This window comes from Candidatus Macondimonas diazotrophica, assembly GCF_004684205.1.
GTDB lineage: Bacteria > Pseudomonadota > Gammaproteobacteria > UBA5335 > UBA5335 > Macondimonas > Macondimonas diazotrophica.
Genome location: NZ_SRIO01000001.1, coordinates 113,392 through 170,506 on the forward strand (window position 1 = coordinate 113,392; position 57,115 = coordinate 170,506).

Here is a 57,115-nt window from a genome sequence, read left to right on the forward strand (position 1 = left end):
GCAGTCCTTCCCGAGTCGCCATGTCGGCCGGCGAGGGAATGTTGGTGTCCTCGATGAAATCGCCGAGATGGGAGTCTTCATCGTCGCCGATCGGTGTTTCCATCGAAATCGGCTCCTTGGCGATCTTGAGCACCTTGCGGACCTTGTCCTCGGGCATCTCCATCTTCTGAGCTAGTTCGTCCGGCGTCGGTTCACGGCCCATTTCCTGGAGCATCTGCCGCTGTACCCGGTTGATCTTGTTGATCGTTTCGATCATGTGAACCGGGATGCGAATGGTGCGCGCCTGATCCGCAATCGACCGTGTGATAGCCTGGCGGATCCACCAAGTGGCGTAGGTCGAGAACTTGTAGCCGCGGCGATACTCGAACTTGTCTACCGCCTTCATCAAGCCAATATTGCCTTCCTGGATGAGGTCCAGGAACTGCAGACCACGATTGGTGTACTTCTTGGCAATGGAAATGACCAGCCGCAGGTTGGCTTCGACCATTTCCTTCTTCGCACGCCGCGCCTTGGCATCGCTGATCGTCTTTTGCCGATTGATTTCCTTGATGACGGACAACGGCATCAGGGTTTCACGCTCGATGGCTCGCAGCTGATCCTGAAGCGCGATGATGTCCTCACGATGGCGGGCAATGGTCGCCGAGTGCTTGCGCTTGGCACGGATCTGTTTGTCGATCCAGTCGCTATCGGTTTCATGATCCTGGAAGACCTGGAGGAAATCGCGGCGCGACATGCCCGCTCGCGCAACGCAATACTCCATGATCTGCCGCTCGTGCCGGCGGACGCCATCCACCAGCTGCCGCAACTGGTCACTCAGCTGCACGATGACGCGCGGGGCAAACTTGAATTGCAAAAACTGATAGATCAACGCTTGCTGTTCGGCTCGCGTGGATTCCGCCGCGGGTCCTTGCTCGCGCAAGTGCGTCAGCACCACGTCGTACTGGGCCTGAAGCGCGGCCATACGCTGGGCCACCTCCTGAGGATCGGGACCGGTGTCGGCAGTCTCGGTCGAATCGTCGTCACCGTCCTCGTCTTCTTCCTCTTCGGCAGCATCCATCTCCATTGGCACATCGGCCGAGTCATCTACTGCCGCTTCGCTATCGAACTGAGATGGATCGATGAACCCGACCACGAGATCCGCCAGTCGGGCGCCGGCCTCGTTGAGCCGCGCATACTCGCCCAGCACATAGGCGGTCGAGACCGGCAGGCTGGCGAGCGCCTTGAGTGCCTCGAGCTGACCTTCCTCGATGCGCTTGGCGATACTGATCTCGCCTTCACGGGTCAACAGCTCGACTGTGCCCATTTCCCGCATGTACATGCGCACCGGATCGGTCGTGCGCCCGATCTCGCCCTCGACGGACGAGGCCAGGGCAGCGGCTGCCTCTTCGGCTTCGTCATCGTCATTGGTGGTAACGGCATTGTCAGAGAGAAGGATATCTTCGGAATCCGGCGCCTGCTCATGGACGGAAATGCCCATGTCATTGAACATGGCGATGATGTCCTCGATCTGCTCGGGGTCCACCAGATCATCCGGAAGATGGTCGTTGACTTCGGCAAACGTCAGATAACCCTGTTCTTTACCCTTTGAAATCAGAGACTTCAGCAGGGAACGCTGATCTTCGCTCATACGGCGGCTCAACCTTAGGCAAGGGGCGTAAATAAACGCCCAATTATATAGTATTTCATGTGGGACCGACTAAAATCCAGCACCACAATCACCCCCGTTGCGACAGCAACGATCGGAGTCGCTCCTTCTCCTGTGCGTCCAATCCCTGGGTGGCGGCTTTGGCCAGCAATGCATCAATTTCACTCCGAACCGAACGCTGGAGCAAATGCCGGCAGATATCCCGGCATTCACGGGCCACGCCCTCGGCCGATCGCTCCGGCTGCCAAGCCAGCAGTTGTGCAAACAGGGACTCAGCCGGATGGGCCCGGAATCGCTCCAAGATCCCGCCACTCGTTAGATGGGGTTTATCCCTCGCAAGTTCAATGAGCGCGAGCATCCATTGCGCTTCGCCATCTCCGTCCTTCAGAAGCGGAACCAGCTCCGGATCGACCCACTGCGCCGCATTTGGATGCGTCAGAAGCAAGCCGGCCAAGCGCTGCAACGGGCTCGGATGAGTCGCAACCGCCTGCGGTACACCGCTTCGGACCGGGCGACCTCGGGCCAGGCCACTGGCAGGTGCAAGCTCAACGCCAGCCAGCTGGCCCAGTGTCTGCGCCAGGAGATTTCGAAAAACGCCTTGTGGAATCACTTCCAATGCGGAACGGCTCCGCACGACCAGACGGGCCCGCCCCTCGTGGGTCTGGAGGTCGATACCCTCTTTCAGGTGGTGCAGCAGAAAATCAGACAGCGGCTGGGATTGTGCAACACGCCCGAGGAAAGTCTCGCGCCCTTCCTGGCGCACCAGAGAATCTGGATCCTCGCCTTCGGGCAGGAACAGAAAGGCGATTTCCCGCCCATCCTGCATCTCGGGCAGGCTGGTCTGCAAGGCGCGGCTCGCGGCGGCGCGGCCCGCGCGATCCCCATCGAAACAGAACACCACGCGGCTGGTGTGGCGAAACAAACGGCGCAAATGATCCGAGGTGGTTGCGGTACCCAATGTGGCAACGGCATTGGGAATGCCGTGCTCGGCAAGCATCAACACATCCATGTAGCCTTCAACTACCAGCACCCACGGCAATTCCCGCTGCGCCTTGCGGGCCTCATACAATCCGTAGAGTTCCTGCCCCTTGTGAAACAACGGGGTTTCCGGCGAGTTCAGGTATTTGGGCTGACCCTGATCCAAGATACGGCCGCCGAATCCGATCACGCGTCCGCGCCCATCTCGAATCGGGAACATCACCCGATCGCGAAAGCGGTCGTAATGCCGCCCTTCATCGCCATCACGGGCAATGAGCAATCCATTTTCGATCAGGAGTGCACGATGGCTGGCGTCTCCACCGAGCGCCTGCAGCAAGCCATCCCAGCGCGAGGGCGCATAGCCGATCCCAAAGGCTGCCGCCGTCGCACCGCTCAATCCACGTCGCTTGAGGTAGTCGATCGCGCGCGGCGCATCCCGCAATTGCTGGCGGTAGAAATGCGCCGCTGCATCCATGGCTTGGCGCAATGCCTGATGGTGTGGCGGCGGCGCATCGCCGGCGGACGGAAGATCGAGCCCCGCATCGGCGGCCAATTCGGCCACAGCATCGCGAAATTCCAGTCGATCGAACGCCATGAGGAACCCGATGGCGTTGCCATGAGCCCCACACCCGAAACAGTGATAGAACTGCTTATCCGCGCTGACGGTGAAGGACGGCGTCTTTTCGTCGTGGAATGGACACCGCGCGGCAAAGTCCTTGCCGGCTTTCTTGAGGGGGACACGCCGATCGATGAGCGCAACCAGATCGGTACGCGCAACGACTTCATCAATGAATTCCTGAGGGATGGATCCGCTCACGATCGCCTTCCTGCGCCATTCAACCGGCGCATGCGAGGGAAGGAATCAACCGCCGAGGCGGCTCTTGAGTCGGGCGCTGACTGCAGCCATGTCCGCTCGCCCCTGGATCTTGGGCTTGAGGGCGGCCATCACTCGACCCATGTCTTTCATCTCGGAGGCATTCGACTCGATCAGCGCCGCTTCGATCAAGTCGCCGACCTCTGCCTCGGACAAGGGCTGAGGGAGATAGACCTGCAGCAGCGCCGCCTCAGCCAGCTCCTTGGCCGCCAAGTCAGGCCGCTGGCCGGTCTCGTATTGCACGGCCGCCTCGCGGCGCTGCTTGATCAGCTTTTCGACCACCGCCAGCACCTGGGAATCGTCAAGCTCAATGCGCTCGTCGACTTCACGCTGCTTGATGGCGGCAGAGAACATGCGCAAGGTCAGCAGGCGTGCTTTCTCGCCGCCACGCATCGCTGCCTTGATGTCTTCCTGGAGCCGGCTCTTGAGATCCACGCTGGTCTCCATCAGAGTCCGTGTCAGTACAGTCGGGTCTGCCGTTGGGCGTCGCGCATCAACCGCTTGGCATGACGCTTCACGGCAGCGGCCTTGCGGCGCTTGCGCTCCTGCGTGGGCTTTTCATAGAACTCGCGGCGACGCACTTCAGTCAGAACGCCCGCCTTTTCGCAGGCGCGCTTGAACCGCCGCAGGGCAGCGTCGAAATACTCGTTTTCCTTGACACGAACGCTTGGCATGAAATCTCACTCGGGCTGGGCGTGAAAATCGGTTGCTGATCCGGACGACCCCGACAAGCGTGGCCGAATAAAGACGGGAAATTCTATCTGCTTTGAATTACAATTGCCAATCCATCGACGACCGAGATTGACGAAATACCGATGCGGGTACTGGGCATCGAAACCTCCTGTGATGAAACCGCTACGGCGATCTATGACAGCACAAGCGGTCTGCTCGCCCATGTCCTGCATACCCAGGCCGCTCTGCATGCACCCCATGGCGGGGTTGTCCCGGAGCTCGCCTCCCGCGACCACATCCGCAAGCTGCTGCCTTTGATTCGGCAGGTCTTGTCGGAAGCCGACACAGCGCCCACCGCGATCGACGGAATCGCCTATACGGCTGGTCCCGGCTTGGTGGGGGCGCTTCTGGTCGGCGCCACTCTGGCCCAGTCCCTGGCGTTGGCCTGGGATCGTCCATGTGTCGGCGTGCATCACATGGAAGGCCATCTGCTTGCGCCGTGGCTGGAATCCCCAGCACCCAATTTCCCGGTCCTGGCGCTTCTGGTCTCCGGCGGACACACACTGCTCGTCGCGGTCGAGGGCATCGGCCGCTATCAGCTGCTGGGCGAGTCCATCGACGATGCCGCCGGAGAAGCCTTCGACAAAGTCGCCAAACTGCTTGGCCTTCCCTATCCCGGCGGTCCTGCACTCGCGGCGCTGGCCGAATCCGGCACACCCGATCGCTTTCGATTTCCTCGGCCGATGCTGGATCGTCCGGGCCTGGACTTCAGTTTCAGCGGCTTGAAAACGGCCGTCCTCTACGCCGCGCGGGACACCAATAACAACCTGAATGAGTCGTTGCGCGCTGACCTGGCACGCGGCTTCGAAGAGGCCGCCGTCGAGGTCCTGAGCGAGAAATGCCGACGGGCCCTGCGGCAGACCGGGCTGCGCCAGCTGGTCGTCGCCGGCGGTGTCGGCGCCAATCGGCGCTTGCGGGCCGCTTTGCAGACCATGGCTGCTCCGCTGGGCGCTGAAGTCTTTTATCCGAGACCGCTTTTTTGCACAGACAATGGCGCCATGATCGCGCTGGCTGGCTGCCACCGCCTTCGCGCCGGCGAGCACGGCCCAGCGCCGGTGCGCACACGCTGGCCCATCGACAGCCTGCACCCACCGGGTGCGCAGACCGGTTAGAATGCCGGCTTGATCGTTCAACGCTGCAAATGAAACGAGCGGAAGTCTTGGTGGATATCGTCTATCTGCATGATCTGCGCATCCCGACGGTGATCGGGGTCTTCGAATGGGAACGACGGGTTCGCCAGACCGTGTCGATCGATCTGGATATGGCGGCAGACATTACCCGCGGCGCTCAAAGCGACGCACTGGATGATGCGCTGGACTACAAGGCCGTTGCCAAACGACTGATCAGCTTCGTCGAAGACAGCCGGTTCCAACTGGTCGAAACACTCGCCGAGCGGGTGGCGCATTTGGTGCTGGAGGAATTTGGGGTCCAGTGGATCCGGGTCCGCATCAACAAAACCGGCGCAGTCCGGGGAGCCCGCGACGTGGGCGTGATCATTGAACGCGGGCGGCAGCCGACATCGAATGCGCATGACTGCGACTGAAGTCTTCGTCGGCCTGGGCAGCAACATCTCGCCTCGCCGCAACCTGAGTGCGGCCTTGCCGCGGTTGGCGGCACGGTTTGGAGATCTGCGGATCTCGCCCGTCTATGAGTGTCAGGCGGTGGGTTTCGACGGCGACCCGTTTCTGAATCTGGTGATCGCGTTTTCGACCTCCGAGCCCTTGGTGGCCGTGCTCGAGTATCTGCGCCAGGTGGAGCGGGATTTCGGTCGCCGCCGCGGCGAAGCCCGTTTTGCGGCGCGCAGCCTGGACCTGGACATCATTCTGTTCGGAGACCGGATCGGCGAGGAAGCCGGTCTGCAGCTGCCCCGCCCGGACATCCTGCGCTATGCGTTCGTGCTCAAGCCGCTGGCCGATCTTGCGCCGGATGGCTTGCATCCGGCGTGCGGACGCCGCTACCAAGAGCTTTGGGAGAGCCTACGTCCGGGCCCGCCCTTGACGGCCGTCACCCCCCTCGTCGAACCGCACGCACAACCCGTTCGAAAGGAAGACTGATCATGTGCGGCATTGTCGGGGCCATTGCCCAGCGGAACGTCACTCCCATCTTGCTGGAAGGGTTGCGCCGGCTCGAATACCGCGGCTATGACTCGGCCGGCATGGTGGTGCTGGGGCAGGACGGACTACAGCGTGTACGCACCGTCGGCAAAGTCGAGATGCTGGCCCGTGCCCTGGACGCACAACCGCTCGACGGACTGATGGGGCTGGCGCATACCCGCTGGGCCACCCATGGTGCCCCCAGTGAGCGCAATGCCCATCCGCACATTGCCGGCGGCCGGATCGCAGTGGTTCACAACGGCATCATCGAGAACCACACGGATCTGCGCGCCGAACTGATCGCGAGTGGCGCGTCCATCGAGTCGGATACGGATACCGAGCTCATCGCCCATCTCATCCATCAAACGCTTGAGACGCAAACCGAACTGATGGCGGCGGTTCAAGCCTGCCTTGCCCGCTTGCGGGGTGCCTATGCCATTGCCGTCATCGACCAGGCCACGCCGGACCGAATTGTGGTTGCCCGCGCCGGCAGCCCGCTGGTGATCGGGGTCGGCATCGAGGAGCACTTCATCGCCTCGGACAGCGCGGCGCTGCTGCCGGTCACGCAACAGTTCCGTTACCTGGCCGAGGGCGATGTCGCCGAGGTCCGCCGCGCGGGCGTCCGGATTCTCGATCGCTCTGGAAACCTCGCCGAGCGACCTATTCACCACTCCCAATTGACCCAGGAGAGCCTCGATCGCGGCGCGTATCGCCATTTCATGCTCAAGGAAATCCATGAGCAGCCACGCGTCCTGGCCGAAACGCTGGAAGGTCGCCTGACCGGCGGCCAGGTCTTGCCGGACATGTTCGGCCCCGACGCCGAAGCGCTGTTCGGCCAGGTGCGTGCCGTCCATCTGGTTGCATGCGGCACCAGTTATCATGCGGCCCTGGTCGCGCGCTACTGGATCGAGGCCTTGACCGGCCTGCCGGCCACCGCGGAGATCGCCAGTGAATTCCGCTACCGGCAGCCCGCCATCCCCGCCGGTACGCTTCTGGTCACCCTGTCACAATCCGGAGAGACGGCGGATACTCTGGCCGCGCTGCGCCTGAGCCGCGAATTGCCTTATTTGAGCCGTCTGGCCATTTGCAACATGCCTGAAAGCTCATTGGTCCGGGAGTCGGACCGCGTGCTGATGACCCGCGCCGGAATCGAAGTCGGCGTCGCCTCCACCAAGGCGTTCACCACCCAGCTGGTGGCGCTAATGCTGCTCACCCTGTGCATCGGTCAAGCGCAGACCCTGGCCCCGGAAGAAGTCGCGCGCATCGTCACCGACCTACGCGCCTTGCCGCATCAGGTGGAACAGGTTCTGGCGCTCGAACCCAGCGTCGCGGCCCTGGCGACTCGCCTCGTGCACCGGGAGCATGCGCTGTTTCTGGGCCGCGGGGTGGAATATCCAATCGCCATGGAAGGCGCGCTCAAGCTCAAGGAAATCTCCTATATCCACGCGGAAGCCTATGCGGCCGGCGAACTCAAGCACGGTCCGCTGGCGTTGGTCAGCGAAGCCGTTCCCGTAATTGCAGTGGCGCCCAACAACGCGTTGCTGGAAAAACTGCTGTCCAATCTCCACGAGGTCCGCGCCCGGGGCGGGGAGCTGCTGGTCTTTGCAGGAGCTGGCGCAAACCTGACCGCCACACCGGGCGTCCGTGTGCTGTCCCTGCCGGTCCCTCTGTCCATGCTCTCACCCGTCCTGTTTACGCTGCCGCTGCAGCTGTTGGCCTACCACGTCGCGGTTCTCAAGGGAACCGATGTGGATCGGCCACGAAACCTCGCCAAGTCTGTTACGGTCGAATAACCAGCAGCCCAAGCGCATCAGCCTTCGCGCCTTGTGCTGCAGCAGGGCAGCGCAGGGCTGTGCCCAGCTGCCCGAAGAACAAGCTGAATAGACAACACCAAGTGCGGGAGATCGGTCCATGAATACCATCGCTTCCATCAAACGGCGGACCCGACCCGGGTGGATCGCAGCGCTGCTGGCGCTGCCACTGTCCGGCCAGGCGCAAAGCTGGCTTGGCCAGCCAGCCTTGAATCCGCTGGAGAAAGGCAGTTTCTATGCCAAATTTGGCGTCAGCCGATTTGATCCGTCCTCGAGTTCCGGCCCCTTGACCTTCGAAGAAGACACGCGCGTTCCCATTCTCGGCACCGTACTTCCGGCAGGGCCGGTGGCGGGCTCAGGCATTGCCGTGGCGCCGGATGAAATCGCAACGATCACCTTGGGCTATCTGTTGACCTCGCATCTCTCGATCGAAACGGCGCTGGGGCTGCCCACCCTCAAATTCGACAACGTCGGCCGCGGCAGCCTGGAAGATGCACCCCTGGTCCGGATCCGGATTCCACGGCTGACCAATGTCCAGGTTGGCCCCCTGGACGGGAAGCTGGCCGATGTCACAGCAGCGCCCCTGAACGCGAAGCTGATCTATCATTTCCGCCCGGATCGCCGCGTGCGCCCCTACCTGGGCGCCGGTGCCACCTACACGATCACCTACAACGAGCGCTTGGTCGATCCCAGCCTGTGGACTCGCCGCAGTGACCCCGGTACGGCGCCCGATCTCGAGGTCAGCGATGAATGGGGCAGCATCTTGCAGGCCGGTGTCGATATCGACCTTACCGACAAATGGTTCCTGGGCATCGATGTGATGCGCGTCGACGTGGATTTCGACAACCGGATCACGAACGTCGTGACCGATGGCGGCGTGGCCGGCGAGCTCCGGGGGTCGGATGCCAACGTGAACGTCGAGGTCGATCCGTATATCTACACACTGAGTCTGGGCCGGGTCTTCTGACCGCACCGGCGACCGGGGGTGAGCGCCGCCATGCGCGGTTGCCCGCCCACGGCAGCCATCAAGAGCGGGTCAAGTACACATCGTAGCGAGTTCCACCCATCCGGATGACATGGGTCGGCAACATGTCCGACAACGGCTGCGCACCGGCCGGCCGCTTGACGACGACCCGCTCTTTCGCCGCTGCACGCGCGGCGGCCAGCAAGCGTGGATCGGATGGCGCATCACCCAGCAGTCGCCTCAGATACTGCATCTCGCGCCCCGGCAAGGCGCTGCCCGGATCCACCGGATACATGGGGTCGAGATACACCACCCGGGGCCGGGCGGTCGATGCGAGCCCCTCCAGATAGTGCGTTGCCTCCTGATGCAGCACGCGCATCCGCCGACAGATCAGGCCGATGCGGGCGTCATGCCGGCCTCGCGCCACGCCGTCGGCCAGCAATCCCGCCAACAGCGGCGAGCGCTCCAGAAGGGTCACCCGCCAGCCGAGACAGGCCAGGATGAAGCCATCCTTGCCCAGCCCGCCGGTCGCATCGATCAGAGTCGGATCGTCGGGATTCGCTTTGCCGGTTGCACGACCCAGACCGCGCTGGCTGTCGCGTCCGTGTGCGCGACGATAGGCCAACGCGCCAGTGGCGAAATCCACCCGCAGTGGACCCAGACGTGAAGCCGTATCGCGCACCGACCATCCCGCCGCGTCGTAGGTGCACGCCCAGTGTTCCGGCACCCCGGGGCAGGCGTCATCCGCCCCGGATCGGGCGCTGTCGGAGCGAAGATCGGTCGGCGATGTCATCCTGACTATTCTAACGGGCATGAGGGCGGTCTATGCTGATGCCCGGAGCGCGCCCCAGACTGGCGCAATCGTCCATACAGGGAGAAATGGAGACATGCTCTATCGCATCGGAACGCGTGAAGTGGTGTGCCACGGGGAGAATTTCATTGCCGACAACGCCGTGCTCATCGGCTCTGTGGTTCTGGAAAAGAACGCCAGCGTGTGGTTCAACACAGTCCTGCGCGGGGACAACGAGACCATTACCGTCGGTGAGAACAGCAACGTCCAGGATGGCTCGGTGCTGCATACCGATCCGGGCATCGCGCTCACCATCGGCAAGAACGTGACCGTGGGTCACAAGGTCATGTTGCACGGCTGCACCATCGGCGACAACACGCTGATCGGGATCAACGCCGTGATCCTCAACCGCGCCGTCATCGGCAAGAATTGCCTGATCGGTGCCAACACGCTGATCACGGAAAACAAGACAATCCCCGATGGCTCGATGGTGATGGGTTCGCCGGGCAAGGTGGTGCGCCCGCTCACGCCGCCGGAAATCCAGATGCTGGCCTTGAGCGCCCAGCATTATGTGCACAATGCCAAACGCTATCGTGCCGAGCTCGTCATCCAGGACGCTCCGCTCAGCGGTTGACGGCGCGCTTGCCCAATTTGCGCTGCAACGTGCGCCGATGCATGTTCAGGCTGCGCGCGGCGGCCGAGATGTTGCCGCCGTGTTCGGCCAGAACCCGCTGGATGTGCTCCCACTCGAGTCGCCGGACCGACAGCGGTTCCGCCTCCGTGACCGGAACGGCTGTCTCGCCGCCACCTGGCGCGTGCCCGAAAGCACGCACGATGGCATCGGCATCCACCGGCTTGGGCAGATAATACGCCGCGCCCAGCTTGATGGCATCGATCGCGGTCGCGATGCTGGCATATCCCGTCAGGACGACGATACGGATGCTGGGATTGATCTCACGCAATGGCTCGATCAAATCGAGCCCAGACTCGCCTTCAAGCAGACGCAGGTCGAGTACCGCATGGGTTGGATGGTGTTGACGCGCCAATTGCAGCGCCTGCGCCCCCTCCCGGGCCCAGTTCACCATGAACCCACGGCGAGCGAGCGCCCGGGCCATGACCGCCCCGAAGACCTCGTCATCATCAACCAACAATAGGCGCGATTCCATGTCCATCCTCGCTGGCATGACTCATTTCCCGCGCGGCAGCCGGCGCCAGCACCGGAAGCGTCACCCGCGCACAACTGCCATGGCCACGGCTGAATTCCAGTGCCAACTCCCCGCCCATGCGCCGGATCACGCTCTGAGCCAGAAACAAGCCGAGACCATGACCGCTCGGCTTTCCGCTGACCCCGCGTCGTCCCAGGTGGGGAAGCAGATCGGCCGACACACCGGGGCCCTCGTCCCGTATCGACAGATGCAGCCACCGGACATCCCAATCGATCTCGATACCAATCGGTTGTGGACTTGCATCGGCTGCATTGTTGAGCAAACTGATCACCGATTGGATCAGCGTCTCCTCGATCACCAGATCGGGACCGGGCGGCGGTTTGGCCCAGGCAACCCGCACCGGATGATCCGACCGAAGCGCCTTGAAGCGTTCGAGCGTCTGACGCAGCAGATGTTCGGTGTTTCCGACCCCCGCCCCTTCACCCCGCAGTTCGCCGCCGGCGGCAAGCACACGACCGAGGCTCTCGCGGCAACGCAGCACCTGGGACTTGAGCAGCGCCAAATCATCCTGAACCGCTGGCTCATCCGGACATCGCTCACTCAGTTCGTCGACCAATACGGTCATGGAGGACAGCGGCGTTCCGAGCTCGTGCGCCGCACCGGCAGCCAAAGCCCCCAAGGCGACGACTTGCTGATCGCGCAAAGCTGCCTCCCGCGCAAGTGCCAGAACCTCCTCTCGCTCACGCAGCTCCTCGGCCATGGCGGCGACAAAAAACGCCATCACGCCGGCAGCCAGCACGAAGCTGCCCCACATCCCGAACAAATGCAGATTGAACGAATCATGCGCCATCGCCGGCGAGTGAGCCAGGGGAATGTTCCAGAACATCAGCGCCGTATAACAAGCCACACTCGCCAGGGCGAGAGTTCCGGTGTCGCGCGCCGGCAAGGTCGACGCCGCAACCGCCAAGGGAAGCAGATAGAGCGATGCGAAAGGATTGGCATGCCCCCCCGTGACGTACAGCAGTGCCGTCAATCCCGCGATATCGACCAGCAGATGACGCAGAAACCGCGGACGGCTGACCGAATCGATGTGTTGCGTCAGGCGCCACGCACTGGCGTTGTCGATAACCATGACGCCCAAAATGATCAGCGGCAGCCCCAGCGGCACCGCCAAGCCGAGCAACCAGTGCGCCACGACCACCACCGCGGCCAGACCAAAATGCGCCGTACCACGCAGCAGGACCAACCGGTGCAGATTGTTGGCCGGGACGTGTGTCTGGCCGCGCAATGACTGGTGTGGATTCATCTGGTGATTATACGGCGCCAGGCCGATCGCCCGCTGCGGCAAATGGCCGCATCCAGAACCATCAACGCATGACGCGAATCGCGATGCCCTCTGTCGCAGAGCTGTGATGTGTGGCAGGACGCTGCAAGCCAGCCTCGACCCGATCGCGGGTGGTCGGATCAGTGAGGTGCTCGATCAGGAAGAGGGCGAAATCCATTGCGGTGCCTGGCCCGCGAGAGGTGATGATGCGCCCATCCATGACCACACTGGCCGCTGCCTCGATCTCTACGCCGGGAATCTCAAGAGGTTCGAGAAACCCGGGATAGGCGGCAACACGGCGATGATCCAGCAGACCCAGCCGCCCCAACACGGTGGGTGCCGCACAGATCGCTGCCACGCAGCGTCCCTCCCGAATCTGCTGCATGAGGAGTTCGCCAATTCGGTCACTCTCGCTCAATCGTCGCGCGCCCTCGGCGCCGCCTGGAAGTACGATCAGATCGAAAGACTCGCCCCCGATCGAATCAAGCGCAATATCGGGCAGCAGCCGCACACCGCGGCTGGCAGTCACCGGGCCGGGCTCGAGACCTGCCACCGTGACTGCCACGTCCGCGCGGCGCAGCAGATCGATGATGGTGACGGCCTCAAGCTCTTCGCAGCCATCGGCCAACACCACCAACACGCGAGGGATGCGATCGGACATGGCCTTCCCGCTCACCGCCGCGACTGCAGCAGCGTCATCCCCTTGAGCAGGTTGAGCGCTTCATACAGCTGATAGTCCGCTGCGACCAAGCCCCCATCGGCTTCGTCCGCTTCCGCGGGCACACCGCCCGAAACCGGCTTGGCTTCCGGCGCCAAACGTCCACTGAGCTCGGACTCGCGCACCGGACCGATCGCTTGCTCTACCCTGCTCACCTTCACCGGCTGCAAGGGGATGTCCGGTTCGATGCCTTCAGCCTGAATCGAGCGCCCATTGGGCGTGTAATACCGCGCGGTGGTGAGCTTGATTGCATCGCCGCTCGGCAAGGGCAAGACGGTCTGCACCGAACCCTTCCCAAAGCTGCGAGTCCCCACGACCAGCGCCCGCTTGTTGTCCTGCAACGCACCGGCGACGATCTCGGAGGCCGATGCCGAACCGCCGTTGATCAGGACCACCATGGGGGCGCCCAGCAGATCGTCACCGGGGCGAGCCTGGAAATTCTGACGACCGGCGCCATTTCGGCCCTGCGTATAGACCACCAATCCAGAATCCTGAAACACATCGGCGACTTCCACCGCGGCCGTCAGCAGACCGCCCGGATTATTACGCAGATCCAATACCAGACCGCGCAGCGGGCCCTTGTTTTCGCTCACCAGTTTCTTCAGGGCGTCTTCCAAATCCTTGCCGGCATCATTGCGGAACTGCGTGATACGGACATAGCCGTATCCAGGTTCCAACACACGCCGCTTGATGCTTTGGACATTGATCACGTCCCGAGTCAGGGTCACGACAAACGGCGCATCCAGCTTTTCTCTCAGGATGGTGAGACGAATCGAGGTTCCCGGTTCGCCCCGCATGCGGTTGACCGCATCGTTGAGGGTCAAGCCTTTGACCTGGGTGTCATCGAGCTTGATGATGAGATCACCGGGCTGCAGACCGGCCTTGGCCGCCGGGGTATCGTCAATCGGTGCGACGACCCGGACGAACCCGTCCTCCATCTGCACTTCGATACCCAAGCCGCCGAACCGGCCGCTGGTATTGATCTGCATTTCCTTGAACTCGGAGGCGTCGAGATAGGCCGAGTGCGGATCAAGGCCGGAGAGCATGCCGCGGACAGCGTTCTGGATCAGCGTTCCTTCATCGATCGGTTCGACATATTCCTGCTTGACCCGCTCCAAGATCTCCACGAAATTGCGAATATCGTCGAGCGGGACTTTCTGCGTCCCAGCCCGATCCGCCAGGACGCCCTGGCCCACACTGAGACCGACACCCAGCAACAGTCCCAACAAAAGGAACCACCCACCGTGTCCTTTGGAATTCATGGTACGCCCTTGATGACTTCAGAAAGACAAGTCCTTGGTCCTGTCCCACTTGATGGATATCAAAATGCAGAGCCGCGGATCCGATCACACTATAACGCGATTTCTGGCTTTTACGACGGATTCACACCCTTCTCGCACGCGCGGTGAGCGCTATTTCGTCGCCGCCAGCCAACGCTCGGGATTGACTGGATTTCCACCCTGCCGGATCTCGAAATACAGCGCCGGGGTCTGGCGCCCACCGCTGATCCCGACCCGCCCCAGCATATCCCCAGCACGCACCCGCTCCCCGGGACGCCGCACCAAGGACTGGTTGTGACCATACAGGCTCAGAAAACCGCCCCCGTGGTCCACGATTCCGACCAGTCCGTAATAGGGCATCCAGGCCGCAAACAAGACCTCGCCGTCCGCCACAGCGCGCACCGGGGTTCCCTCGGCTGCTCCAATCAACAGACCTTGCCACTGCATGCGTCCTTCCTGCCGCTGCGTCCCGAAGCGCGCCTGCACCGTGCCGGGCACCGGCCAACCCAAGCGTCCCTTGAGGCGCCGAATCGGTCCTTTTGGGAAAAGCGCTGCGATTTCCGGCGCGGAAGCTGAACTGCCGGTGGCGCTGGATGCGAAGGGCTGTGCCGCTGCAGGCAAGGCAGTAACGACCGCCTCCAGGCGCGCCCGATCCTGGCGCAGCCGATCCAATGCCTCGGCCCGCCCGGCCACCGTCCCAGCCAGCCGCTTAACCGCGCGTTCGCGCTCGGCCCGCGCATGACGCAGATTTTCGGTGATCTCCCGTTGTTCCGCCACCAAACGCGCAGCCACCGCCTGGGTCTTGCGCGCGGCCTCATGAAGGCTCGTCAATTCCGCAAGTTGCGTGCGCGCGCCCTCGATCCGGCTGACTTGCGAATGCTGAAGGTACTGCAGGTAGGACAGCATGCGCCCGGTTTGCGCAGGGTCCGCCGGGCTCAGCAGCACCTTGAGCCATGGGTCGTCACCCATCGCCTGACGCGCCCGAAGCTGTGCTGCCAACATGGCGCGGTTGTCACGCAGACGAAGCTGTTGGCGGCGGATATCGGCGTTGATCTGTTCAAGCTCTCGGCGCGTCGCGTCCTGCTGGGCCTCCAGCTCGCTCTGCTTCCGAGCCGCGTCGGCCAAGGCCTGCTCCGAGCGCCGTAATGCGGCCACCGCTCGACCATGGGTGGACCGGTCCTTTTCGATCTGGCGTTCGAGCGTGGCCATACGTTTTTCGATGGTCGCAAGACGCGCTTCATCGGTATCCGCCATGCCGGAGGTCGATATTCCGAGACAGACGAGGCCTGCGATCATGATGATTCGAATGCGCCGGGTATCTGAGCGGATGGCGCCAAAGCTATAATGGTGCGACAAATGCCCGCCAAAGGGACCTCTTGCTTTTGCCATACGCCGGATAATCCGAATGTCCATCATGTCTTTCATCATCGCCCATCCCGTCCTTTTCGGCGCGCTCGGGCTTGTTCTAATCGCCATCGTTGTCATGGAGATCCAGCGGGCACGCCGAGTCGGGGGCGGCGTCGATCCCGCTACAGCGGTTCAGATGATCAATCGCGAAGACGCCTGGGTACTGGATGTACGGGATTCCGGCACATTCAAACAAGGCCACATCGTCGAGGCGAAAAATATACCTGAAGCGCGCCTGGATGAATCCCTGGCAAGTCTCGAGCCCCAAAAGGATCGACCGGTAATCGTTTGCTGCGAAGCCGGTATTCGCGCGGCCTCGGTGGTCACCCGGCTGTCTCAGGCCGGATTCAGTCGGCCGGTGTTATTGCGCGGCGGGCTGCGGGCCTGGCGCGAAGCCGAGCTTCCACTGGAAAAGCGCTGACACGACCATGAAGGTTGAGCTGTTCACATTATCTTGGTGTCCTTATTGCCTGAGGGCCCGCGCGTTACTCGACCGCTACGGCGTCGAGTATGAAGACATTCCCCTTGATGGCGATCCGGATCGGCGAAAAGCGATCCAAGCCCGCAGCGGCCGCACGACGCTGCCTCAGTTGTTCGTGGATGGTCGCCATATCGGGGATTGCGAAGAAATGCTCGCCTTGGATCGGTCCGGCCGATTGCACAAGATTCTGCGTCCTGAATGAACGGCGGCCTCCCGCAAGACCGGGCCTCCATTTTAAATATTCTTAAAGGAAACAATGCCCATGCAACCGATCCAAGACAGTTCAAGTGCGCGCCAGCTACAGATCCTCAAGCTGTATCTGAAGGATGCTTCTTTCGAACTGCCGATGGGCGCGGCGCTGTTCGGCCTGAACGCCCAACCGGCCATGAAAGTGGACATGGACCATAACGCCACTCAGATCAATGCGGAGCAGTATGAAGCGGTGCTTCGCGTTTCGGTGACCGCGCAGATCGAGGGCAAGACTGCTTTCATGGTGGAAGTCCATCAGGCAGGGTTGTTCCTGGTCAAAGGACTCAACACCATGGAGCTCGACGCGGTGACGAATGCCTTTTTCCCGAACGCCCTGTTTCCCTATGCCCGAGAAGCAGTCTCGGACCTGGTCGGCAAGGGTGGATTGCCGCAGCTGCTGCTGGCACCGGTGAATTTCGATCTGTTGTATGCCCAACGCCTGCAGCAGCGCCAGGCCGGCGCCGCGAAGCCCACGGCCTGAGCGGTTCCAGCCGAGCATGACGGAAACTCGTGCCCCACAGGCCATCGTGGTGCTGGGCGCCGGATCCTGGGGAACGGCCCTGGCCATCCACCTGGCCCGCCAGGGCCATCCGGTGACGCTCTGGGCGCATCGCCCCGAACATGCCACCACCTTGGCCACCGCGCGGCGCAATACCCGCTACCTGCCCGACGCCGAGTTCCCCGATGGCCTCTCGGTGCAAGGCGATCTTGCGGCTGCGGTGTACGACCGTGATCTGCTGCTCGTCGCGGTGCCGAGCCATGCGCTGCGCGACGTGCTCCGCCGTCTCCAGCCCTTGATTGGCACCGAAACCCGCCTAATCTGGGCCACTAAGGGGCTGGAACAGGGCAGTTGCCACCTCCCCCACCAGGTGGTGGAAGAAACACTGGGCGCCCGATCCATGGCGGCACTCTCCGGACCGACGTTCGCCCGGGAAGTTGCGGCCGGCCTCCCGGCCGCCGTCGCCGTGGCCTCGCGCGACCAGCATTTCGCCCGGGAGGTCGCCGAGCTGTTCCATGACGGCCGCTTCCGTGCCTACACCAGCCCGGATCTGGTCGGCGTCGAAATCGGTGGCGCGGTCAAGAATGTCCTGGCCATCGCCACCGGCGCCGCCGATGGACTGCGTTTCGGCGCCAACAGCCGGGCGGCACTGATCACCCGCGGATTGGCCGAGATTATGCGCCTGGGACTGGCGCTGGGCGGACAAGCGTCGACCTTCATGGGCTTGGCGGGGTTGGGCGATCTGGTCCTCACCTGCACCGACGACCAGTCGCGCAACCGCCGCATGGGTCTGGCCCTGGCGCGCGGGCTGTCGAGCAGCCAGGCGCAGCAGGAAATCGGCCAGGTGGTCGAAGGAGTCCAGGCGGCCTCGGCGGTGTGGACAATGGCTCAGCGCGAAGGCGTGCGCATGCCCATCACCGAACAGGTTTATCGCATTCTTTATGAAGGGCTGAGCCCCCATGAGGCGGTGGAAATCCTGACTCAGGGCCCTGCCAAACCGGAGTTTCTGTAAGCTCCTGCTCACCGGTGCCGACAGTCGTCGGTTGCCAGCCTCTGCACCGGATCATTCGGCGCCTGGAAATCCCCACTGGCGCCAGGCTTCGAACACACTCACGGCCACGGCATTGGACAGGTTCAGGCTGCGATTTCCCGGCCGCATCGGCAGGCGAAGGATGCAATCTTGCGGCAACGTCGCCAGCACAGCTTCGGGCAGACCGCGGCTCTCCGGACCAAACAACAAGGCATCACCCGGCTCAAAGCGGGCATCGAACAGACTGCCCTTGCCCCGGGTCGACAGCGCAAATAGTCGCCTGGGCCGGACACGTTCCAGGCAGGCCGTCAGACCGGCATGTTCTTCGATGACGGTCAACTCCCGATAATCCAGTCCCGCCCGGCGCAGGCGCGCTTCGTCGAGCGTGAAGCCCAGCGGGTGAATCAGATGCAGGCGAGCCCCCGAATTGGCGCATAGTCGGATGACGTTGCCCGTATTGGGCGGAATTTCCGGCTCATAGAGCAGGACATGCAGTGCCGATCCCGCTTCGTCCGTTTGAGTTGATAAGATGGCGCTCACCCTCGCATCCATGTTGTTCTGGCAAGGAAAACCGATGGCTCCAGTGCATCCCGAAAAAAACCCGTCCGCCGATCCCCTGAACATCGATTTTTGCGGATTGGCGTTTACAAATCCGATCGTCCTGTTATCCGGCTGTGTTGGATTCGGAGAGGAGTATACGCGGGTGGCGGGGTTCTCCAACCGGGACGTGGGTGCGATCTGTCTGAAGGGCACCACGGCAACGGCCCGCTTGGGCAATGCGCCGCATCGCATCGCGGAAACCACGGGCGGCATGCTCAATGCGATCGGGCTGCAGAACCCTGGTGTGGAAGTGGTGGTGCGCGACATCCTGCCCACGCTCGATTTCTCTGAAACTCGATTCATCGCCAACGTATCGGGATCGACAGTGGAGGAATACGCCGAGGTCACGCGGCGATTCGATGATTCGCCCATTGATGCCATCGAAATCAACATTTCCTGCCCCAACGTCAAAGAAGGCGGTGTGGCCTTCGGTAACGACCCGGATATGTCCGCACGCGTGGTCGCCGCGTGCCGACGCGAAACCCGCAAACCCCTGATTACCAAGCTCTCCCCGAACCAGACGGACATCCAGGCCAATGCACGCCGCTGCATCGACGCGGGAACCGATGCATTCGCTGTCATCAACACACTGCAAGGCATGGCCATCGATCTGCGCACACGCCAACCCATCCTCGGCAATGTGCAAGGCGGACTGTCGGGTCCGGCCATCAAGCCAATCGCTCTGTTGCGGGTTTTCCAGGTCGCGCAGGTGGCACAGCCGCATGGAATTCCCATCATCGGCCAAGGCGGGATTTCCAGCGCCGAGGATGCACTGGAGTTTCTCGCAGCGGGCGCCACCGCGATCGGCATCGGCACCGCGTTGTTCTACGATCCGCTCATCGCGCCCAAAATCACCGCTGGAATGCGCACCTACCTCCAAATGCATGGCATGGCGAACATCTCCCAATTGGTTGGAAGCCTGCGATTATCACCCCCGTGATCTCCCCCCGGGCGGGCGCCTCTTGACGCGGTCAGCCGTGTCGAAAATTTTTAATGTATTGCCGCATGAATAGGTGCATACTAACCGTACCGATTCGCTCCGGTGGCTCGGTTTCGTCGCTGCGCAGGTTTTCCGGCGCCGTGATTGTTCGGTGTGGCGAGGCGTTTCAGGTTTTCGCCACGGTCACAGGCGGCCGTTTGGGTCACCTGATTTTTTTGTTTAGGAATCTGTTTATGCCTAAGTCCATTTATGTCGGTAACCTGCCTTTTAATGCTACCGAAGACGAAGTCCGCAGCTTGTTCGAAGCACATGGCAGCGTGCTTTCCGTCAAGCTGATCTCGGATCGTGAAACGGGTCGTCCGCGCGGCTTCGGCTTCGTGGAAATGGAATCGTCCGATGCAGCCGCCGCCATCAGCGCCTTGGATGGGGCCGATATGAATGGCCGCAGCCTGCGCGTGAATGAAGCCATGGATCGGGCGGCTGGCCCAGGTGGTCCGCGTCGCGGTCCTGGCGGTCCCCGTCGTTTCTGATTCACGCGCCGCTCAGGCAATACAGCTCGATCGAATCGTCGATCTGTAAACTAAAAGGCCGGTCTTGCGACCGGCCTTTTTTGTGCTCGTTGATGCTCGGCGTGTCGATTACAGCGCCGTCACCTGAGCCTTCACCGGCGTGCTGAGCTCCTTCATTGCGGCAGTCGGATCATTGCCTTTCCACAGATTGTCGCCAAAGTACAACTTGACGATCAGGTCCAGATCGACACCGGTCGGAATGTCGGTGAGCGCCCAGCCGACCTGCGGATGGCTGCCCTTGAAGCGCTCCGGCTCGTCCGGCTCATCGCCGTTGCCTGCATCTTTATACAGCGCGTCCAGATTCGCCTTCACGCCCGGCGTGACGGAAAAGAACGCGCCAATATCAAACCCATCGGGATGGCTGCCACTTAGCCAGTTGTCCTTCAAAGAGGCCTTCAGGGGCTGGGCAGCCTTCTTGCCGGAGATGACCGGCTGGGGGGTCAGCGCGGTGCGAACCATGGCGCCGTCGAGCTCATGGAAGTCCAACGAGATTTCGATGGCCAGATCGCTCAGCGCGGAAGCCGCCGACGGAATGGTTGCCAGGACCGGAACCTCGAAGGAATTCGCCGAGGCCACGAAGTCCGCAGCGGCAGACAGCAGCTGGATGCCCAGGATGGAAATGGAAGCGTCGGCCTCGACGATGCTGCGCACCGGCCCGTTTTTCACGGCGATGACCTTGTTCGGGACCATGTTGTTATTGATGGTGGCCCGGATGAAACCCAGCTTCGCCCGCACACGCAGTTTCATGGTATCGAGAATGGTGCGATCTTCCTTGAAGGTCTTGACCTTCATATCGCTCCAACTCAGCGGTTTATTGGGATCGAGCTGCAGGCTCCAGTTTTCTGTCTTGACCAAGCCGGTCTTCTGATCATACCGGGCATAGACCTTGTCGCTGCGCTCGGCGTTGCCCTCGACTACATAAGCATAGCCGGTGACTCCGCCGTCGCTGAGCTTGAGCTCCGAAACGACCTTGCCTGCAGCCGACAGCATTTCCGGGCTGGCCTTGGGGCCGGTATCCTTCAGCATGAACACCAGCTCGTCCTTATCGTCGAGCTTACCTTCCGTACCATCGATCTTGAGCTTGCCACCCGGGACATAAGGGAAGCCACGCTCATTCATGTCATCGAACTGGAACGGGATGGCTGCGAGTTTGTCGCCGGATACCACCATGACCGAATAGTCGCTGAACGACTGCCCCTTGAGCGCAGCCAGATCGCTGCCTCGGACGGTCACGACTTCCATGGCCTGGGCAGCACTCAGGTTCCCTTCCGGAGCGGCATGCGCCAAGCCGGCGCAGGCCAGGACACCCAGTCCTGCCACCGCCTTGCGGGCGAACTGCTTGGATTTGTACATGACGAAATGATCCTCCTCGATCCATTGAGAAAACAGCTTGTATATCGCTTCTATATCACTTGTATGTTGAATGCCATCCCCGCTCCGTGGCTGATGCGTCCAGCCGGCCCAGTCGCTGGCGCAATCCTTGATGATCAGTCGGATGGGGCATTTCATTGTAGCCGACTCCGCTGGTCTTTGTTGCGCCGAAAGGCCGCCTGAATGGCTCCAGATCCAAGGCCATCAAGGATCCATCCAGGCGACGCGCTGAACAAGGCCTGTCCAGCAGGCTAACATACATCGCATGCGGCTATTGATCGTTGAAGATGATCTGGATCTTGGCGCGGCGTTGTCCAGTGCGCTGCGTCATACCGGGCATCAGCTGGGTTGGGCCCAGTCCGCTGGCCATGCACGTGACCTGCTGCAGGCCGAGGTCTATGACGCGCTGCTGCTTGATCTGGGGCTTCCGGGTGAGGATGGACTGCACTTCTTGAAGCGTCTGCGTGCAGCGGGGTACAGCGAACCGGTGATCATCCTGACGGCGCGTGATGCGATCGAGGAGCGCGTTCTCGGACTGGATGCCGGCGCGGATGACTATCTGGTCAAGCCCTTTTCGATCGACGAATTGTCTGCGCGTCTACGGGCCGTACAGCGTCGCCGCCAGGGGCAGCACCAAGGCCGGCTCGTCCATGGTGCCCTGACGCTGGATCCGGCCTCCATGCAGGTATGCTACGACGACCGGACCATCGAGCTCAGCCGCCGCGAGTTTGCGCTGCTCCAGATCCTGCTGACCCACGTTGGGCGGGTATTGTCGCGCGCCGAACTGGAAGAAGCACTTTACGGCTGGGGGCAGGATGTCGAAAGCAACACCATCGAGGTGCATATCCACCATTTGCGTCGCAAGCTGAACCCGAGCTTGATTCGAACCATCCGCGGCGTCGGCTACCTGATCGAACGCCCCTCGGCATGAAAAGCATCCGCATACAGCTGCTGCTGGGCCTGCTGCTCATCCTGACCGGCCTCACAGTTCTGGACAGCGCCTGGAGCTATCGAGACACCTATCACGAAACCGAGGAAATCTTCGATGCACACCTCGCCCAGTACGCGCGCATCGTCCACAATCTGCTGGCTGACGCACTTCCCGCCGTCTCCCAGCCTCCTTTAGTCTGGTCCGCACCGATCGAACCCAAGGGAATCGGCCATGCCTATGAGCGAAAACTCAGCTTTCAGGTCTGGCGTGAAACCGAGCTGATCGCGCGATCCGCATCCGCACCGCCCGATCAGTCCTATGCGCCGCTGACACCGGGTTATCAGGATGCACGATGGGAAGCATCCGACTGGCGCGTGTTCACCCTGCCGGATCCCGATCATGGCCTGATGATCCAAGTTGCCGAACGGGGCGATGTCCGGGGCGAGATGGCCGAACTGATCGCGCGCCGCACGCTCAGCAAGAGCCTGGCATTGATTCCACTCGCCGCCCTGCTCATTACAGGGCTGGTTGGCTACCGGCTGTCGCCTCTGAAAACGCTGGGAATCGACATCACGCGACGCCGACCGAATCGGCTTGAGCCTTTGGCGACCTCGGGACTGCCCAGTGAACTGCGCCCGATCGTCGGCGCCATCAATGGCCTGATGCTGCGCCTGGACCAGGCCTTGGCCCAGGAGCGGCGCTTCACCAGCGACGCCGCCCATGAACTGCGCACCCCACTGGGCTTGGTCCGGCTTCAAATCGAAGCGTTTGATCCCCACGCCAGCGAAGCGGAACGCACCGCAGCCAAGAACGAACTGCTTCGCGGCATCGACCGGCTATCCCGGACCGTCACCCAGATGCTTCAGCTCGCCCGACTCGAGCAGGGGCAAAATGGGCTCCCCATCGGCAGCGTCGATCTGACCGCACTGGTAACCTCCGCCATTGCGGAGATGGCACCGGCTGCACTGGAAAAGAAACAGGAGCTGGGCCTCGACGCACCTGAAACACCCTGCCTGCTTCAGCATGCCCATGCTGACGCGCTGGCCGTGATGCTGCGCAACCTGCTCGACAATGCCATCCGCTACACTACCGCGGAAGGAACCATTAACGTCGCGCTCAGTGTTGAGAACGGCATGGCGCAGCTGGTCATTGAGGATAACGGCCCGGGCATTCCGGAAACCTTGCGCCAACGGGTTTGGGAACGCTTCTTCCGCCCCCCCGGCATGCAAGCACCGGGCTCGGGACTGGGCCTTTCAATCGTGCGTCGTGTTCTGGATCTGCATGGCGGTACCGCACATCTCGAGACCGGAACACACGGCCGCGGCCTGCGCGTTGCAATCCGGCTCCCAAGGGCCTGACACAAGAAGCGCCGGCTCGAGGAGTCGCCTGTATCGATGTGAACGACGGGGAAACCGGCACATGCGCGAACCGCCATGCCGACGCGGTCGTGGCAGCCTCTGGGCGGCGCGCTCGCTGCGCACTCAGGCGAAGGTCCAGCGGGAACGACGACCCTGCACGGCCATGGTGGCGGCGCATCACCCGGAAGGCCGGCACGGCCAGGCACGTTTCCTGCGACGTTCTGGAGCCGGCCCCATGCTGAGCACGCGTCGCTTCCGGGCTTCACCCTGGCGCGAAATCCATCTTACGCCTGATCCGTGCTCCGCCTCATCTGATGCCTCGGTTAGATGGGGCGGCGGCCGTTCCCGCTCCTTCTAGGGCGCTGACCGGGCACACTGTCGGACGCCGATCGCGGTGATGGATGCTGACCCGGACGGCGCCCACGCGGCGGGCTTGGATGGGTCTGTTGCTCGCCGGCCAAGGGCGCCGATCCGGGCTCGAAACCGGCGATGACACTCGACGGAATATCGCACCGCAACAGTCGCTGAATGTCCCGCAGCAAAGGCCGCTCATCCAGGCTGACCAGCGAAATCGCCTCGCCACAGCTGCCGGCACGGCCGGTACGCCCGATCCGGTGCACGTAATCCTCGGGCACGTTCGGCAGCTCGTGATTGATGACATAAGGCAGCCGATCGATATCGATGCCGCGCGCTGCAATATCTGTAGCGACCAGCAACCGGACCTGTCCACTCTTGAAGTCCGCCAGGGCCTTGGTGCGTGCATTCTGGGATTTATTCCCATGGATGGCAGCGGTTTGGATTCCGGCTCTGGCCAGCTGATCAGCCAAGCGATTCGCGCCATGTTTGGTGCGCGTGAACACCAGCACCTGATGCCAGTCGCCGGCGTGGACCAAATGGGCGATCAGCGCACTCTTGCGCGCCTTGTCGACCGGGTGCACGCGTTGGGCAATCTGCACCGCTGTCGTGTTGCGCGGTGTCACTTCCACCGTAGCCGGCTGTTTCAGCAGGTTGTGCGCCAGCGCGCGAATCGGGTCACTGAAAGTGGCCGAAAACAGTAAGGTTTGCCGCTGGCGGGGCAGGATGCCAATCAGTCGCCTGATATCGTGGATGAAGCCCATGTCGAGCATGCGGTCGGCTTCGTCCAAAACCAGGGTCTCGATTCCGCTGAGATCGACGGTGCGCTGCTTGGCGTGATCCAGCAGGCGGCCCGGCGTCGCCACGATCAGATCGACCCCCCGACGCAGCCGCTCGATCTGCGGATTGATCCCGACGCCGCCAAAGATCACGGCGCTGCGCAGCCGCAGATGACGCCCGTAGGTATCCACTGATTCGGCCACCTGGGCCGCCAGCTCACGCGTTGGAACCAGAATCAACGCCCGCGGAGAATGCCCATGCCCGCTCGCCAGTCGATGCAGGATCGGCAGCACGAATGCCGCGGTCTTTCCCGTTCCGGTCTGCGCAGCGGCCAGCAGGTCGCGCCCTTCCAAAACCAAAGGAATCGCCTGCGCCTGAATCGGCGTCGGCTCAGCGTAACCGGCCTCCGACAAAGCACGTAGCAGCTCGGCGCCAAGGCCCAGGGTTTGAAAACTCATCATTATGCTCCTGAACGCCACCCCATCGCATGCACTGCGATGCCGGTTCAGGAGGCGGAAGAATCATCAGTCAAGCGAACACTGCAAACCCACCGAGCCTAGGCGCGATGCAGGCCGGCACGAGGCTAACCATGAACCGGTGAGAATTCCCGGGTTTCATCCGGTCCAGCACTCCCACAGGGAACGCCAGTCTGGCTGATCCGGGTCAAGAACCCGGAGACCGGGGTTTAAAGTGGCGCGCCCGGAAGGATTCGAACCTCCGACCACCTGGTTCGTAGCCAGGTACTCTATCCAGCTGAGCTACGGGCGCGTTGAACCGCGAATTATCGAGAGGCGGTCCCTTCCTGTCAAGGAGATTCTGCGAGAACCATCCACTCGGTCTAACGCGATCCTTTGATGAACTGGGTGGAAGCCTGTTTTTGACCCGCCATGACCGCTTGCACGCAGGGCCTTTCCTGCAAGCGCGCCAGATAGCCCGCGAGCTCGGGCAGAATAGCCAGCAGATTCTCCCCATAGACCCGGCGCGTCGCCAGCGAGACCACCGGCAGGTGAACGACCGCCGCCAAATCGGCCAAGGAGAGCGTCTCCCCCGAAAGATAGGCGTCAAAACGCGCCAGGTGGCCGAATGCGGCGCAGGCCTTTTCCAGCTGTGCACGCACCTCTCCGCTGATTTCCTCGCTCACCGAACCGCCGAAAAAGGCCGCCGGATAAAGCCGCCGAGCCGGCAACTCGAGATACAGCTCGATGATCCGCATGAGTTCGCGCGTTTTGGCCCGGGTGAACGGATCGCCGGGATAGAGTGAAGGCTCCGGATGGGTTTCCTCCAGATACTCGAGGATCACCTGGGATTCACTGAGATAGCGTCCGTCATCGACCTCCAGACCGGGAATCTTCCCCATCGGACTTTTCAGGAGAAAGTCCGGCCGTGCCGGTGGGAATACCGGAATCTCCTCGAACGGCAAGCCTTTTTCAAGCAGCACGAGCTTGACGAGGTTGTAGTAATTGCTCAGCCCAAAACCGTAGATCTTGTACATCGCGCCTTCCGGGTCAGACCGTGAGACCGCCATCGGCCACAAATACCCCACCCGTGCAGTATGTCGAGGCCTCGGATGCCAGAAACACCGCCAGACCAGCCAGATCCTGGGGCATGCCGATCCGGCTGATGGGCGCCATCGCAAGCGCCTGCTTGAGCACTTGATCGTTTTGCCACAACGCCTGGCTGAACTTGGTCTTGATGAGACCTGGGCAGATCGCATTGGCCCGGATGCCCATGCCGCCCCACTCCTTGGCCATGACCTTGGTCAGACTGATCAAGGCCGACTTGCTGACGCTGTAGAGGCCCAGCATGCGCTCCGGATTAAGGCCGCCAACGCTGGCGATATTGATGATCGAACCGCCCCCACGGCTGCGCATGATCGGCACCGCCCGTTTGCACAGCTCCAGCGGGCCTTGCACGTTGACCGCCATGATCTTCTGAAAGACCGATTCATCGGCATTCATCATCGGCCCGAAGACCGGATTGGTCGCCGCATTGTTGACGATGATGTCGACGCCGCCGTGACGGGCGACGACCTTGTCCACCAGCGTGCGCGCCTGCTCCATATCACCCATGTGGGCCGCTTCGGCGCTGGCCTGCACACCCGCGCTGGTCAGTTGGTCGGCCACGGACTGTACGGCCTCGATGCGGCGGCTGGAGACCACGACCGTGGCACCGAATTCACCCAGTCCACGGGCAATCGCCTCCCCGATTCCCTTGCTGGCCCCGGTCACCACCGCGACCTTGCCGGTCAGATCGAATCGTTGTTTGAGATTTTCAGCCATGTTGAATCCCTATCCTTGGGACTGAACCGTGTTCATGGTCCCTCATTGCGCATCGGCCCGGACGGCCGGTCCTGCTGGACTGTCTGTGCAAACGGAACCCCGTCGTGCCGGTCAGTGACCCCGTGCCTTGCTCATGTCCGCCACTTTTTCCCATTGCTCAGCAACGGATTCCACGGTCGGCTCCTTGATGCTGGCCCCCTGGTTTTCCATCATCTGGGCACGGAAGAAACGGCCACCGCCTGCCTGCAGAATGAAGCCGTTGGGCGCATCGTCGGTACACAGGTACACCACCCCGGGCGTCACCAGTTCGGGCTTGAGCTGGTCGAGCATGGGTTTGGGCATCAGGCCCTCGGTCATGCGCGTACCCGCAATGGGCGCGATGGCATTGGTGCGGATGTTCTTCTTGGCGCCTTCCTTGGCCAGCGTGTTCATGAAGCCGACGATGCCGAGCTTGGCCGCGCTGTAGTTGGTCTGGCCGAAGTTGCCCCACAGCCCCGAGGCGGAGGTGGTGACGACGATGCGGCCGTATTCCTGCTCGTTCATGATCGGCCAGGCTGCCTTGGTCACCAGCACGGTGCCCATGAGATGGACCTCGAGCACCAAGCGGAAATCCTCCATGGTGACATTCTTGAAGCTCTTGTCACGCAGGATGCCGGCGTTGTTGATGAGCACATCGATACGCCCCCAGGCGTTCATGGCGTCGTCGATCATGCTCTGAGCGCCCTGCGGATCGGCCACCGAACCACCGTTGGCAATCGCCGCACCGCCCATCGCCTTGATCTCCTCGACAACGGCGGTTGCCGCTTCACTCGAGCCGCCGGTGCCGTCGACGCTGCCGCCAAGATCGTTGACCACGACCTTGGCGCCGCGCCGCGCCAGTTCCAGCGCATGCGAACGACCCAAGCCGTGGCCCGCGCCGGTGACGATGGCCACTTTCCCTTCGAATCCAAAGCTCATCGTCCATCCTCCCTGATGTAAACGAGCCAAATCATACGGCACACGCACCGCATCCCATGAACTTAGCACCGGCCGCAGCGAACCGCCAGGCTAAACCCGATGCACCTCCGGCAGGTACTGGAAGAGCCAGGTTTCGGTCAACGGCTGCTTGCGCAACGGGATGAAACAGCGCAGATCCACCGGCTGGGTGCCTTCGACATCGAGCAGGTCGAATACCGCGCGCCAGCGGTCGGTTCCGACCACCTTGAGCGTATAGCTGTCCACGATACGGCCGCGTGATGCCCAAATGGTCGGCAACAAGTCGAAACGCTGCGGCATTTCGGCCAGATGCGGCCCGGCAAAGTCGATCACGAACTTGCGCGCGTTCTCCGGTCGGATGCCCTTTTCCTGCCCCGGAATCCCGGACCGGCCGATGCGGGTATCGACCACACGCCCGATGCCGTCCTGTGGATAGGGCTCCTGGTCCACCCAGTGCAAGCGATAGTCGAAGGCCCAACGCGATCCCGCCGTGACCGGCGCCTTGGGCAGCCAATAGGCCACGATGTTGTCGTGGATCTCATCGTTGGTGGGAATTTCAACCAGCTGAACGGTACCCTCCCCCCATTCACCCAGCGGCTCGATCCACAAGGCTGGCCGACGATCGTAATAGGCGCCGTCATCCTGATAGTGATCGAAGTCGCGATCGCGCTGCAGCAGACCGAAACCGCGCGGGTTGTTGTCGAAGAAACTGTTGGTCATCACGGACTGCGGGTTGTTGAGCGGCCGCCAAATGCGCTCGCCAGCCCCGGTCCACAAGGCCAGGCCGTCGTTGTCATGAATTTCGGGGCGCCAATCGGATCCCTGCCGATGATTGGACTCGGAATACCAGAACATGCTGGTCAATGGGGCGATGCCCATGCGGGTGATGGCGGTACGCGGGAACAGTGCCGCGGAAACGTCCATGGTGATGGTCTTTTCTTTCCGGCAGACGAACCGGTACGCCCCAGCGAGGCTGGGTCCGTCAAGCAGCGCGTAGATCGTGACGGTTTTTCCGCCCTCGGCTTGCTCCAGCCAGAATTGTGTGAACAGGGGGAATTCTTCGGGTTCGGGCAGCGCCGTATTGATCGCCACACCGCGCGCGGACAAGCCGTACTGGTCGAACGGCCCGCTGGTGCGGAAATAGCTCGCACCCTGGAAGGCCAGCCAGTCGGGCCCCTCCTTGCCTTCGTTGAGCACCCGAAATCCGGCAAAACCCAGATCCTTGGGCAGGATCTTGTCGAGGCCCGTGCCGCCATAGGTGAAATAATCCGGCCGATACATCAGCTCGCGGGCCTGGCCATCTTCCAGCACATGGATCTTCACGCCTTGGCGGACCCAGCGATGCAGATGAAAGAACTGTACTCCATGGGGGCGCTCGGCTCCCCCCCACAAGGCCTTGTCCTTGCGATAGCGCAGCTTCTGGTGCGTATCGAAATCGATCGATTCCAGCGTCGCATCCGCCTTGATTGGACGTGGCTGGAACCGGCGGCCCGCCAAGTCTCGCGCCTGCTGTTGCAGCGCTTCGAACGAAAAGGGCAATGCCGGCCCGAAGCTCAATCCCTCGGCCTGCGCCCATGCCGACTTGGCCAGCGGGGGCAAACCCGCCCACAGCATCACCGCCCCGAAACCCTGAAGAAAACCGCGTCGATTCATTCTCGCTCCGATAGACTTGGAGAAACTGGAAAAGCGGCTACGCCAGCTGCGTCGCCTGGTTTACACTCAATGGCACAGATCGATGCACCGGCAGCGAACTGCACTCAACCTGCGAGGCCGAACCATGCCGACCTATGATTATCACTGCCCCGCCAATGGACGCACGGCTGCCGTTTGGCACAGCATCAGCCGTGAACTCACGACCTGGGCGGAACTGTGTCAGGAAACCGGCGAACCCTTGGGCGATACCCCAGGTGATGCCGCCATCGAGCGCCTGATCACCGGCGGCGGCGTAATCACCCGCAACAGCCCATCCGCACCGCTCATGCCCTGCGGCAAACACGCCTGCGGCTGCGCCCATTGATGAGGCGGCGTCCCGCGTCTCGGGCACGCGGGACGCAGGGCATCACAGGAAGCTGCGGCTGATCAATTCCTTCATGATCTCGTTGGTGCCGCCGTAGATCTTCTGCACCCGACCGTCGACGAAGGCCTTGGCCACCGGATACTCCAGCATGTAGCCATAGCCGCCATGCAGCTGCAGGCATTCGTCGGTAAGTGCGCACTGCAGATCGGTGGTCCAGAGTTTGGCCATGGCTGCGGTCGTCACGTCCAGCTTCTTCTGCAGGTGCAGTTCGAGGCACCGATCCACGAAGATGCGGCCAATGGTCACCTGGGTCTTGAGCTCGGCCAGCTTGAACCGCGTGTTCTGGAACTTGGACAAAGGCTTGCCGAACACCTCACGCTGCTTGACGTAGTCGATGGTGTGCTGGAGCACATGCTCGGAGGCGGTGATCGAGCCCATGGCGATGAGCAGGCGTTCCTGCACCAGCTCGCTCATGAGGTAGCCGAAGCCGCCGCCTTCCTTGCCCAGCAGATTGGCTGCCGGCACCTTGCAGTTGTCGAAGAACAGCTCGGCCGTATCCTGCGCCTTCATGCCGACTTTCTTGAGCTTGCGACCCTTGTCGAACCCGGGGGTTCCCGCCTCGACCACCAGCAGACTGACACCGGCCGCGCCCTTGCTGGGGTCGGTCTTGCAGATCACGATCACCAGATCCGACATATAGCCGTTGGTGATGAAGGTCTTCTGGCCGTTCAGGATGTAGTGGTCGCCTTCACGCCGGGCGTGGGTCTTGACCGCCTGCAGATCCGAACCCGTGCCGGGCTCGGTCATGGCGATGGCGCCGATCAGCTCGCCCTTGGCCATGCGCGGCAGCCAGCGCTGTTTCTGTTCGTCGTTGCCGTACTTGAAGATGTAGGGCGCGACGATTTCATTGTGCAGCATGAAGCCGGGCCCGGAGGCGCCGGCGCGGGTCTGTTCCTCGGCCTGCACCACGGTGAACAGGAAATCGGCCTCCGCGCCGCCATAGGCCTCCGGCAGCGACATGCACAGCAGGCCCGCCTCGCCGGCCTTGAGCCAGACCTCCCGGGACACCTGTCCGTCCTCTTCCCACTGATCGTGATAGGGCACCACTTCCTTTTCATAGAAGCGGCGACAGGTCTGGCGAAACATTTCGTGTTCTTCGCTGAAAATCGCACGCGGCTTGTGCATGAAGCTCCTCCAATCATCCATGTTATGAATTTGGTCCAGCGAGCATTATCGCGGCTCGTTGGGGCGCTGCACAGCCCCGCATAACACCCGGATCGATTAACATAACGCACGTCTCCCGCGCTCAGCCCGCATGCTCTTTGATAAAGGATCCGCCATGGATCATCGCCAGTCCCTGCCGTTTGCCCAGGCCCTGAAAGACACCCTGAACCGCGGCTATACGCGTCAGAACGTCATCAGCGACCTCACCGCCGGCGCCACCGTTGGTGTCGTCGCCCTGCCGCTGGCCATGGCATTGGCCATTGCCAGTGGCGTTGCCCCCCAGCACGGCCTCTATACGGCCATCGTGGCGGGCGCGATCATCGCGCTAACCGGGGGGTCGCGCGTCAATGTGTCGGGCCCCACTGCCGCCTTCGTCGTGGTCCTGCTTCCCATCGCCCAGCAATTCGGTCTCGGCGGCCTGCTCACCGCGGGTGCCATGGCGGGCGTGATCCTGCTGTTCATGGGCCTGGCGCGGCTGGGGCGGTTCATCGAACTGGTGCCCTATCCGGTGACGGTGGGCTTCACCAGCGGCATCGCTGTGGTGATCGCTACATTGCAGCTGAAGGATTTCCTGGGCCTGCCGGTGGGCGCCCTGGACGGCCACTACTGGGATCGGCTGGGCACGTTGCTGGCCGCCGTCCCGGAAATGCATGCCGCCAACGCACTCGTCGGGGCCACGACCCTGGCCATCATGGTGGCCTGGCCACGGCTGGGGCTACGCTTTCCGGGGCACCTCGTCGCCCTGCTGGCCGGCACCCTGCTGTCGCTGCTGCTGGCGCGACTCGGACCGGACTGGACCGTGGAGACCATCGGATCCCGATTCACCTGGACGACCGGCGGCCAGAACGGTCAGGGAATTCCGCCGTTTCTGCCGCAATGGCAATGGCCATGGCTGCAACCCGGCCCGGACGGCAAGCCATTGGGTCTGTCCTTTGGGTTGCTTCAGGACCTGCTGGGACCGGCATTCGCCATCGCGATGCTGGGGGCCCTGGAATCACTGCTGTGCGCGGTGGTGGCCGACGGCATGGCCGGGACACGCCATGACCCCAACGCCGAATTGGTCGGGCAGGGCCTGGGCAACCTGATCGCGCCGTTCTTCGGCGGTGTGGCGGCTACCGCTGCCATCGCCCGCACCGCGACCAACATTCGCGCCGGCGCACACTCGCCGCTGGCGAGTGTCAGCCATGCCGGCATCGTACTCCTTGCGGTGGTTGCCCTGGCCGACCTGCTGGCCTATCTACCCATGGCCGCGCTGGCCGGCCTGCTGCTGATGACGGCCTGGAACATGAGCGAAGCCCGGCACTTCGTGCGCGTACTGCGCCACGCGCCCCGCAGCGATGTGATGGTGTTGCTGACCTGCTTCAGCCTGACCATCCTGTTCGACATGGTGGTTGCGGTGACCGTCGGCATGGGCCTGGCGGCGATCCTGTTCATCAAGCGCGTCATCGACCTTACCGAAGGTCGCCTGCTGAGCAACCACGAGATCGCCGGATCAGAGGGCCCGGAGTTACCCGGCCTCCTGATCTACGACATCAACGGCCCCTTGTTTTTCGGTGCCGCACAAAAGGCCTTGCGCACCCTGCACACCGTCGATCCGAGCCTGCGCGTGCTCATCCTGGACATGGCCGATGTGCAATTGATGGACATGACGGGGATGACGGCCCTGGAAGACCTCATCCGGCAGGCGCATCGACGCCGCCAGACTGTCCTGCTGTGCGGCCTGTCTCCCCGGCTGGTTCTCAAGCTGCGGCGTGTGGGCATCCGCCGGCTCGTCGGCCGCCTGGAATACGCTCGCAATATGGGCGAAGCGCGGTTGCGCGCCGCCGAACTGCTCGACACGCCGCCGACCACATCGAGTCCGGCGGTTTCCTGAGCACCGCGTGCGAGGCCCGGTTGACGGGCGGTGCGTTCACCGTTCCAGGGTATAGATCGCGTCGATACTGGACTGAACGCCGCTTTCGGTTCGCAATGTCCAGCGTCGGCTGAGTTCGTAGCGGGTGCGCAGGGTACTCACGGCATTGAAGACGCCCACGCCGTAGCTGATATACAGCCTGGGCGTGAGATAGCGCCCGAAACTCAACTCACTGGTTGCCACGTCGCCCGAATTGCGAATCTCGACATCCTGTACACCCAGACGACCACCGATACGCTGGGCGAGCAGCTCCCCCCCCGCCAGACCCAAGGCAGCGGCCGCCCGATTCATGGCGGCGCTGTCATCGCTGCTGGCCTGATTCAACGGCCGCCCGAGCACGAGGTAGGCCAGGGCGTCGGATTGGGGTAGCAGCGGCGCCGAGAATACCTTCACGTCAGGCTGCTGAAGTAGGCCTCGCACTTCGACGCCGACGGTCTGTTCCTGGAATTCGCGGCTGGCCCGCAAGTCGAGCCCCGGGCTGTCCAGCGGCACGCCGGTATAGAGAATCCGCCCCCGCTCGATCGTGAGATCCTGACCATAGGCTCGATAGCGCCCATCAAGCACCAGCTCACCGCTGGCCACCGGCAGGGTCCCTGGGCCTTCACGCAAGCCCAACTGACCGGTGATATCGGTCTTGAGGCCGAATCCTTCGAATCGCACCCGATCGCCCAGGATCAGGCGTAGATCCAGATTCCAGGCCAGGGTTTCCGGTTCCGGTTCGGCCGCTGCTCCGACGATGATCTCATCGCTGCTGGGACGAACGGTTCCCTCCAATTCCTTGGGCTTGAGCAGGGCCTGCGGCACGGTGAGCTGCCCCTGCACAGACAGGCCGGCCGGCGCGTAGCCCACCTGAATGTCCGGAGAGACCCACACCTCCGCTTCGGCCGTATTGGCCACCCGAACATCGCGGCCCTTCAGCTGCGCCAGCAATTGCGGTTGACCCGCCTGCAGCTTCAGCTGCCCCTGCAGCGACAGATCGCCGCCGCCGGATGTGAGTTGCCCGGCAAACTGGAGTTGATCCCCGGCGGTCGGACTCGCCTCCAGCGCGATGTCGCGCAGCTGCAGACCGGCGACCGGTACGTCGACCGACCCGCCGGCCAAACGTGCACCGCCGGAAAAGACTGGCGCTTGCCACGGACCGCGCCAGGCCAGATCGGCCGAGAAACGCCCCTGGGGTTGGTCGAGGTGGGGGCTCAGGAGAGTCAGCGCCGCAAGCTCGTCGGTTTCCAGCACCATGCGACCCTCGACCGGCAGACGGCTGAGCTCCCGCCAGCGCCCGGTGTAGCCCGGCATCGCCAACTGCGCTTCCAGCCGACCCTTCTTGCCCGGCACGCCACTCAACCCGGCGGTGAGCCCATCATCTGTTGCTTCACCCGACAAACGCAGCTCGGGTATGGTCAGCAGCCGTTCGGGTGGCAATGAAGCGATGGGACTGCGCCGTTCCACCACCACGCCGTCCGCGCGCGCGCTCAGCGTCCCTGCAAGGCGCTCCGCATCACCCCGGGCATCCACCGTCGCGCCAATCGTTCCCGCAAGCGTCCATTCATTCCCCACAAGGACCCGCCACGGCGCGAGATCCAGATCGGCCAGACGCAGCTGCGCCTGCCACCCGGCACCGCTCCACCGACCATCGGCACACAGCGACTGGCTTGATGCGCGCAGACAAAGACCCTCGAGGGCGGCGTCCCGCATACTCAGCTGCAACGGCGCCGGCCGATCCAGTTGCCACGGCGCACCGGCCGGGGGGCGAAGCGACAACGCCGTCAGCCGCCCCACCCAGCGCTCCTGCGTCCAACCGCCGGCCGACGCCAACTGCAGCGCAAGGTCACGCCGATCGACGGTGAACGACAAGCGGTGGTCAGCCGGTCGCCCGCGCAGGTCAAGCGTGATCGAATCCACTGTGTTCGATCCCACCTCCAGTTGACGGATCGACGCATCAGCCTGGAGCGGTTCATTTTTCCCGCCCCAGCTGCCGGACAGATCCAGGACGCTCACCCGCAGCGATTCCATCCGAACCTCACGCGCGGAAGCCTCGAGCTCCACCTGCGGATCGTCCTGAGGCCCGTCGGCACGCGCATCGAGTTCGGCACGTCCACTTGCACCCGGCCACAGATCGGCAAGATCCGGTACCCGCAAACGAGCCTGCATCGCGATCTGCGGCCCCCATCGGCCGGTGGCGCGCATCCGCGCCTCACCCGAGCGGACATCCAATTGTTCCAGTGTCCATTCGGATCCCGCACCCTGCAGCGCCAGCCGACCCTGAACCGCGCGTCCCCGCAATCGCCCCTGCACCGTGTCGACCTGCAGCTCAGCGGCCAGCCCTGCGTCGTCGCGCTGGCCACGGGTGGAAGCATCGAACGCCAGTCGTCCAGGCCAGCGCGCGTCGAGCGCACCCGGATCGAATCCCTGCCCACGCAGGGCGAGATCCCAGGTCAGCTCCGGCGCCCACGCGACCTGGCCGCGTCCGTCCAGTCGACCCTTGAGCAGATTGCGCGCCTCGATCCGGCTGAACTCAAACGCCTGCCGATTCCCCTCGCCTGCCAGGGCGATGCTGGCCTGGCCGCCACCGGCCCAAGCGCCCGCCAGGCGCGCTTGCAGGCTCAGGTCATAGCGTGTCGGCTGGCCGCTGATCGAAAGCTTGCCTTCCGGACTGTCCAGCGCGGTGCCGGGCCAGCGCAGCGCCTCCCAGGACAAATCGGCCTGCAGCACGTCGGTGTCGGCGCCACTGAACACATACTGCCCCTGCCCCCGGACCCGACCGATGGGCGCATCCAGCGTCAGACGGTCGATGCGTCCCGAACCGGCATCCACCATGCCGGTGAGTCGGGCATCCCACGGTCCCTCCGGCGCGCCATCGGCATGCAGTGCCGCCTCGACATCCGCGGCCTGCGCCGTGCCGTTTGCCTGAATGGTTCCGCTCAGCACGACTGCCTCCGGCACATCGGTGCGGAACGCATGGGGACGCAGCGCCTCCGTCATCCACTCGGCTTGCCAGCGCAGCGCTCCCAAGGGCTCACTCACCCGTACAGCGAGCTGATAGGCGTAAGGCGGTGCCGCGGCGTGCGCTACACCGAATTCGATCAGATCTCCGTCCAACGCGAACTCGCCGGTCCAAAGCGGCCAGTCCGGGATCTCGGTTTCAGCGCGCAAGCGCGCCGAAAACGGCCAGCGGCCAGCGGCCTCGCCGTTCCCGCGACCGCTCAGCTGCAGCCGCGGATGCGCCAGTGCCAACGCATCAACCGCCCACGCGCTGCCGTCCAGACGCAGATTCGTGATCTGGCCGTCGACGCATTCGGGTTCGGCGTCGCCCGCCTGGTAACACCCGTCATCGAGTTGGAACTGGTCCAAATGCACGGCCAGCGGCAAACGCAAAGGCGCCGGAAGTGTCGCCTCGCGTGGCGGTTCCGGTTCGGCGGGCGGTTCGTTGCGAAAGCGCATCTGCTGCACGGCCAGCCGTTCCACATGCAGCGTGCCCCGCAGCAGCGCTGCCGGATGCCAGGCCAGCTCGATCTGTTCAGCCGCCAGGTCCCAGCGATCGCTTCGAACGGTGAGCTGCTCGATGCGCCATGGCCCTCGCAGAGGACCCTCGAAGCGCACGTAATCAAAAGCGATCGGAGAATGGGGTTGCAGCCATCGAGCCAGACGGTCAGGGCCGTTAGGCAGCCCCCACAGTGCCAAAAGCAGCGCGACCAGTCCGAACAGCAGCCCGGCAAGCACAGCTGCTGCAATGCGCCATGCCCACCTCATAGCTCCGATCCCAGACTCAGGTGAAGCCGCCACCCGGCATCCGGCTCATCCAGCGGCTGGGCGACATCCAGTTTCAACGGTCCGACCGGACTGCGCCAACGCAAACCCAATCCCGCCGCTGTTTTCAGATCCATCTCGGTATCATCGAATGCGTTGCCGGCATCCACGAAGACCGCGGCGCCCCACTGCCGCCACAGCAACTGCTCGAATTCCGCGCTGGCCGTGACCAGGTAACGCCCACCCTGGACCAGCCCCGCTTCGTTGCGCGAGCCCAGCTCCTGGTAGTCGTAGCCGCGCACGCTGTTATCGCCGCCGGCGAAAAAGCGCTTGGACAACGGGACATCCGACAAGGTATCGGCCACGGTCGCACCGCTTTGCTGGCGCAGGATCCAGCGCCCCCGGCTTCCGGCCGGGTGCACCCAGCGAGTCTCCATCAACGCCTGGCCGTAGGGTGTCGCATCCGGGGACACCCCCGCGAGAAAATCGACACTCCAGCGCAAGCCGTCGCGGGGGTAAAGCGGATCGTCGGCACGGGTGTAGGTCCAGTTGGCGCCCGGCAGCAGTGACAGGATCGTCTCTTCTTCATCCGAGCCATCGAGCTGAAAACGCTCGTGTTCGAGATTGATGCGCAGGATGCGCATCCACGGTGCGTCGCGGTCGGTGCGGGCCACGCCGATGCTGGTGATCCGGCTGGTTCGGTCCTCGACGTTGGTTTCCCGCAAACCGCCGTTGAGATCCAGCGAATCGGTGGCCGGATTGTCGATCGGAATGAGATAGCTGAACTGGGCACTGGCATCGACCTGAGCCAGTTTCAGCTGGCTGCGCCAACGATGCCCCAAGGAATTGACGCGCCGATTGTCCCACCCCAGGGTCCCGCGCGGCCCAGTGTCCGTGCCGTAGCCGATGCCAAAGGTGTACTTGTGGCGCTTGTTCGGATCGAGCGCGACTTCGATCGGGACGGCCCCATCCACCGCCTGCTCCGGATGCGGAATGACCTCGACGCGCGAGAAATACTCGGTGTCATCCAGAACATATTGAAGATCAAGCAGCTTGCGGATCTCGTAGTCATCCCCGGGCGCGAAGGGGATGAACCGAGTGAGGAACTGGGGCCGCAGGATATCCTGTTCCAGACTCACCGGCCCAAAGCGGTAGCGCTGGCCCGTATTGAGCGTCAGCAAGATCTCCGCCTGGCCGGCAGCGGGGTCGATGCGCAGCTCGGCAGGATCGAAGTCGGCATCCAGATAGCCGTTCGACAGCGCACGACGGCGCAGCCGGGTTTTCCCCTCTTCGTAGCGGCGATGATCCGCCACGTCCCCCGATTTGAGCGGAAAGGATTCGGCTACCTTGCGCAGCGCCGGATCATTCTGCCCCGCGCCAGCCAGCCGCACGGCCACATCGGCTACCCGAACCGGCTCGCCGGGATCGATCCGGTAGCGCGCCAGCCAGCCGGCTTGACGTGGTGTCAACGCACTGTCGATTCTGGGCGTGTAATAGCCGAACGGCCGCAGCGCCTGTTCGATGTCCGCCTCGGCCTGCAGATGCAGCCGGCGCAGCCGAGATTCCGACATCCGCTCGGCATTTTCCTGCAAGATGCCCAAGGTGGCCCGGACGTTCTTCTCGAGATCTCCGGAGAGGCCATCGACCTCGACCACGAGTTCGACGGCCCGCGCAGGCGACATCGATACCAGCAGGAACGCTAAGCCGGTGGCGAGTGCGCGCCAGGGCCTGGAGAACACCATCGAACCTCGCGGAGCTGACGAGCCGGACTATCGTGCCTGCGAACAGTCCGGCGTCGGACGCGAAGGCGCGGGATCCGGCAGCGCCGACAGGGTCTTGCCGATCATGGCCGCCCACGCCGGATCGCCCGTCTTGGTCCGCAGCCGGCCCAGGACATCCGCAGCGCTGCGATCTTCGGTCCACTCCAGACCATAGAAACGCTCGGTGATTTCGGGGCTCTTGCCTTCGATCAGACGATAACTACCAAGGAAGGCCACCTCACCGGCGCGCACGGTGACGCAGCGTGCCGCCCCCGTCTTGCGGTTGAACCAATACGGTCGCTGACCGTCACTGAAGCCCGCCAGCACGTACTGGCCCGGCGCCAGATCGGGAAGCAGGAAATCGCCGTCCTCATCCGGATAGGCCTTGGCACTGGTCCACGCCATGGCGAATCCTTGCCCAGCCGGCAGAATCAACACGGCATACGGCCGGGTGGCGTCGCCGGTCAGTTGGCCCGCCAGCGCGCCACTCCCCGCTGCGGGCGATTTGGCGAACGGGTCGGTCGCGCAAGCCGTCAGGGCCAACAAGCAGAGAAGGATAAGGCAACGTTTCAGCATCTGAGGGGTCTCCCGCGGGTTTTCCAGCACTATAACCCGAGGCCGGGCCGAAATCCTGTCCGGTCGGGGCGGATCCGGCGGTCTCCTGCCCTCAAGTGGCCAGCGTGACGCATCATCGACCGGCATCGGCGTCGCCTCGGTCAGCTGGGTTAAAATGCCGCGATGACCGACGTAACCGCTCTGCTTGACGAATTGAACCGCCCGCAACGCGAGGCGGTCTGCGCCCCGCCTGGGCCGGTCCTGGTACTGGCCGGTGCCGGCAGCGGCAAAACCCGGGTCCTGGTGCATCGCGCGGCCTGGCTGATGACCGTGGAAGGCGTCTCGCCCTACGGCATTCTGGCCGTGACCTTCACCAACAAGGCCGCCGGCGAGATGCGCGCGCGCCTGCAGCGCTGGGTGAACCTGCCGGCCGGCACACTCTGGATCGGCACCTTTCACGGGCTTTCGCACCGTCTGTTGCGCCAGCACGCACGCGAGGCGGGACTGCCCGACGGCTTCCAGATCCTCGACAGCGACGACCAACGCCGCCTGGTCAAGCGCGTGCTGCGCAATCTGGAACTCGACGAGACGCGCTGGCCGCCGCGGCAATGCCAGGCCTTCATCAACGCGCAGAAGGAAATCGGCCTGCGTGCGCGCGATGTCGACGCCGGGAACGACCCGGCCCATGCCCAGATGCAGCGTATCTATCTGGCCTATGAAGAAGCGTGCGAGCGTGCGGGACTGCTCGATTTCGCCGAGCTGTTGCTGCGCAGTTTCGAGTTGCTGCAGCGCAATCCCGCGCTGCTGGCCCACTATCGCCAGCGTTTCGGTCATCTACTGGTCGATGAGTTTCAGGATACCAACGCCCTGCAATACCGCTGGCTGCGCCAGCTGGCGGGTCCGCAGGGCCAGCTGTTCGTGGTGGGTGACGACGACCAGTCCATCTACGGCTGGCGCGGTGCCCGCGCGGACCACCTTCAGCATTTCCTGAAGGACTATCCGCAGACCCTGGTCATCCGCCTGGAGCAGAACTACCGTTCCACCGCGACCATTCTGGATGCCGCCAATGCCCTGATTGCCCAGAACAGCGACCGGCTCGGCAAGACCCTGTGGACGGACGGCGCGCGTGGCGAACCCATCCGCTGCTATCGGGCCTTCAACGAGCGCGACGAGGCCGATTTCGTGGTCGAAACCCTGCGACGTCAGGCGTCCGACGGGATGCCCCGACGCGAGATGGCTGTGCTGTATCGCTCCAATGCCCAGTCGCGGGTGCTGGAAGAGGCCCTGATCCAGTCCCGGATTCCCTACCGCGTCTATGGTGGCCTGCGCTTTTTCGAGCGTGCGGAAATCAAGGACGCGCTGGCCTATCTGCGCCTGACCCAGAATCGTGATGACGATGCGGCCTTCGAGCGGGTGGTCAACACTCCGCCGCGCGGTATCGGTGTGCGCACCGTGGAGACGCTGCGCCAGCAAGCCCGTGCCGCAGACCTGACCCTATGGCAGGCTGCACGGCAGTTCACGGGCGGGCGGACCGCAGCCGCCCTGGCCACATTCGTGCGCCAAATCGACGCCTTGGCCCAGACCATCGTGGATCTGCCGTTGGGCGATCAGGTGGCCGAAGTCATCCAGCGCAGTGGCCTGATGGCGCATCACGGCGCCGAGAAAGGCGAACAGGGTCAGGGACGACAGGAGAACCTGCAGGAACTGGTCCGCGCGGCCGGCGGATTCACCACCGACCCCGAATCCGGCGTCTCGCCCCTGATCGAGTTTCTCACCCATGCGGCGCTCGAAGCAGGTGAAATGCAGGCCGGCAGCGGCGAGGACGGCGTTCAGCTCATGACCTTGCACGCGGCCAAGGGACTGGAATTCAAGGTCGTGTTCATCACGGGCCTGGAAGAAGGCCTGTTCCCACACCAGCGCGCCCTGGAGGACGCCTCCGGGCTGGCCGAAGAACGGCGGTTGTGTTACGTCGGCATGACCCGAGCCCGGCAGATCCTGTATCTGAGCTATGCCGAAAAGCGCCGTCTCTACCAGAGCGAGCAGTACACCATTCCGTCGCGGTTCCTGGACGAGATTCCACCCGAATGCCTCGAGGCGATCCGGCCACAGATCGAAGTTTCCCGACCCATCAGCCTGAGCACCGCAAGCGCTGCCGCGAACGGCTTTCGCCTGGGCCAGACCGTGCGCCATGCCCGTTTCGGCGAAGGCGTGGTGCTGGCCTTCGAAGGCGCCGGCGACTCGGCCCGCATCCACGTCAACTTCCGCGATGCGGGCGCCAAGTGGCTGGTCACCAGCTACGCCAAGCTCGAAGCGCTCTGATCGCCGATCCCCCATGGGCGCGGCAATCATCCGCCCCTGCGCCGTCCTCTGACGTCATGGATCTGCACTTTGACGTGCGTCAATCCCCGCGTCCCACGCCGGCTTACACTGTCCGTCAAACGGGTGACCATCCCGAATCGCACGGGGAGTGCAGCGCATGTCGAAAATTCACCAGATCCGCCAGAGCATCGAGCACAAACTGAACCAGTGGGAAGGCATGGCCGAAGCACTGGAGCTGCAGTTGACGCTCGGACGGGCCGAAGCGCTCCAGCGCTTTGACGAACAGCGCGAGAATCTGCGCACTGCGACGACGGCGATGAAAACCCGCGTCGATGCCATGGCGTCATTGAGCGACGATGCCCGCAACCGCGTGCAGGGCGCGCTGGAACACCTCCAGATCCAACTGGCGCTGGGCCGCGCCGAAAGCCGCGATGCCTACCTCGAACAACGCGAGAAACTGCGCCAGGCCGTCCGCAGTGTCGAGGAGCAGCTCGCGGAAACCGCCGAATCGGGCAGCGCGGAAATCAGCCAGAAACTCACCGAGGAACTGCAGACCTTCGCGCGCGCGGCCGATCGGCTGTTGGCTGAACTCGAAGCGCTGGAGCTGCAATTCGAGATCCAGGCCGAAAGCGCCCGCAATCAGCTTACCGATGCCCGCCACAAGCTGACCCAGCAGATCCAGTCCTTTCGCAAACAGCTCGCCGAACAGCGCGCGAAGGCCAAGGACCGACTGACCCAGAGCGAGGCGGAACTGGGCGAAGCGGCCCGCCATGTGAAAGAAGCCTTCGGGCGGCTACTGGGGCGCAACTGAGCCGCAAGCGCCGGGCGCCGCTGGACAGGCGCCCGGCGACATCAGGATTCAGCGCCGCTCGGCGACGTAGTCGACACAGGCCGCAAGACTGGTGAGCCGGGGGTAATCCGCCTCGGGGATGTTGACGCCCAGTTGCTTGTGGATGGCGGTGATGAAATTGAGCAGATCCATCGAATCGATGTCGAGCTGCTCGCGCAGATCCAGGGTCGGATCGAGCGCGGCCGGATCCATCTCCGGGGCGATGGTGGCGAGAATCTGCGTCAGACGGGATTGAATGTCGTCACGATTCATAAAAGCTCCGGTTGTTGCAGCACATCGGCGATCGCGGCCAGAAACAATCCGCCCCGATGGCCATCGCTGGCACGGTGATCGGCCGCCAGACTCGCGGTGAGCGCCTGACGCGCGATGAGGCGCCCATCCTGCACCCATGGCCGCTCGGTCACAGCGCCGAACCCGACGATCGCCACCTGTGGCGGGTAGATGATGGGGAAAACCGCCTCCACGCCACGTTCGCCCAGGCTGGTGACGGTGATCGTGGGGTCAGCCAGCTCCGAACTGCGCAAATGCCCACTGCGGGCGCGCTGAACCAGATCGCGGAAGCCCTGCATGAGGGCATCCAAGTCCTGATCCCGGGCATCGTGCAGCGCCGGCGCCACGAGCCCGCCACCGCGCAGGGCGATAGCCATGCCCACATGCACCGCCTCGCTCGGCTCGAAACCACCATCGCGATAGAAGCCGTTGAACTCGGCAAAACGCGCCGTCGCCTTGGCCACCGCCTTGACCAGCAGGACCCCTAACAACAGCCGCTCATCAGGCGGGCGATCGGCATTGCGCTGCGCCAGCCAGGCGAGCGCAGGCGCCATGTCCACCGGCATGGCGAGGTAGTAGTGCGGAATCTCGCGCTTGGCATGGGCCATCGCGGCCGCAATCGCCTGACGCATCGCGGCCAGATCGCGCGCGCCCGCGACCGTGCGGGGCGCGGGCGCGGCGGCACCTTCCACATCCGCCAGCGTGATCGCGCCATCGGGGCCTGATCCCCGCAGATCAGCCAGATCGATGCCCCGCTCCGCCGCCCGGCGACGTGCTGCCGGCGAGACCTTGAGCCGATCGCCGCGGGCTGGGGCCAAAGCGGCCGGCGCCACACCACCGGCGACAGCCGGTTCCGATGGCGCAGCTGCCGGGGTCGCAGCGATCGGGGCGGGCGAGGTCGATGGCTCGGGTGACTCGGGCGCTGCACGCGGCTGCGCGCTGCGAATGCGGGCCAGCGCCGTGCCGACCGGAACCTCCGCGCCCGGCACGACGAGCAGTTCGTCCACCACGCCGTCCTCGAAAATCTCGACGTCGATGGCACCCTTGACGGTCTCCACCACTGCGACGATCTGGCCTCGGTGTACCGCGTCTCCCGGCTTGATCTGCCATTCGACCAGCGTGCCGGCCTCCATGTCCGAACCGAGCGAGGGCATGCGGAACTCAGCCATGGCCGAGCACCTGCCGGACCGCCTGCATGATGCGCTCGGGCTGGGGAACCGCGGCGTCCTCCAGATGTTTGGGATAGGGAATCGGCACCTCGGCGCCGCACACCCGTACCGGTGGCGCATCCAGCTCATAGAACCCCTGTTCCACGATGCGCGCCATGATCTCGGCCGAGATGCCGCCGCTGCGCCAGCCCTCGTCCACGATCACCACCCGATGGGTCTTGGACGCCGATGCCAGAATAGTGGCCTCGTCCAGTGGACGCAGGCTGCGCAGGTCGATCACCTCAGCCTCGATCCCGTCGGCCGCGAGTTGATCGGCCGCGCGCATCGCCTTGTGAAAGCCGGCGCCGTAGGCCAGTACCGTCACATCCGCGCCCACGCGATGGACGCGAGCCTGATAAATCGGCGCTGCCTCCGCCTGGGTGGACATCCAGCCGTCCAGGTTGTAGAGCATCACGTGCTCGAAGATCAGGACCGGATCCGGATCGGCCAGCGCCGCGGCGAGCATGTGGCGCGCATCCTCCACCGTCGCCGGGGTCAGCACCTTGAGGCCGGGAATGTGGGCATACCAGCCTTCCAGGCTGTGGGAATGCTGGGCGGCGAGCTGCTTGCCCGCGCCGGTGGCCATGCGGATCACGATGGGCACGCTGAACTGCCCGCCCGACATGTGCCGCAGGGTAGCGGCGTTGTTCATGATCTGGTCCAGCGCCAGCAGGCTGAAGTTGACCGTCATGATCTCGACGATGGGGCGCATGCCGCCGAGCGCTGCGCCGATGCCGGCACCCACGAAACCTGATTCCGACAGTGGCGTGTCGCGCACCCGCTCCTCGCCGAATTCCTCGAGCAGCCCCATGCTGACGGCATAGCAGCCGCCGTAGCGCCCCACGTCTTCGCCCATCAGAAATACGCGGGGGTCGTTGCGCAGCGCCTCGCGCAAGGCTTCGCGCATCGCCTCGCGGTAGGTGGTCTGGATCATGTGCGGCTTGGGCGCATCGCTCATGACATGGCCTCCGCAGAGGTGTAGACATCGCGCACCAGATCCTCGACCGGCTCCCAGCTGCCGGCCTCGGCGAACGCCACGGCCGCCTCGACCTCCACCGTCACCGCCGCCTCGATGTCGCTCAAGGCTTGCGCGTCGAGCAGGTCGGCCGCCTCGATCCGCTGGCGCAGGGCGTCGATGGGACAGCGCTGCATCCATTCGGCCACCTCGGCCTTGTCACGATAGCGCTGGGCATCGAACATCGAATGGGCGCGAAAGCGGTAGGTGCGGCATTCCAGAAACTGCGGTCCGCCGCCGTCCCGAATCGCGGCCACCGCCGCGCGCGCCGCCGCCGCGACCGCCAGCACGTCCATGCCGTCCACGCTGGCGCACGGCACGTCGTAGGCTGAGAGTTTGCGGCACAACTCGGTCACCGACTCGGAACGGGCGATGTGGGTGCCCATGGCGTAGAGGTTGTTCTCGCACACGAACAGGACCGGCAACTGCCACAGCTCGGCCAGATTCATCGATTCGTGAAACTCGCCCTCGGCCACCGCCCCCTCGCCGAAGAAACACACGGTCACCCGCGGCCGGTTCTGCATCCGGTCGGCCAAGGCCAGCCCCACGGCGAGGGGAATGCCCCCGGCGACGATGGCACTGCCGCCATAGAAGCGCCGCGCCGCGTCGAACAGATGCATGGAACCGCCGCGCCCACGGCTGCAGCCCTCCTGCTTGCCGTACATCTCCGCCATGATGGCGTTCATGGGCACTCCGCGCAGCAGCGCGTGGCCATGTTCGCGGTAAGTGGCAACGACGGCATCCTCAGGCGCCAGCGCCTGATTGACGCCGGTTGCCACCGCCTCCTCGCCGATATACAGATGCAAAAAGCCGCGGATGCGGGTTTCGGTATAGAGCTGCGCGCAGCGCTCCTCGAGGCGGCGAATGCGCAGCATGTCCTTGAGCAGCGCTGCGGCATCAGCCGGCGACCGTTCCGCCAGGGGCGGCGTGACCGTGTTCATGCGTTCTCCTCCAAGGTCGAGGTATCGCCCTCGGGCAGACCCAGCTCGCGCGCCTTGAGCAGTCGGCGCATGATCTTGCCGCTGCGGGTCTTGGGCAGCGCTGGCAGGAAATCGATTTCCTTGGGCGCCACCACTGCGCCGAGCCGCTTACGGGCATGGGCCAGCAGCGCCATGCGCAGCGCCTCGTCGGCCTTGACGCCGGGCTTGAGCGCGACGAAGGCCTTGACGATCTCCATCGCCACCGGATCGGGTTTGCCGATCACGCCGGCCTCGGCCACGGCGGGGTGCTCCATCAGCACATCCTCGACCTCGAAGGGGCCGATCAGGTGCCCCGAGGTCTTGATGACATCATCGGCCCGGCCGACGAACCAGAAATACCCGTCCTCATCGCGCCGCGCCAGATCGCCGGTCAGATACCAGTCGTCGATGAAGCACTTGCGATAGCGCGCTTCCTCGTTCAGGTAGCCGCGGAACATGGACGGCCAGGGTGTCCTCAGCACCAGCTGGCCCTGCTCACCGGGTTCGGTCACGAACACCAGCCGACCCGCCTCGTCGAGGTTGGCGATGGCCGCCTCGATTCCGGGCAGCGGGCGTCCCATGGAGCCGGGCTTGACGTCACAGGCAGCGAAGTTGGCGATCATGATGCCGCCGGTCTCGGTCTGCCACCAGTTGTCATGGAAGGGCATGCCGAAAGCCGCATTGCTCCAGATCACCGCCTCGGAATTGAGCGGCTCGCCGACGCTGGCCATGAAACGCAGGTCGGGATAGCGATACTGGCGCACGCGCTCGGCCCCCAGCTTCATCATCATGCGGATCGCGGTGGGCGCGGTGTACCAGACCGTGACGCCCTCGTTCTGCAGCGTGCGATACCAGCGCTCGGCGTCGAATTCCTGCTCATCGACTAACATCGTCGCGCCGATCACCAGCGGCGCGACGATGCCGTAGGAGGTGCCCGTCACCCAGCCCGGATCGGCCGTGCACCAGAACACGTCCTCGGGCCGCAGATCGAGGGCATAGCCCGCCGTGGCCTGATGCGCTATCACGGCCTCGTGGACATGCATCGCCCCCTTGGGACGTCCGGTGGTGCCGCTGGTGAAATGGAGCAGCGCCAGATCCTCGGGCTGCGTGGCGGCGATCGTGAATGTGTCGCTGGCCTGCGCCATCAGCGTCTGGAGATTCTGCGTTCCCTCGGGCGCCGGCGCATGGGCGTCCAGATCGGCAATCAGGACATGCGCCAGATCGGGCAGGGAAGCGCGCAGTCCGACCACCTTGCGCGCGTAGAGCGCGGCGGTGGTCACCAGGACCCGCGCCTGACCGATGCTCATGCGCTGATGGATGGGCTCGGGACCGAAAGCGGAAAACATGGGGCAGAACACGCTGCCGTTCTTGAGCGTGCCCAGTGCGCTGAGGTATAGCGCCGGGATGCGACCCATGAGGGCGAACACCGCATCACCGCGTCCCACGCCGAGATCGGTGAGCACGTTGGCGAAGCGATTGGTGAGCTCGCGCAGCCGGAAATAGCTGAAATCGTGCGCCGCACCCTGCTTGTCCAGCCAGCGCAGCGCGATGTGCGCGCCCCGCCCCGTCTGGACATGGCGATCGATGGCTTCATAGGCGATATTGAGTCCGCCGTCCGGCAGACCGTCGATGGCGGCGCGGGCAGCTGCCCAGCTGAAGTTGCGGCATTCGGCCGCATAATCGGTCAGATGAGGCCGGATCTTCACGCCCCCGGTGGGCTTGCGGATGATGTCCGCGGACATGGCGCACCTCCATTCTTCAGCGGAATGGGGCGCCTCTGACGATACCGATGCCACGACCCGCGGTCATGATGCACAGCGCCGACGCCCATGCGTTCAGTGTCGCCAGCCCGACCGCCCAGGCTCTTGATCCAGCTCAAGGAATCGATCCGGCTCCCGGATTCGTCTCCCGTCCCAGCCAGTCCTTGGCGAACTGCCAGGCCACCCGGCCGCTGCGCGACCCGCGTTCCAGCGCCCACTGCAGGGCGGCGCAGGTGATCTCCTCGCGGCCGGGTTCCCGAACTCCGAAGCGAACCAGCCAATGGCGCGTGATGGCCAGGTATTGCGCCTGGTCGAAGGGATGAAACGACAGCCACAACCCGAAACGCTCGGAGAGGGAAATCTTTTCCTCGACCGCCTCGCCGGGATGGATCTCGCCATCCAGGATCCGCGTGTCACGATTGTCGGCCATCGACTCCGGCATCAGGTGACGGCGATTGGACGTCGCCACAATCAGGACGTTGTCGGGCGGCGCGGTCACCGATCCTTCCAGAATCGCTTTCAGATGCTGGTAGCCCGGCTCTTCGTGGGTAAACGAGAGATCATCGCAAAACAGAAGGCAGCGCTCAGGCCGACCATACAGCAGCGCCAGCAGATCCGGCAGCTCTCCGAGCTGGGCCTTGCCGATCTCGATCAGACGCAGACCCTGATCGGCATAAGCGCCCGGCAGCGCCTTGATGAGCGAGGATTTGCCAGTCCCGCGCGCGCCCCAGAGCAGCACATTGTTGGCCGGCCGGCCGGCGATGAACTGGCGGACATTGCGTTCCAGCGCGGCGCGCTGGCGTTCAAGCCCCAGCAGATCTTCGAGCGCAGCAGCCCGGTAGTGCATCACGGGCTCCAACATCCCCCGTCCCTGGCCGGTGCTACGCCAGCGCCAGACCGATGCCTGCGCGAGATCGACGGGCATGAGGACCGGCGGCAGCCAGTCCTCCAGCCGATCGGCCAGCCGTTCCAATCGCTCGATCAGGTGCCCCCATTGCGGCTCAGACATCGCCACCGCCTTGGGCCGAGTCGAGCAGCGAATCCGGCCATTCCGGCAGGATGAGGTTGGTCAGGCGCCACTTGAGATGCTGGCGACTCAGAACGACCCGGATCGGTTCACCCTGTTCGGTAGTTGCCTCGACGCGCAGCCGACTCAAGCCCTCGAACCGGAACCGGGCTTCTCGGAAGCGGATCTCTCGTTCCGCCTCAGACAGCGTCCCGTCCGCTTCGGGATCAGCGGATGGTGATTCGGGCTGCAGGGTCCGCTCCTCGAGCAGACTGAGCAGGCCGCTTGGTGTGACCAGCGATTCGACCAGCCGATCCACCAGCTGGTTGGTCAGCCCCAGCGCCAGCCCCCCAAGCGGACTGTCCCTCCAGCGTGGCGGGGTCGCTTGCGCCGCACGCGCATTGAGCTGGAGCTTGATGTTGTCCCGCAACAGCGGGAAATCCACCTGGTTGTCCAGATAGGCGGCATCCTGTGTTTCAACGGCTGTCCGCAGCTGATGAAGCGTGTAGAACGGGCCGCCAATCCAGACCGCAGCCAGACCCAGAAGGACCAGAAAACCCCAGATCGTGATGCGTTTCACAAGGCGCTCCTCCCCATCATCGAACACCTGAACATATCATGGTGCAGCGCCTTGCGGGTGAGACCCACAGCTGACGATTGGGGGCATGGCCACATCCGATTTTTCGTGAAACAATTCCCAGCGGTCATCGAGACACCACGAACCGGAACAGGGTTCGACCGGTGCATTTGCGATGATCGAACCAGTTGGCTGCATATTTCCGGGACCAAGTGCCCGTTACCCGCGCCATGCAGCCCGGAGATGAAAATTAGAATGACTCCGCATAATGGCAAACGACATGTTCCCAGCGGGTTTTCCTGTTTACTAACATGTGAGGTGCCCATGAAGCGTAAGTTGAGCCTACTCACCCTATTGAGCTTCGGTAGTCTGCTCCCCCTGACTGCCCAGGCCGATGACATGTACCTGCGCCCCTATATTGGGATCAGCTACGTGTACGCCACCGCTCAGGACCTGGAGATCGGCGATCAGGAAATCGAGCTGCCCGAGGACGTCACCGACTTCGATGACGATGTCTCGACCGGCAAAGGATTCATCGGCGTCGAACTGCTGCCTTGGCTGGGACTCGAAGGTCAATACATCGAGCTTGGCGAAACCGAAGAAGCCGGCTTCGAACTGTCCGGTGACGTGTATACCGCCGCGGTGGTGCTGGCCCTGCCACTGGCGAACGACTTTTTCACCATCTTCGCGAAGGGCGGCATGGCCTGGTGGGATGTGGAACTCGACGGCCCCGGCCCGCTCGACAAGGGCTGGGACGGCGATAACGTCTTCTACGGCGCCGGTGTGAAGTTCAAGATCCTGCCCCATCTTTATGTGCGGGCGGAATACGAACGTATCCCGGTCGACAAGGACAACTTCGAAGTCAACTTCGACTTGGCATCCGCCGGGTTGCAGTTCACCTTCTGACGCTTCGGTCCTTTGGTCCGGGCAAGCCCCGGACCAAAGGACCCTTTCCCCCGCCGAACCCTCTCCCGATCGGACTGCGCCCCTTCCGGACGCATCCGCACCGAAGCACATCGCGACGCGCCGGCCTTTCTGCATTTCGGCGCATGGCCCAGCATCTGGCCAAGTCAGCGACTGTGAACCCCACATCAGGCCACTACTGAAACCGGGGGCATCGAGCGGTATTGGTCAACTAAGCCATCAAGCTTCATCGGCGCTCTTTGAGATTCCAACGCCTGAGCTCAGCCGATCAAAACTGCGAAGCGGTTTGGGGTCGGCTGCAGCGAATTGTTATCCGTCTTGCTTGCATTCCCTCCCCTGAAGCGCACAGAGCCATCAACTCGTAACGAATTGGCAAAGTGCACTGGAATGCTCCTGAAGAAATGCCTGTTTATTAGCCAGCACCTCAACAGATTGCGGTGGCCGTTGGTCCATGAATGAGAAATGATCCGCTCCGTTAGTAATGCAAACATCCACCGCTTGCCAATCACGCATGGTGTCAGCCAGCCATATGGTTTGGGCGGGAGGTGTGATTCGGTCTTCGGAACCTACCCAGGCAAGAACCGGGATACGCACCTCAGCAAGTGCGCCTGGCGCCTGAAAAAACCCCATTGCCGGCGCGAGCAGCCCCAGGCGGGTCAGCCGTTCATCTGGCGTGATTTCGACAGGCTGACCAGGCCCTAGCCATATTTGGCCTCCGCCTAGCGCAACCAGCGTGGTCGCACCGATAGAATGTCCCACACCCGCCACGGTTGCGCCGGGTTGGACGAAAGCATCAAGCGCGAGTGACAAGCGTCTGGCTCGCAGAGTCAACTCAGTTTCGGTTGGGGTTGAAGAGACGAGCCGCTCGAAATATGGCGCCACGACCGTACAGCCTGACTCAGCCAATGTATCCAGCAGCGTATGGTGTCGCTCAGGGTTGCCACCCGCTCCTACCGCGAAGATCACTACGATGGACGAACCCGTACTTTCACGAACCGAAACATCAAACGGCTGTGCGCGATCTGGCAGTGTCCGTGTTTGCACCCAAACCTCTCTCTCGTGTGATTACATCCGATAGGGATAACGGCGGGAGTTGAGCGGCACCTGCGCGTGGGTGGAGCGCACATCGTGCGCGCAACCCAAGCGGGCGAGCGGCTGAAGTCGTGTTACTCGAACGCCGTGATGGACAGCGCTTTGCGCCGGACAGCACGCGTTCATCGACTCCGACCGACGGTCGGCGCGAAGCGCTGCCCATCGTTCAAATCCACCCGACCACGGAAGGGGCGACGCCCGCTGTAGCGAGTCGGGTGGAATGCAGTTCTAGACATTATTGTTCTGAAGCCAAACGATGACATTGATGGCATTTTCATTTGGTGGAAAAACTGGATAAAACACTCTTCGTATTGAGCCGTCTTTAATAATGAGGGTAAGCCTTTTGATGAGACGTAACGAGTTGTATGTGAACGTAGGCAATCTCATTACCGTGGTCAAATGAAAACTGCTGTCACTCAACAACTCAAAGGGCAAATGGAGGCGTTGAACGGCTTCTTTCTGGTCTTCCGAAGATTGCGCGCTCACGCCATACACCTTAGCCCCTAATTCGAGCAAATCGGCGTGATGATCACGAAATGAACAAGACTGTAGTGTGCATCCCCTTGCGCCAGGGATCTCGTTCCAACCAATCATTGGAGGGGCGTCCGGTCTTCCGGTCATAGGGTAGAAGTAGACCACGGATATCCCACTCTCGAGCCCGAGATTAACCTTGATGCCCGAAGTGCTCCCTAGAGCGATGGTTGGCATATCCGCACCTTCCAAATGGGCGCATGCGTTATCGTCTTCAGGGACCGGCAAATCATCAGGCAGGACGAGCAGATTTCGGGTGATCATCTCTTTTCCTTATGTTCGGCCTAATGCCTGAGCTCAGATGCGTTTGAGGCGACGCCCGCTTATGCGGCAGAAAAAGCGGGTGGCAGGTAAAACGTTGCCCGAAGCGATTTGTTGGGCGTCAACATCTTGAAGCCAAACTAAAGTAGTTACCTTTAACCGACCACCCCTAGCCAACGTTCTGCACCCAGCGCATCCATAACGAGCTCGACCGAAAACGCCGCCAGAATCATACCCATAATGCGAGTGAGAATAGAGGCGCCTCCTTGACCAAGAACACGCATAATTTGTGTAGACAAAAGCAACAGAATGAGCGTCACGACCATAACCGCAATCATCACCGCAGCAGTGGCCGCCTGTGCAGGGATGGTATAGAGGCTGTTATCGGTCAAAAGAATAACCGCCAGAATCGCGCCAGGTGTGGCCGTAGCTGGAATAGCCAACGGAAAAACAGCCAAATCATGTCCGGGCTCCTGCTCACCACTACTTAAACCCGAACCAAATATCATCTGCAGCCCAAACAGAAACAGAATGATTCCTCCTCCTAACTGGAAGGAAATGAGCCTAATACCCATGGCTGTAAGCAGCAATTGACCAACAACGATCGCGCCAATAAGCACGGCAGTTGCATACGCAACCGCACGAATAGCGGTACACCGCCTTTGGGCGGCGTCCAGACCACTCGTCAAGCCGGTAAATATTGCCAGTGTGCCGATCGGATCTACCGTGGCCCAAATGATCAGTGCATCTTGAAGTAGTTTATCGATATTGACCACGGGCTCTCCGAATCCTAAACCTTAAAATCTGGGGACTAATTTTCGGTATTCAACGTATTGGGGGCAGAGACAAGGAGCAATCACTCTTTACGCCCGACGTTGGAGCTCAGCCGCGCCACTTTCGGGATCCGGCTGTAGCGCTCTGTTGGGTGCTACATTACGAATACCGAACGGAATATGTACAGATGGTATATTTCCAGCCACGGATGTTAAGTGCCGCATCTGATCGTCGAAAAATATATGCGGCTTCATTATCTCTAGAATATGGTGCTTTTCAATTCCTCCAAGAAAGAACACCTCATCTGGTGTCACTCCCCATTCATTGAGCGTTGTAACAACTCGTTCATTCGCGGGGGCATTTCTAGCTGTTACTATCGCCGTTCTTAAGATACGTTGATACCCCGCTTCTTCCAGCTCTCTTTTCGATTCTATCTTTTGTAGAAATGAAAGCTTCTTAAATAGGTCACCAAGCGGTCCTGGTTTGTGAGGAATATTTGCCCTGCTTAGTTCGTGACTCTGAAATTCCTCCACATCCTCATTTTGATGATAAACGGATTCAGCCTCATCGTCTGCGATAACTCCATCAAAGTCGAATGCCACTCTTAACTCATGATCATCTTCGTCATCATTGACCTCAGAAGGAACAATCGTACCTGCCGGAAACCCGGCCTCAATAGCTTGTTTTACATCATCTTCATTTGCTGATAAGAATAGCGAAGCATTAAAAGCTGGTATGTATTTATAGGGTGATTTTCCGCTAAGAAATCCAGCCCGACTGATATCCAAACCATAACTCTTAATCGTGTTAAATACTCTCTGGCCTGTATCTGGGTCATTTCTTGAAAGAAGGACTACTTCTACAGGCAAGTCCTCAGGGTACGCTTTATTTATATTCAGAAACCTACGAATAAATGGAAACGCCACGCCTCTAGGCAAATAGTTATTTGTGTTTTTTCTTTGATAGTCACGATATTCTTCTTCACCTTTATCCATAAATACAGCGTGTGATTCACTTAAATCAAAAAGCGCACTAGAAGCAACCGCAATGACTAGCTTCCTATGGATTGGATATACCATTACTCATTCCCTGACTCCCCACTAGAATTAGACGACCCAGACCCGACCAAATCGATTCGTCCAAGTCAACGACAGCCTTCAAGATCAGTCTGATATTCTTAGTGTACCCATTTGGTCGACCCAAATTTTTCCGAATGGACAGTCTCGCTCTCGCCAACCGCCAAAGCTGCTGGACCGGTTGCGCGACGGGCTGCGGGTGCGGCATTACTACTACCGCGCCGAGCGGACGTCCCTCGACCGGGCGCGGCGTTTCATCCTGTTTCACGGCAAGCGTCACCCGGCAGCATGGGCGCGGTCGAGGTCGGGGCACTCCTGACGCCAGATCAAGAAAAAAACCTCACCCGCACTTCGAGTCGCCGCAGTTGAGACAGGTCATGCAGCCGTCCATGAGCACCACAGCCTTGGTATGGCACTTGGCGCAAAGCTGCGCGCCCGCGGGGAAGGCGCCCTTGCCGGTGCTGACTTCGCTGGTGCGAGCTTCGTACTGGGCGCGCTTTTCCTCGATCAGCTTGAGCTGGCGTTCGTCGAGTTCGGTATCGGGCAGCATGCCGATGAAGCGCAGATGGCGTTCGATGACATCGCCGATCTCGGCCACGAGCGAGGGCATGTAGCGGCCGCCCGGCCGCCAGTAGCCGCCGCGCGGATCGAACACGGCTTTCAACTCCTCGGCGAGGAAGGTGATGTCGCCGCCCTTGCGGAACACGGCGGAGATGATGCGCGTGAGCGCGACGATCCACTGGAAATGTTCCATGTTCTTCGAGTTGATGAAGATCTCGAAGGGACGGCGGTGTTCGTGTTCGGTGCCTTCGTTGAGCACGATGTCGTTGATGGTGATGTACATCGCGTTGTCGGCGACGGGCGGCTTGATCTTGTAGGTGGCGCCGACCAACATGTCGGGCCGCTCCAGCCGCTCGTGCATCTGGATGACGTTGTCGCTGCGGGCCGGCTGCGCCGGGGCGGCGGCGGGTGCGGGCGTGGCGGGCTTGTCATCCTCGCGCAGGACCTGATAGCCGGTGATGGGTTGGGTGATTTTGATGGCCATGTGCGGACTCCGGGCGCCACGTTCGGGCGCGCATGTCGATTCAATGATTCGGTGACGCTCGCTCCCGACCTCACGGCCGGGCCGGCGCGGCTCAGAAGCGGCCGTAATAACCTTCCTTCAGGGCGTCGAACAGGTTGGCAGCGCTATGCACTTCGCCGTCGTATTCCACCTCCTCGTTGCCGCGCGCTTCCACCACCGTGCCGTCGGACAGGGTGAAAACGTAAGTTGTGTTGGCCAGATCCTTTTCCTTCACCAGCACGCCCTGGAAGGCGGCGGGGTTGAAGCGGAAGGTGGTGCAGCCCTTCAGGCCCTTTTCGTGAGCGTAGAGGTAGATTTCCTTGAAATCGGCGAACGGGTAGTCGGTCGGGACGTTCGCGGTCTTGGAGATCGAGGAATCGACCCACTTCTGCGCCGCGGCCTGGATGTCGACGTGCTGGCGCGGGGAGATGTCGTCGGCCGTGATGAAGTATTCGGGCAGATGTGCCTCGGCCGCCTCGGCATTGGGGTCCGCCTCGGGATTGACCAGGCTGCGGTAGGCCAGCAGCTCGTAGGAGAACACATCGATCTTCTCCTTGGTCTTGCGCCCCTCGCGGATCACGTTGCGGAAATAGTGGTGCGCGAAACTGGGCTCGATGCCGTTGCTGGCGTTGTTGGCGAGCGAGAGCGAGATGGTGCCGGTGGGCGCGATCGAGCTGTGATGCGTGAAGCGCCCGCCACGCTCGGCCAGGGCATCGATGAGCTCGGGCCGCGCCTCACCGATGCGCTGCATGTAGCGGCTGTAGCGCGCCCACAGCACACGACCCGGCAGGCGGTCGCCGGCCTTGAGGCCGTCTTCGGCCATTTCCGGACGCTTGTGAAGCATCTCGGCGGTGATTTCGAATTCCTCGTCCATGATGGGCGCGGCGCCTTTTTCCTCGGCCAGCGCCAAGGCGACCTCCCAGCCCGCCAGCGCCATCTCGCGCGCCACCTGTTCGGTGAAGGCAATGGATTCGGGCGCGCCGTAGCGCAGGCGCAGCAGCGTGAGCGTCGAGCCCAGTCCCAGAAAACCCATGCCGTGGCGGCGCTTGCGGCGAATCTCATCCTGCTGCTGCGGCAGGGGCAGCCCACTGATCTCGACCACGTTGTCCAGCATGCGGGTGAAGACGCGCACCACTTCGCGGTACTCGTCCCAGTCGAAGCGGGCCTGATCGGTGAAGGGATCGCGCACGAACTTGGTCAGGTTGACCGAGCCCAAGAGGCAGGCGCCGTAGGGCGGCAATGGTTGTTCGCCGCAGGGGTTGGTCGCGCGGATGTGCTCGCAGAACCAGTTGTTGTTGTCCTCGTTGACCCGGTCGATGAGGATGAAGCCGGGCTCGGCGAAGTCGTAGGTGGAGCTCATGATGAGATCCCACAGCCGCTGCGCCTTGATGTGCTTGTAGATGCGGCAAGCCACCAGCCCGGCTGCGTCGGTGATGTAATCGTCGTGCGTGGGCCATTCGCGCCACAGGATGTGCTCGTCGTGATGCACGTCGATGCCATCCACCTCGGCTTCCTTGCGCTTGATGGGAAAGGCGAGCGGCCAGTCGGCGTCGTTCTTCACGGCCTGGATGAATTCGTCGGTGATGAGCAGCGACAGGTTGAACTGGCGCAGGCGGCCGTCCTGGCGCTTGGCGCGGATGAAGTCGACCACGTCCGGATGACCCACGTCGAAGGTGCCCATCTGCGCGCCGCGGCGCCCGCCGGCCGAGGACACGGTGAAGCACATGGCGTCGTAGATGTCCATGAAGGACAGCGGACCCGAGGTGTGGGCACCGGCGCCCGAGACATAGGCCCCGCGCGGTCGCAGGGTCGAGAATTCATAGCCGATGCCGCAGCCGGCCTTGAGCGTAAGCCCCGCTTCGTGGACCTTGTCCAGGATGTCGTCCATCGAATCACGGATCGTGCCGGAGACCGTGCAGTTGATGGTGGAGGTGGCCGGTTTATGTTCGAGCGCGCCGGCGTTGGAGGTGATGCGCCCGGCGGGAATGGCGCCGCGCCGCAGCGCCCACAGAAATCGGGC

At 62.8% G+C, this 57,115-nt stretch carries 53 protein-coding genes and 1 tRNA gene (2 of these 54 running past the window's edge); 19 read left to right on the top strand and 35 right to left on the bottom strand.

Annotation, left to right across the window (positions count from 1 at the left end; all coding sequences use genetic code 11):
- The 4 genes from rpoD to rpsU form a co-directional block, all read right to left on the bottom strand.
- Positions 1-1,627, bottom strand: partial view of an RNA polymerase sigma factor RpoD gene (rpoD, locus tag E4680_RS00590; protein ID WP_135280434.1) — the 5' portion only. It extends 221 nt beyond the left edge of the window; the window shows 1,627 of its 1,848 coding nt (coding positions 1-1,627); it begins with the start codon at positions 1,625-1,627; its stop codon lies off the left edge, out of view.
- A gap of 88 nt (positions 1,628-1,715) precedes the next feature.
- Positions 1,716-3,440, bottom strand: a complete 1,725-nt coding sequence (gene dnaG, locus E4680_RS00595) for a DNA primase (protein WP_135280435.1) — start codon at positions 3,438-3,440, stop codon at positions 1,716-1,718.
- Between the two features lie 45 nt (positions 3,441-3,485).
- Positions 3,486-3,944, bottom strand: a complete 459-nt coding sequence (locus tag E4680_RS00600; protein WP_135280436.1) for a GatB/YqeY domain-containing protein — start codon at positions 3,942-3,944, stop codon at positions 3,486-3,488.
- A gap of 11 nt (positions 3,945-3,955) precedes the next feature.
- Positions 3,956-4,171: a 30S ribosomal protein S21 gene (gene rpsU / locus E4680_RS00605; RefSeq protein ID WP_135280437.1), complete on the bottom strand. Its 216-nt coding sequence runs from the start codon at positions 4,169-4,171 to the stop codon at positions 3,956-3,958.
- Positions 4,172-4,312: 141 nt separating this feature from the next.
- Between rpsU and tsaD the strand changes: the two genes are divergently transcribed.
- From tsaD to E4680_RS00630, 5 genes are all read left to right on the top strand, one after another.
- Positions 4,313-5,341, top strand: coding sequence for a tRNA (adenosine(37)-N6)-threonylcarbamoyltransferase complex transferase subunit TsaD (gene tsaD / locus E4680_RS00610; RefSeq protein ID WP_135280438.1), 1,029 nt, complete (start codon positions 4,313-4,315; stop codon positions 5,339-5,341).
- A 50-nt stretch (positions 5,342-5,391) separates the two neighbouring features.
- Positions 5,392-5,772 (top strand): dihydroneopterin aldolase, encoded by a 381-nt coding sequence (gene folB, locus E4680_RS00615; protein WP_135280608.1) that lies wholly within the window; start codon positions 5,392-5,394, stop codon positions 5,770-5,772.
- A complete protein-coding gene (gene folK / locus E4680_RS00620; protein WP_135280439.1) occupies positions 5,759-6,283 on the top strand; it encodes a 2-amino-4-hydroxy-6-hydroxymethyldihydropteridine diphosphokinase in 525 nt (174 codons plus the stop codon). The genes folB and folK overlap by 14 nt, the downstream gene beginning before the upstream one ends.
- Before the next feature lie 2 nt (positions 6,284-6,285).
- A complete protein-coding gene (gene glmS / locus E4680_RS00625; protein WP_135280440.1) occupies positions 6,286-8,115 on the top strand; it encodes a glutamine--fructose-6-phosphate transaminase (isomerizing) in 1,830 nt (609 codons plus the stop codon).
- 118 nt (positions 8,116-8,233) lie between these two features.
- Complete coding sequence (locus tag E4680_RS00630) at positions 8,234-9,100, top strand: OmpW/AlkL family protein (RefSeq protein ID WP_135280441.1); 867 nt, start codon at positions 8,234-8,236, stop codon at positions 9,098-9,100.
- A 58-nt stretch (positions 9,101-9,158) separates the two neighbouring features.
- Here the strand turns inward: E4680_RS00630 and E4680_RS00635 are convergent, their stop codons facing one another.
- Complete coding sequence (locus E4680_RS00635; RefSeq protein ID WP_167792306.1) at positions 9,159-9,890, bottom strand: class I SAM-dependent methyltransferase; 732 nt, start codon at positions 9,888-9,890, stop codon at positions 9,159-9,161.
- Positions 9,891-9,984: 94 nt separating this feature from the next.
- Between E4680_RS00635 and E4680_RS00640 the strand changes: the two genes are divergently transcribed.
- Positions 9,985-10,521, top strand: a complete 537-nt coding sequence (locus E4680_RS00640; RefSeq protein ID WP_135280443.1) for a gamma carbonic anhydrase family protein — start codon at positions 9,985-9,987, stop codon at positions 10,519-10,521.
- On the opposite strand, the gene E4680_RS00645 is transcribed toward E4680_RS00640, so the two are convergent.
- The 5 genes from E4680_RS00645 to E4680_RS00665 form a co-directional block, all read right to left on the bottom strand.
- A complete protein-coding gene (locus E4680_RS00645; RefSeq protein WP_135280444.1) occupies positions 10,511-11,053 on the bottom strand; it encodes a response regulator transcription factor in 543 nt (180 codons plus the stop codon). The two genes, E4680_RS00640 and E4680_RS00645, sit on opposite strands and share 11 nt — an antisense overlap.
- Complete coding sequence (locus tag E4680_RS00650; RefSeq protein ID WP_135280445.1) at positions 11,028-12,401, bottom strand: ATP-binding protein; 1,374 nt, start codon at positions 12,399-12,401, stop codon at positions 11,028-11,030. The genes E4680_RS00645 and E4680_RS00650 overlap by 26 nt, the downstream gene beginning before the upstream one ends.
- A gap of 19 nt (positions 12,402-12,420) precedes the next feature.
- A complete protein-coding gene (locus E4680_RS00655) occupies positions 12,421-13,038 on the bottom strand; it encodes a DJ-1 family glyoxalase III (protein ID WP_320410109.1) in 618 nt (205 codons plus the stop codon).
- A gap of 11 nt (positions 13,039-13,049) precedes the next feature.
- The gene (locus tag E4680_RS00660; RefSeq protein ID WP_135280446.1) at positions 13,050-14,357 is read right to left on the bottom strand and encodes a S41 family peptidase; all 1,308 of its coding nucleotides are present in this window, start codon (positions 14,355-14,357) and stop codon (positions 13,050-13,052) included.
- Positions 14,358-14,507: 150 nt separating this feature from the next.
- Entirely contained in the window at positions 14,508-15,671 is a 1,164-nt protein-coding gene (locus E4680_RS00665) for a murein hydrolase activator EnvC family protein (RefSeq protein ID WP_167792307.1), read from the bottom strand.
- Positions 15,672-15,780: 109 nt separating this feature from the next.
- On the opposite strand from E4680_RS00665, the gene E4680_RS00670 reads away from it, so the two are divergent.
- The 4 genes from E4680_RS00670 to E4680_RS00685 are packed head-to-tail and all read left to right on the top strand — an operon-like array spanning position 15,781 to position 18,023.
- On the top strand, positions 15,781-16,203 hold the full coding sequence (locus E4680_RS00670; protein ID WP_135280448.1) for a rhodanese-like domain-containing protein: 423 nt from the start codon (positions 15,781-15,783) through the stop codon (positions 16,201-16,203).
- Positions 16,204-16,210: 7 nt separating this feature from the next.
- Positions 16,211-16,465: a glutaredoxin domain-containing protein gene (locus E4680_RS00675; protein ID WP_135280449.1), complete on the top strand. Its 255-nt coding sequence runs from the start codon at positions 16,211-16,213 to the stop codon at positions 16,463-16,465.
- 60 nt (positions 16,466-16,525) lie between these two features.
- Positions 16,526-16,993: a protein-export chaperone SecB gene (secB, locus tag E4680_RS00680; protein ID WP_135280450.1), complete on the top strand. Its 468-nt coding sequence runs from the start codon at positions 16,526-16,528 to the stop codon at positions 16,991-16,993.
- A gap of 16 nt (positions 16,994-17,009) precedes the next feature.
- Entirely contained in the window at positions 17,010-18,023 is a 1,014-nt protein-coding gene (locus E4680_RS00685; RefSeq protein WP_135280451.1) for an NAD(P)H-dependent glycerol-3-phosphate dehydrogenase, read from the top strand.
- Between the two features lie 51 nt (positions 18,024-18,074).
- On the opposite strand, the gene E4680_RS00690 is transcribed toward E4680_RS00685, so the two are convergent.
- On the bottom strand, positions 18,075-18,581 hold the full coding sequence (locus E4680_RS00690) for a tRNA (cytidine(34)-2'-O)-methyltransferase (RefSeq protein WP_422666654.1): 507 nt from the start codon (positions 18,579-18,581) through the stop codon (positions 18,075-18,077).
- Positions 18,582-18,615: 34 nt separating this feature from the next.
- Here E4680_RS00690 and E4680_RS00695 point away from each other — a divergent pair, with 34 nt between their 5' ends.
- Positions 18,616-19,581: a dihydroorotate dehydrogenase gene (locus tag E4680_RS00695; protein WP_135280453.1), complete on the top strand. Its 966-nt coding sequence runs from the start codon at positions 18,616-18,618 to the stop codon at positions 19,579-19,581.
- Between the two features lie 197 nt (positions 19,582-19,778).
- Positions 19,779-20,111 (top strand): RNA recognition motif domain-containing protein, encoded by a 333-nt coding sequence (locus tag E4680_RS00700; protein ID WP_422666655.1) that lies wholly within the window; start codon positions 19,779-19,781, stop codon positions 20,109-20,111.
- Positions 20,112-20,219: 108 nt separating this feature from the next.
- On the opposite strand, the gene E4680_RS00705 is transcribed toward E4680_RS00700, so the two are convergent.
- Positions 20,220-21,503 carry a hypothetical protein gene (locus E4680_RS00705; RefSeq protein ID WP_135280454.1) on the bottom strand — a complete coding sequence of 428 codons (1,284 nt, stop codon included), beginning with the start codon at positions 21,501-21,503 and terminating at the stop codon, positions 20,220-20,222.
- Between the two features lie 283 nt (positions 21,504-21,786).
- Between E4680_RS00705 and E4680_RS00710 the strand changes: the two genes are divergently transcribed.
- Entirely contained in the window at positions 21,787-22,452 is a 666-nt protein-coding gene (locus E4680_RS00710) for a response regulator (protein ID WP_135280455.1), read from the top strand.
- Positions 22,449-23,810 (top strand): ATP-binding protein, encoded by a 1,362-nt coding sequence (locus tag E4680_RS00715; protein ID WP_135280456.1) that lies wholly within the window; start codon positions 22,449-22,451, stop codon positions 23,808-23,810. Before E4680_RS00710 ends, E4680_RS00715 begins: the two co-directional genes overlap by 4 nt.
- A gap of 323 nt (positions 23,811-24,133) precedes the next feature.
- On the opposite strand, the gene E4680_RS00720 is transcribed toward E4680_RS00715, so the two are convergent.
- The 6 genes from E4680_RS00720 to E4680_RS00745 all read right to left on the bottom strand — a co-directional run bounded on the left by E4680_RS00720 (position 24,134) and on the right by E4680_RS00745 (position 29,851).
- Positions 24,134-25,402: a DEAD/DEAH box helicase gene (locus E4680_RS00720; RefSeq protein WP_135280457.1), complete on the bottom strand. Its 1,269-nt coding sequence runs from the start codon at positions 25,400-25,402 to the stop codon at positions 24,134-24,136.
- A 233-nt stretch (positions 25,403-25,635) separates the two neighbouring features.
- Positions 25,636-25,712 (bottom strand) — tRNA-Arg (locus tag E4680_RS00725).
- 70 nt (positions 25,713-25,782) lie between these two features.
- Complete coding sequence (locus tag E4680_RS00730) at positions 25,783-26,436, bottom strand: glutathione S-transferase family protein (protein WP_135280458.1); 654 nt, start codon at positions 26,434-26,436, stop codon at positions 25,783-25,785.
- Between the two features lie 13 nt (positions 26,437-26,449).
- Complete coding sequence (locus tag E4680_RS00735; protein WP_135280459.1) at positions 26,450-27,223, bottom strand: glucose 1-dehydrogenase; 774 nt, start codon at positions 27,221-27,223, stop codon at positions 26,450-26,452.
- A gap of 111 nt (positions 27,224-27,334) precedes the next feature.
- Positions 27,335-28,180 (bottom strand): SDR family oxidoreductase, encoded by an 846-nt coding sequence (locus E4680_RS00740; protein ID WP_135280460.1) that lies wholly within the window; start codon positions 28,178-28,180, stop codon positions 27,335-27,337.
- Between the two features lie 90 nt (positions 28,181-28,270).
- Complete coding sequence (locus tag E4680_RS00745) at positions 28,271-29,851, bottom strand: OpgD/OpgG family glucan biosynthesis protein (protein WP_135280461.1); 1,581 nt, start codon at positions 29,849-29,851, stop codon at positions 28,271-28,273.
- Between the two features lie 124 nt (positions 29,852-29,975).
- On the opposite strand from E4680_RS00745, the gene E4680_RS00750 reads away from it, so the two are divergent.
- On the top strand, positions 29,976-30,215 hold the full coding sequence (locus E4680_RS00750; RefSeq protein ID WP_135280462.1) for an FmdB family zinc ribbon protein: 240 nt from the start codon (positions 29,976-29,978) through the stop codon (positions 30,213-30,215).
- Positions 30,216-30,257: 42 nt separating this feature from the next.
- Here E4680_RS00750 and E4680_RS00755 read toward each other — a convergent pair whose 3' ends face one another.
- Entirely contained in the window at positions 30,258-31,400 is a 1,143-nt protein-coding gene (locus tag E4680_RS00755; protein ID WP_135280463.1) for an acyl-CoA dehydrogenase family protein, read from the bottom strand.
- A 154-nt stretch (positions 31,401-31,554) separates the two neighbouring features.
- On the opposite strand from E4680_RS00755, the gene dauA reads away from it, so the two are divergent.
- Positions 31,555-33,312 carry a C4-dicarboxylic acid transporter DauA gene (gene dauA / locus E4680_RS00760; protein WP_135280464.1) on the top strand — a complete coding sequence of 586 codons (1,758 nt, stop codon included), beginning with the start codon at positions 31,555-31,557 and terminating at the stop codon, positions 33,310-33,312.
- A 36-nt stretch (positions 33,313-33,348) separates the two neighbouring features.
- Here the strand turns inward: dauA and E4680_RS00765 are convergent, their stop codons facing one another.
- From E4680_RS00765 to E4680_RS00775, 3 genes are read right to left on the bottom strand one after another with little or no spacing between them, the layout of a single operon-like run.
- A complete protein-coding gene (locus tag E4680_RS00765; RefSeq protein ID WP_135280465.1) occupies positions 33,349-37,098 on the bottom strand; it encodes a translocation/assembly module TamB domain-containing protein in 3,750 nt (1,249 codons plus the stop codon).
- Positions 37,095-38,837 carry an autotransporter assembly complex protein TamA gene (locus tag E4680_RS00770; RefSeq protein WP_135280466.1) on the bottom strand — a complete coding sequence of 581 codons (1,743 nt, stop codon included), beginning with the start codon at positions 38,835-38,837 and terminating at the stop codon, positions 37,095-37,097. Before E4680_RS00770 ends, E4680_RS00765 begins: the two co-directional genes overlap by 4 nt.
- Before the next feature lie 27 nt (positions 38,838-38,864).
- The gene (locus tag E4680_RS00775) at positions 38,865-39,431 is read right to left on the bottom strand and encodes a peptidase associated/transthyretin-like domain-containing protein (RefSeq protein WP_135280467.1); all 567 of its coding nucleotides are present in this window, start codon (positions 39,429-39,431) and stop codon (positions 38,865-38,867) included.
- Positions 39,432-39,593: 162 nt separating this feature from the next.
- Between E4680_RS00775 and uvrD the strand changes: the two genes are divergently transcribed.
- Both uvrD and E4680_RS00785 read left to right on the top strand, forming a co-directional pair.
- Positions 39,594-41,729, top strand: coding sequence for a DNA helicase II (gene uvrD / locus E4680_RS00780; protein ID WP_135280468.1), 2,136 nt, complete (start codon positions 39,594-39,596; stop codon positions 41,727-41,729).
- A 157-nt stretch (positions 41,730-41,886) separates the two neighbouring features.
- Positions 41,887-42,540: a coiled-coil domain-containing protein gene (locus tag E4680_RS00785; protein ID WP_135280469.1), complete on the top strand. Its 654-nt coding sequence runs from the start codon at positions 41,887-41,889 to the stop codon at positions 42,538-42,540.
- Between the two features lie 48 nt (positions 42,541-42,588).
- On the opposite strand, the gene E4680_RS00790 is transcribed toward E4680_RS00785, so the two are convergent.
- The 7 genes from E4680_RS00790 to E4680_RS00820 all read right to left on the bottom strand — a co-directional run bounded on the left by E4680_RS00790 (position 42,589) and on the right by E4680_RS00820 (position 49,377).
- A complete protein-coding gene (locus E4680_RS00790) occupies positions 42,589-42,831 on the bottom strand; it encodes an acyl carrier protein (protein ID WP_135280470.1) in 243 nt (80 codons plus the stop codon).
- Positions 42,828-44,018 (bottom strand): dihydrolipoamide acetyltransferase family protein, encoded by a 1,191-nt coding sequence (locus E4680_RS00795; protein WP_135280471.1) that lies wholly within the window; start codon positions 44,016-44,018, stop codon positions 42,828-42,830. Before E4680_RS00795 ends, E4680_RS00790 begins: the two co-directional genes overlap by 4 nt.
- Positions 44,011-45,015, bottom strand: coding sequence for an alpha-ketoacid dehydrogenase subunit beta (locus E4680_RS00800; RefSeq protein WP_205688687.1), 1,005 nt, complete (start codon positions 45,013-45,015; stop codon positions 44,011-44,013). The genes E4680_RS00795 and E4680_RS00800 overlap by 8 nt, the downstream gene beginning before the upstream one ends.
- On the bottom strand, positions 45,012-46,013 hold the full coding sequence (gene pdhA, locus E4680_RS00805) for a pyruvate dehydrogenase (acetyl-transferring) E1 component subunit alpha (protein ID WP_135280472.1): 1,002 nt from the start codon (positions 46,011-46,013) through the stop codon (positions 45,012-45,014). The genes E4680_RS00800 and pdhA overlap by 4 nt, the downstream gene beginning before the upstream one ends.
- On the bottom strand, positions 46,010-47,773 hold the full coding sequence (gene acsA / locus E4680_RS00810) for an acetate--CoA ligase (protein ID WP_135280473.1): 1,764 nt from the start codon (positions 47,771-47,773) through the stop codon (positions 46,010-46,012). The genes pdhA and acsA overlap by 4 nt, the downstream gene beginning before the upstream one ends.
- 133 nt (positions 47,774-47,906) lie before the next feature.
- Entirely contained in the window at positions 47,907-48,800 is an 894-nt protein-coding gene (locus tag E4680_RS00815; RefSeq protein ID WP_135280474.1) for an ATP-binding protein, read from the bottom strand.
- Entirely contained in the window at positions 48,793-49,377 is a 585-nt protein-coding gene (locus E4680_RS00820) for a DUF2939 domain-containing protein (protein ID WP_167792308.1), read from the bottom strand. The genes E4680_RS00815 and E4680_RS00820 overlap by 8 nt, the downstream gene beginning before the upstream one ends.
- 321 nt (positions 49,378-49,698) lie before the next feature.
- Between E4680_RS00820 and E4680_RS13995 the strand changes: the two genes are divergently transcribed.
- The gene (locus tag E4680_RS13995; RefSeq protein ID WP_167792309.1) at positions 49,699-50,280 is read left to right on the top strand and encodes a porin family protein; all 582 of its coding nucleotides are present in this window, start codon (positions 49,699-49,701) and stop codon (positions 50,278-50,280) included.
- Positions 50,281-50,652: 372 nt separating this feature from the next.
- On the opposite strand, the gene E4680_RS00830 is transcribed toward E4680_RS13995, so the two are convergent.
- The 6 genes from E4680_RS00830 to E4680_RS00860 all read right to left on the bottom strand — a co-directional run.
- Positions 50,653-51,342 carry an alpha/beta hydrolase family protein gene (locus E4680_RS00830; RefSeq protein ID WP_135280477.1) on the bottom strand — a complete coding sequence of 230 codons (690 nt, stop codon included), beginning with the start codon at positions 51,340-51,342 and terminating at the stop codon, positions 50,653-50,655.
- A gap of 276 nt (positions 51,343-51,618) precedes the next feature.
- Complete coding sequence (locus tag E4680_RS00835; RefSeq protein WP_135280478.1) at positions 51,619-52,185, bottom strand: peroxiredoxin; 567 nt, start codon at positions 52,183-52,185, stop codon at positions 51,619-51,621.
- Between the two features lie 152 nt (positions 52,186-52,337).
- Positions 52,338-52,958, bottom strand: coding sequence for a MarC family protein (locus E4680_RS00840; protein ID WP_205688688.1), 621 nt, complete (start codon positions 52,956-52,958; stop codon positions 52,338-52,340).
- Positions 52,959-53,045: 87 nt separating this feature from the next.
- A complete protein-coding gene (locus tag E4680_RS00845) occupies positions 53,046-54,035 on the bottom strand; it encodes a 5'-nucleotidase (RefSeq protein ID WP_135280479.1) in 990 nt (329 codons plus the stop codon).
- 337 nt (positions 54,036-54,372) lie between these two features.
- Positions 54,373-55,077 (bottom strand): TSCPD domain-containing protein, encoded by a 705-nt coding sequence (locus tag E4680_RS00855; protein WP_135280480.1) that lies wholly within the window; start codon positions 55,075-55,077, stop codon positions 54,373-54,375.
- 91 nt (positions 55,078-55,168) lie between these two features.
- Positions 55,169-57,115, bottom strand: partial view of an adenosylcobalamin-dependent ribonucleoside-diphosphate reductase gene (locus E4680_RS00860; RefSeq protein WP_135280613.1) — the 3' portion only. 189 nt of this gene lie beyond the right edge of the window; 1,947 of the gene's 2,136 nt are visible here — the last part of the coding sequence; its start codon lies beyond the right edge, outside the window; it ends in the stop codon at positions 55,169-55,171.

What these genes read in the sequence shown, in the direction of transcription:
- E4680_RS00600 (WP_135280436.1), bottom strand. Translation starts at nt 3,944, where the DNA reads ATGGAGACCAGCGTGGATCTCAAGAGCCGGCTCCAGGAAGACATCAAG.
- rpsU (WP_135280437.1), bottom strand. Translation starts at nt 4,171, where the DNA reads ATGCCAAGCGTTCGTGTCAAGGAAAACGAGTATTTCGACGCTGCCCTG.
- tsaD (WP_135280438.1), top strand. Translation starts at nt 4,313, where the DNA reads ATGCGGGTACTGGGCATCGAAACCTCCTGTGATGAAACCGCTACGGCG.
- folK (WP_135280439.1), top strand. Translation starts at nt 5,759, where the DNA reads ATGACTGCGACTGAAGTCTTCGTCGGCCTGGGCAGCAACATCTCGCCT.
- glmS (WP_135280440.1), top strand. Translation starts at nt 6,286, where the DNA reads ATGTGCGGCATTGTCGGGGCCATTGCCCAGCGGAACGTCACTCCCATC.
- E4680_RS00630 (WP_135280441.1), top strand. Translation starts at nt 8,234, where the DNA reads ATGAATACCATCGCTTCCATCAAACGGCGGACCCGACCCGGGTGGATC.
- E4680_RS00635 (WP_167792306.1), bottom strand. Translation starts at nt 9,890, where the DNA reads ATGACATCGCCGACCGATCTTCGCTCCGACAGCGCCCGATCCGGGGCG.
- E4680_RS00640 (WP_135280443.1), top strand. Translation starts at nt 9,985, where the DNA reads ATGCTCTATCGCATCGGAACGCGTGAAGTGGTGTGCCACGGGGAGAAT.
- E4680_RS00645 (WP_135280444.1), bottom strand. Translation starts at nt 11,053, where the DNA reads ATGGAATCGCGCCTATTGTTGGTTGATGATGACGAGGTCTTCGGGGCG.
- E4680_RS00655 (WP_320410109.1), bottom strand. Translation starts at nt 13,038, where the DNA reads ATGTCCGATCGCATCCCTCGCGTGTTGGTGGTGTTGGCCGATGGCTGC.
- E4680_RS00660 (WP_135280446.1), bottom strand. Translation starts at nt 14,357, where the DNA reads ATGAATTCCAAAGGACACGGTGGGTGGTTCCTTTTGTTGGGACTGTTG.
- E4680_RS00665 (WP_167792307.1), bottom strand. Translation starts at nt 15,671, where the DNA reads ATGATCGCAGGCCTCGTCTGTCTCGGAATATCGACCTCCGGCATGGCG.
- E4680_RS00670 (WP_135280448.1), top strand. Translation starts at nt 15,781, where the DNA reads ATGTCCATCATGTCTTTCATCATCGCCCATCCCGTCCTTTTCGGCGCG.
- E4680_RS00675 (WP_135280449.1), top strand. Translation starts at nt 16,211, where the DNA reads ATGAAGGTTGAGCTGTTCACATTATCTTGGTGTCCTTATTGCCTGAGG.
- secB (WP_135280450.1), top strand. Translation starts at nt 16,526, where the DNA reads ATGCAACCGATCCAAGACAGTTCAAGTGCGCGCCAGCTACAGATCCTC.
- E4680_RS00685 (WP_135280451.1), top strand. Translation starts at nt 17,010, where the DNA reads ATGACGGAAACTCGTGCCCCACAGGCCATCGTGGTGCTGGGCGCCGGA.
- E4680_RS00695 (WP_135280453.1), top strand. Translation starts at nt 18,616, where the DNA reads ATGGCTCCAGTGCATCCCGAAAAAAACCCGTCCGCCGATCCCCTGAAC.
- E4680_RS00705 (WP_135280454.1), bottom strand. Translation starts at nt 21,503, where the DNA reads ATGTACAAATCCAAGCAGTTCGCCCGCAAGGCGGTGGCAGGACTGGGT.
- E4680_RS00710 (WP_135280455.1), top strand. Translation starts at nt 21,787, where the DNA reads ATGCGGCTATTGATCGTTGAAGATGATCTGGATCTTGGCGCGGCGTTG.
- E4680_RS00715 (WP_135280456.1), top strand. Translation starts at nt 22,449, where the DNA reads ATGAAAAGCATCCGCATACAGCTGCTGCTGGGCCTGCTGCTCATCCTG.
- E4680_RS00720 (WP_135280457.1), bottom strand. Translation starts at nt 25,402, where the DNA reads ATGAGTTTTCAAACCCTGGGCCTTGGCGCCGAGCTGCTACGTGCTTTG.
- E4680_RS00730 (WP_135280458.1), bottom strand. Translation starts at nt 26,436, where the DNA reads ATGTACAAGATCTACGGTTTTGGGCTGAGCAATTACTACAACCTCGTC.
- E4680_RS00735 (WP_135280459.1), bottom strand. Translation starts at nt 27,223, where the DNA reads ATGGCTGAAAATCTCAAACAACGATTCGATCTGACCGGCAAGGTCGCG.
- E4680_RS00740 (WP_135280460.1), bottom strand. Translation starts at nt 28,180, where the DNA reads ATGAGCTTTGGATTCGAAGGGAAAGTGGCCATCGTCACCGGCGCGGGC.
- E4680_RS00745 (WP_135280461.1), bottom strand. Translation starts at nt 29,851, where the DNA reads ATGAATCGACGCGGTTTTCTTCAGGGTTTCGGGGCGGTGATGCTGTGG.
- E4680_RS00750 (WP_135280462.1), top strand. Translation starts at nt 29,976, where the DNA reads ATGCCGACCTATGATTATCACTGCCCCGCCAATGGACGCACGGCTGCC.
- E4680_RS00755 (WP_135280463.1), bottom strand. Translation starts at nt 31,400, where the DNA reads ATGCACAAGCCGCGTGCGATTTTCAGCGAAGAACACGAAATGTTTCGC.
- dauA (WP_135280464.1), top strand. Translation starts at nt 31,555, where the DNA reads ATGGATCATCGCCAGTCCCTGCCGTTTGCCCAGGCCCTGAAAGACACC.
- E4680_RS00765 (WP_135280465.1), bottom strand. Translation starts at nt 37,098, where the DNA reads ATGAGGTGGGCATGGCGCATTGCAGCAGCTGTGCTTGCCGGGCTGCTG.
- E4680_RS00770 (WP_135280466.1), bottom strand. Translation starts at nt 38,837, where the DNA reads ATGGTGTTCTCCAGGCCCTGGCGCGCACTCGCCACCGGCTTAGCGTTC.
- E4680_RS00775 (WP_135280467.1), bottom strand. Translation starts at nt 39,431, where the DNA reads ATGCTGAAACGTTGCCTTATCCTTCTCTGCTTGTTGGCCCTGACGGCT.
- uvrD (WP_135280468.1), top strand. Translation starts at nt 39,594, where the DNA reads ATGACCGACGTAACCGCTCTGCTTGACGAATTGAACCGCCCGCAACGC.
- E4680_RS00785 (WP_135280469.1), top strand. Translation starts at nt 41,887, where the DNA reads ATGTCGAAAATTCACCAGATCCGCCAGAGCATCGAGCACAAACTGAAC.
- E4680_RS00790 (WP_135280470.1), bottom strand. Translation starts at nt 42,831, where the DNA reads ATGAATCGTGACGACATTCAATCCCGTCTGACGCAGATTCTCGCCACC.
- E4680_RS00795 (WP_135280471.1), bottom strand. Translation starts at nt 44,018, where the DNA reads ATGGCTGAGTTCCGCATGCCCTCGCTCGGTTCGGACATGGAGGCCGGC.
- E4680_RS00800 (WP_205688687.1), bottom strand. Translation starts at nt 45,015, where the DNA reads ATGAGCGATGCGCCCAAGCCGCACATGATCCAGACCACCTACCGCGAG.
- pdhA (WP_135280472.1), bottom strand. Translation starts at nt 46,013, where the DNA reads ATGAACACGGTCACGCCGCCCCTGGCGGAACGGTCGCCGGCTGATGCC.
- acsA (WP_135280473.1), bottom strand. Translation starts at nt 47,773, where the DNA reads ATGTCCGCGGACATCATCCGCAAGCCCACCGGGGGCGTGAAGATCCGG.
- E4680_RS00815 (WP_135280474.1), bottom strand. Translation starts at nt 48,800, where the DNA reads ATGTCTGAGCCGCAATGGGGGCACCTGATCGAGCGATTGGAACGGCTG.
- E4680_RS13995 (WP_167792309.1), top strand. Translation starts at nt 49,699, where the DNA reads ATGAAGCGTAAGTTGAGCCTACTCACCCTATTGAGCTTCGGTAGTCTG.
- E4680_RS00835 (WP_135280478.1), bottom strand. Translation starts at nt 52,185, where the DNA reads ATGATCACCCGAAATCTGCTCGTCCTGCCTGATGATTTGCCGGTCCCT.
- E4680_RS00845 (WP_135280479.1), bottom strand. Translation starts at nt 54,035, where the DNA reads ATGGTATATCCAATCCATAGGAAGCTAGTCATTGCGGTTGCTTCTAGT.
- E4680_RS00855 (WP_135280480.1), bottom strand. Translation starts at nt 55,077, where the DNA reads ATGGCCATCAAAATCACCCAACCCATCACCGGCTATCAGGTCCTGCGC.